We start from the raw sequence: 57,021 nt of genomic DNA, 5'->3' as shown, positions 1-57,021 counted from the left end.
TCGCGGGAGGGGCTTCTCGGACCCTCGAAGGCCGGCGGGACCCGGCAGGAGTTCACGGGACGGGACCCGGCAGGGAGTCCACGGGACCGGCCAGAGACTTCGGAGGACTGGGCAGGGAGTGTGGAGGACCGGGCAGGAATTTCAGAGGACTCAGGGGGTGAGGACGAACCGAATCGGATCGCCGATCTTCTTCTCCAGCCGATGGACGGCGTCCGCGGCATCGGCCAGCGGGATGTGAGCGGTGATGGAAGGGGCCAGATCGATCCGCCCGGCGGAGGTCAGGCCGATGAGCTGCTCCACATGCTCGAAGCCGGAGCCGTAGTGACCGCGGATCTGGCTGCCCCGGAAGCAGAACCCGGTGCTGTCGCCGACGACGATCGGCTCAGGCGTGAGCCCCGCGAGCACCAGGACGCCGCCGGCCCCGAGCACGGCGACCGCCTGAGCGCGAGCGGCGGGAACGCCGGCGAAGTCGAACGCCACGTCGATCCCCCGGCCCGCCGTGGCCTCCGCCACCGCTTCGGCGAAGCCGTCCGCCATCGGGTCGAGAGCGAAGTCGGCACCGAAGGCGAGGGCCCGCTCCCGGGCGGTGGACAGGGGATCCACGGCGATGATCGGCGCCGCGCCGACCATGCGGGCAAGCCGGATGCCATGCGCGCCGAGACCGCCCGCACCCCAGATCCCGACCGCCTGCGCGGGACGCACCGCACCTGTCTCGACGATCGCGGCGTACGGGGTGGAGACGGCGTCGGGAATGATGGCGGCCTGGTCGAAGGGAAGGTCGTCCGGGATGGCGAGCAGGGTGTCCTCGCGCGCCACGGCGTACTGGGCCCAGCCGCCGTCGTAGTCCACACCACGGGTGAGGGGCTGCCGACACGAGGTGCGGCGCAGACAGCCACCGCACCCGCCGCACGCCTGCCCGGCCTGCAGCACGACCCGGGTGCCGGGCCCCCACTCACCAGCCACCCCCGGTCCCACGGCATGGATGACACCGGCGACCTCATGCCCGAGCGTGACGGCACGGGCGGCGGCGACGGAGTCGACGGGGAACGCCGGGCTGATACTGCCGTCGATCAGATGAACGTCGGACAGACACACCCCGGCGGCCCGCACCTCGACCAGCACCTCGCCCGGCCCCGGCGTGGGCACGGGAACCTCTTCGACGGCGAACGTGCGGGTGTCCAGGCGGAGCCGCCCGGCAAGCATGGTCTTCATGGCGGACCACAATCCTTCCAACACCTCAAGCTAATGACCTTGTCGAGCGACAATGTCAGTCAAACGAGTTGTTTGACAAGGTCGAGTGACTCACATCTCAGAAGGCAGAGGGGGAGGACGAAAGACGTCGGCTGCTGCTGCGCGCACAACCGCCCGGCGTGAGCGGCACGACAAGGACACCGGACATCGGCGGCAACCGCCGACGCGATCACCAGGCGGCAGGCAGTGAGGTGCCGGCCGCCCCGGGGGCACGGGCGCCCTCAGCTCACAGAGACTGAGTCATCGCACAGCCCGATCGACGCCGAACCCCGAGGGAATACCAGCGGTAGGATGGGTGGCATGAGTGAAGCTACCGGCAAGTACTCCATCACCATGCCGCGGGACATCGCCGAGGCTGCCCGCGACCGCAGCGGCCCCTCCGGCCTCTCCGCCTACGTCGCCGCTGCGGTCGCCCGCCAGATCGAGCGCGACAATCTCAACGAGCTCATCGCCACCGCGGAAGCAGAACACGGCCCCATCACCGACGAGGAGATCCAGGCCCTGCGCGAAGAACTCCACCAGGCCCGGCGGCAGCAGGGCTCGGGCCGGGCGGACGCCGCGTGACTCGCACCTCCCCCGCGGTCCCGGGCGGCACCCTCGTCCTGGACAGCGAAGGACTGGCGAAGGCCGTCCTGCGCGACCGCACGGTCACCACCTGGCTCGCCCTCGCCCGCGCCGACGATCTCCGGGTCATCACCTCCGCGGCCACCCTGGTCGAGGTCATCCACCCCCGGATCAACCGCCCCGCCCTCGAGTGGACCCTCTCCCGGCTGGTCGTGGAACCGGTCACCGAGCCGCTCGCCCGGCACGCCGCCACACTCCTCGCCGACGCCGGAGTCCACGGCCACACATACGCCATCGACGCCATACTCGCCGCGACCGCGCTCTCCGCCCCAGGCCCCACCACCGTGCTCACCTCCGACCCGGAGGACCTCACCACCCTCTGCGGGACACGGGTCACCGTGATCAAGATCTGACGGGAATCGCCCGGCTTTCCGTCAGGGCAGAAGTCCGATCGCAACCAAACCGCTGAGGCAGACGACGACCATCAGCAGAGCCGAGGGTTCCTTGAATCACTGCGCCCGGCTCCGTCCTGACCCATCTTCTTGTACTGGACAAGGATGAAGCTGTCCTGGCTCACGTGGTGATGGATCAAGTCGACCCCCAACGTGTCCTCAGCCGACAGGCGGTTCACGTTGGCGATGAACAGTTACTGGTCGCCCTTGTGGAATACACGCTTCGCGAGATGCTCCGCGTCACCTCCGATCCAGTCGGAGAAGCGCTGCGCACGTGAGCGACGAGGTGGTCCTCGTGCGCCGGATGTCCCGGCAGAGTGGCGAGGACGGGGATCTGTCCCCGCCCTCTTCCGGGAACTTCGCCTCTTCAATCTTCCGGGAACTTCGCCTCTTCAATGATGCTCCGGTCGGATCCGCCCAGTTGAAATGCCAGTCCTGTGGCGTCTCTCTGCTCCAGGAACAGTTCCCGCACTCTGCCGAGGATCCGGACACCGCCCACCCTTTCCTTCAACTGGGCCATGACCGGGGCCAGATCAGCACGGGGCGTGGTAAGGCCGTTCAACACTTCGCCGGACCGCTTCGTCAACACGCCGGACCGGTCAACTGCGTTCCCGTGTCGGAGCGGAAGCTGGTCGGACAGTTCTTCCATCCGGACCGGAGGCGCGACTCGATGGGGTTGAGTCACCTCGACCACACGCTGGAAGATCCCGGCGGGGCGACCGCTCCGGGCCTGCCCCACGTATTCGAGACGCGGTCGACCTCTCTCCTGCTTCCAGGACGCCCCGTCCTCAGAGCAGGCAACAATCAGCCACAGCATCGGGAAAGCCCAGGCCAGAGGCCTTAGGGCCAAGCCGTCACGCCTCGATCTGTTTCCACTGGCAGGGACGTCGAAATCATCCCCAGCTTCCACAAACCCGCAGGTCAGGCACGCTTCCCCGCAGGCTCCAGAATCGCCACGCACTCCAAGTGATGCGTCATCGGAAACAGATCGAACGCCCTCAGCATCCGCACCCGATAACCCCCCTCGCGGAAGTACCCGAGGTCGCGTGCCAGGGCGGCCGGGTCGCAGGCGACGTAGGCGATGCGGCGGGCGCCCAGCGTGGAGAGGTGCTCCACCGTCTTGCGGCCCGCGCCCGCGCGGGGCGGGTCCAGGACGACGAGGTCGACCTCGGTGATCCCGGTGCGCGGCAGCACCGCCTCGACCTTGCCCAGCTCGATCCGTACGCGGTCGAACTCCGCGAGGTTGTGCCGCGCGTCCTCGACCGCCCGTTTGCCGGACTCGATGCCGAGGACGGCCCCCTTCTCGCCGACCCGGTCGGCGAGGGCGCCCGCGAACAGCCCGACCCCGCAGTACAGGTCGAGCGCGGTGTCGCCCTTGCGGGGCAGCAGGCCCTGCATGACGGCCTTGACGAGGGTGTCCGCGGCCTTGGGGTGGACCTGCCAGAAACCACCGCTCCCGACCCGGTACGTGCGGTCGTCGGCGCGCTCACGGACGAAGGGGCGCCCGTGGACGCGGTGCACACCCCGGTCCTTCTCCCCGACCCGCATCACCGACACCGGCTTGTCCAGCTCCACGATCGGCAGCCGCGCCCCCGGCTTCGGCGTGAGGATCACCTGGCGGTCCTGCGAACCCGTCGCCGCGATCGCGTCGACCGACTCCATGCCGGACCAGTCCCGCTTCTCGATACCCAGCTCGCTCACGCCCGGCGCCGCGATCATGCAGTGGTCGATCGGCTCGACCTCGTGTGAGCGGTGACGGCGCAGACCCGCGCGCCCCGAGGCGTCCACCGCGTACTGCACGCGCGTGCGCCACGCCGGGACCTCGCCCGCCGGGACCTTGTCGCCCTCGGCCGGCATCACCGTGCCGTCCCACCCCGCTTCCTCGGGCGTGAGGCCCGCGAGCCGCCGCAGCTGCTCGGCGAGGACCTCGCCCTTGAAGCGGCGCTGCGCGCCCGGCTTCACGTGCTGCCAGTCGCAGCCACCGCACCGGCCGGGGCCGGCGTAGGGGCAGGGCGCCTCGATGCGGTCCTTGGCCGCGTCGAGCACCTCGACGGCGTCGGCCCGCAGGAAGCGCGCACCCTCCTCGCCCTCGGTCACCCGGGCCACGACGCGCTCACCGGGCAGCGTGTGCCGGACGAAGAGGACCTGGCCCTCCGCCGTACGGGCGATGCAGTGGCCACCATGGGCGACGAGGCCGACCTCGACCTCGTACTCCTCCCCCACCAGCGATTTCTTCGGTTCTGCCTGCATGGCGGGGTGACTCCAGGAGAGAGGGAAGCGACAACGGCCGGACAACAGCCCACCAGTCTACGTGGGTGCCGTCCGGCCGCCGACCACAGGAGCGGCGCCCCGCCCTCACGAGGCGCCGCTCCCGGTGACCGGTGACTCAGCTCTGGTTGGCCGAGGACTCCTTCGCCGGTGTCTTGGACTGCTCGTGCGCCGGACCACGCCGTACCGAACCCGGCGCGTTCCACTCCTGCCGCTTGCGCGCGCGCCGCTTGGCGACCTCGGAGGACTCCAGCTGGTACGGCACGGAGGTCACCATGACACCCGGCGTGAACAGCAGGCGTCCCTTGAGCCGGAGCGCGCTCTGGTTGTGCAGCAGATGCTCGTACCAGTGGCCGACCACGTACTCGGGGATGATGACCGACACCGCGTCGCGCGGGGACTCCTTGCGCAGCCCCTTGACGTACTCGATGACCGGCCGGGTGACCTCCCGGTACGGCGAGTCGAGGACCTTCAGCGGTACGTCGATGCCGCGCCGGTTCCACTCCTCCTGGAGCGCCTTGGTCTCGGCCGGGTCGACGTTGACGCTGAGCGCCTCCAGGGTGTGCGAGCGCATCAGCTTGGCGTAGGCGAGGGCCCGCAGGGTCGGGCGGTGGATCTTGGAGATCAGCACCACGGAGTGGACCCTGGACGGCCGTACGACGTCGTCGCTGGGGCCCTCGGGGGCGGCGATCTCCGCGGCGACCCGGTCGTAGTGCTTACGGATCGCGGTCATCGTCGCGTAGAAGATCACCATGCCGAGCAGGGCGACCCAGGCACCGTGAGTGAACTTGGTGACGAGGACGACGATCAGGACGAGCCCGGTGAAGAAGGCGCCGAAGGCGTTGATGGCCCGCGAGCGGACCATGTGGCGCCGCTTGGCCTGGTCCTTCTCGGTGCGCAGATGGCGGTTCCAGTGCCGGACCATGCCCGTCTGGCTCAGCGTGAAGGAGACGAACACGCCGACGATGTACAGCTGGATCAGACGGGTCGAGTCGGCGCCGTAGATCCACACCAGCAGTACGGCGGCGCCCGCGAGGAGCACGATGCCGTTGGAGAAGGCGAGGCGGTCGCCGCGGGTGTGCAGCTGTCGCGGCAGGTAGCGGTCCTGGGCGAGGATCGAGCCGAGCAGCGGGAAGCCGTTGTACGCGGTGTTGGCGGCCAGGAAGAGGACCAGGGCGGTGGCGGCGGCCAGCACGATGAAGAAGAACGTTCCGTCGCCGAAGACGGCGGCCGCGACCTGCGAGATCACCGGGTTCTGGACGTAGGACTCGCCGACCGGGGTGCCGTCGCGCACGAGGTCGACCGCCGGGTTCTCGGCCATCCGCACGTTGGTGGCCATGGCGAGGCCGATGATGCCGCAGAACATGGTGACGGCGAGCAGGCCCATCGCGGCGAGCGTGCTGGCCGCGTTCTTCGACTTGGGCTTGCGGAAGGCGGGGACGCCGTTGGAGATGGCCTCGACGCCGGTCAGCGCGGCGCAGCCGGAGGAGAAGGCGCGCAGCAGCAGGAAGACCAGCGCGAAGCCGGCGAGTCCCTCGTGCTCGGCTTTGATCTCCAGGTCCGCGGTGGGTGCCCGCATCGTCTCGTCGAGGACCAGCCCGCGGTAGGCACCCCAGGCGATCATCGCGAAGACGCCGACGACGAAGACGTACGTCGGGATCGCGAAGAGCTTGCCGGACTCCTTCACCCCGCGCAGGTTCATCAGCGTGAGCAGCACGATGATGCCGACCGCGCACAGCACCTTGTGCTCGACGAAGAAGGGGATGGCCGAGCCGAGGTTCTCCACCCCGGAGGAGATCGACACGGCGACGGTGAGGACGTAGTCGACGAGGAGCGCGCTGGCGACGGTGAGACCGGCCTTGGGACCGAGGTTGGTGTTCGCCACCTCGTAGTCGCCGCCGCCGCTCGGATAGGCGTGCACGTTCTGCCGGTAGGACGCCACCACGGTGAACATCAGCACGACGACGGCGACGGCGATCCAGGGGCTGAAGTGGTAGGCCGACACGCCCGCGATGGAGAGGACCAGCAGAACCTCGCCGGGTGCGTACGCCACGGACGAGAGCGGGTCGGAGGCGAAGACGGGAAGTGCGATGCGCTTCGGCAGGAGCGTTTCGCCGAGCCGGTCGCTGCGCAGAGCGCGCCCGATCAGAATCCGTTTGGGCAGGTCGGTCAGTTTGGACACGCAGAGGATCGTAAGCGCCCCGACTGGTTCTGGGCACATCCGGGTGAAATCCCGGCGGGCCCCTGGGTGAAATCTCCCCGGGCGTCACTGCGAGGTGCGTCACGTGACGCATCCTCAGGCCTAATGGGGGCGTCCTGATGTCTATATGACGAATCCCGTCCCACCTCATCTCTGGAGGCCCCATGCAGGCGGCGACCGCGGAGCTGATCGGCGCACTCGTGTCCCTCGTCGGCCTCGGTGTCCTGACGATGATCAGCGTCCGCCGGATCAGCCGTCGGCGCTCGCCCACCTGACGGGTGCTGCACGGGGGTGCCCTTGGCGGACCGCGCGTGTGTAGCTTGGGCCACGGTCTGAGACCCTGTTTTTGCCGTTTCGGCTGAACACCAGCTATTGACACCGGAAGGACGGTCGTGCACATCGTCATCATGGGCTGCGGGCGAGTGGGGTCGACCCTCGCCCAGACCCTGGAGCAACAGGGGCACACGGTCGCCGTGATCGACCAGGACCCCACTGCCTTCCGTCGTCTGGGCTCGGGATTCGGTGGCCGCCGTGTCACCGGTGTCGGCTTCGATCGCGACACCCTGCGTGAGGCGGGCATCGAGGAGGCGGGCGCGTTCGCGGCCGTCTCCAGCGGCGACAACTCGAACATCATCGCCGCCCGCGTCGCCCGCGAGATGTTCGGCATCGAGAACGTGGCGGCGAGGATCTACGACCCCCGCCGCGCCGAGGTCTACCAGCGTCTGGGCATCCCCACGGTCGCCACGGTCCGCTGGACGGCCGACCAGATGCTCCGCCGGCTGCTGCCCGCCGGGTCCGAACCGCTGTGGCGCGACCCCACCGGGGGCGTCCAGCTCGCCGAGGTGCACGCCTCCTCGGCCTGGGTGGGCCACAAGATCAGCAAGATGCAGGAGGAGACGGGCGTCCGCGTCGCGTTCCTCACCCGCCTGGGTGAGGCCATCCTGCCCACCTCGCAGACGGTGCTGCAGGAGGGCGACCTGGTGCACGTGATGATGCGTACGGACGACGTCGAGAAGGTCGAGGCCTCCTTCGCCGAGGGTCCCGACGAGGAGGGCGGTCACTGATGAGGGTCGCCATTGCCGGAGCCGGTGCGGTGGGCCGCTCGATCGCGGGCGAACTGCTGGAGAACGGCCACGAGATCCTGCTCATCGACAAGGCGCCGACCGCGATCTCGGTCGAGCGCGTCCCCATGGCGGAGTGGCTGCTGGCCGACGCCTGCGAGATCACCTCGCTGGACGAGGCCGCGCTGCAGCGCTGCAACGTAGTGATCGCCGCGACGGGCGACGACAAGGTCAACCTGGTCGTCTCGCTGCTGGCGAAGACGGAGTACGGCGTCCCGCGTGTGGTCGCCCGCGTCAACAACCCGAAGAACGAATGGCTGTTCAACGAGTCGTGGGGCGTGGACGTCGCCGTGTCGACGCCCCGGCTGATGTCGGCCCTGGTCGAGGAGGCGGTGAGCGTCGGCGACCTGGTGCGTCTGCTCCGCTTCAGCCACGGTGACGCCAACCTGGTCGAGCTGACCCTCCCGCCGGAGTCGGCGCTGGCCGGCACGCAGGTGGGCGAGGTCGAGTGGCCGGAGGACACGTCCCTGGTGACGATCATCCGCGGCACCCGGGTCCTCACCCCGACCCAGGAGGACTCCCTAGAAGCCGGCGACGAGCTCCTCTTCGTCGCCGCCCAGGCCCGCGAGGAACAGCTGGAGGATCTGCTGTCGGTCCGCCGCGAGGACGCGACGAGCTGACCCACCGAACCACGCGCGAAGGGGCGCCCGGAGATCTCCGGGCGCCCCTTCGCGCGTGGTTCGGTCGGCAGTGCCTTCGACCGAGGAGCGGCCGCCGGCGCTTTCGTCTGAGAGCCGGCCGTCGGCGCTTCCTCCGTGGATCGGCCGCCGGTGCCTCGTCCGTGGTTCAGTCGCCCGTGTGGGCCGCCCGCTCGGCGGCCTTGCGCTCCTTCTCGGCCTGCTCGGCCGCCTCCATCTCCGCGAACACGTCGATCGGCGCCGGCGCCTTGGCCAGGAACACCCAGGTCAGCCAGACGGCCAGCAGGAACGGCGGGATCTTCAGCGCGACGAGCACCCAGCCGAGCTGCTCGGTGTCGGCCCACCAGTACAGCGGGAAGAGGATGGCGCACTTGCCGAGCAGGATCGCGCCCCAGGCGTAGCTCGCCTTCGCGTACGCCTTCTTGCGGCCGGGGTTGCGGGTCCGCCAGGAGAGGTTCTCCTTGAACACCGGCCCGAGCATCAGCCCCATCAGCGGCACGCCCGCGAGCGTGGTGATGATGTACGTGAGGCCCATGCCGAGCGTGTAGAGCATGCCCGGCAGGTAGAAGTCCTTCGCGTTGCCGGTCATCATCGCGAAGACCACGCCGAAGGCGACGCCGAAGACACCGCTGAAGGCGTGCTTCACGGTGTCCTTCCTGACCAGCCGCACCACGACCAGCAGCAGGGAGACACCGAGGGCCGCGAGGGCCGACGAGTGCAGGTCCTTGTTGATCGTGTAGATGGTGACGAAGAGGAGGCCGGGCAGCACGGTCTCGACCATGCCCCGCACCCCGCCGAAGGCCTCGAACAGCGCGGCCTCGGTCACCGCCCTGGAATCCTGGGGGTCGTCCTGGACACCGGTCGTGTCCTGGGCGCCGCGGGCGGCGTCCTCCGTCGGCTTGTCGAGCGACGTCACCGGCTACTCCCGTCCGAGCGGTCTGAGTTCGTACTTCGGGTTGAAGAGCACCCTACGGCCCCGGCTCATCGAGACCCGACCGGATGCGATCAGCTTGCGCCCCGGCTCTATCCCGACGATGGAGCGCCTGCCGAGCCACACCACGTCCAGGGCGGCCGAACCGTCGAACAGCTCGGCCTCCAGGGCCGGCACACCGGCCCGCGGGCGCAGCGTGACCGTGCGCAAGGTACCAGTAACCGTCACTATCTGTCGGTCGTGGCAGTCACAGATCCGCGTACAGCCCGCGGTGTCCGTGTCCTCCCGCAGCTCCTCGCTCTCCAGGTCCTCCTGGGACGAGGACAGCCGGTCGAGCATGCGCCGGAACCGGCCCGCCGGCTTCTCTGAACGAGGAACAGCACTCATGGCAAAAAGCCTACCGGGGAGCGCCGACAGACCCGCACCCCCGTACGAGCCACCTCTGATCGCCAGGGCCCGAGGACCCCGTTTCGCGTTCCCGGTACGACGAAGGGCCGCACCCCCAAAGGAGTACGGCCCGTGCGCCTGTGCGGTGGGTCAGCGGACCTCGGTGATCTCCGGGCCCCGCTGCAGCTGGCCCATGCCGCCGGAGAAGCGGGAGCCGCTCTGCTCCTCCTGCTGGACACCTTCCGGCACCATCTGCGCGTCGTTCGGGAGCTTCAGGACGATCGGGTCGCGCGGGGCCATGGGGCCCTCACCGCGGACGATGACGGTGTCCCGGAAGATCTGCTCCAGCAGCCCGGCGGTCTGCGGCTCGACCGCGCCCCGGCCGGAGATCACACCGCGCAGGAACCAGCGCGGCCCGTCCACGCCCACGAAGCGGACGACCTGGAAGCCGCCCGTGCCGTCCGGCAGCTGCACGGGCACCTGGGCCCGCAGCTCCCAGCCCAGCGGGCCCTCGACCTCGTCGATGACACCGCCCTGCTGGGTGATGCCGGTGGCGATCTCCTCGCGGACCTCGCCCCAGATGCCCTCGCGCTTGGGCGCGGCGAAGGCCTGCAGCTGGACCGCGCTGTCGCGCAGGACGACGGTGGCCGCGACGATCGCGTCGCCCGCGACCTCGACCCGCAGCTCCATGCCCTCGACCCCGGGCACGAAGAGACCGCCGAGGTCGACCCGGCCCTCGCCGGGGTTGGAGACCTCGGAGCTGTCCCAGGGTCCGTCGGGCCGCGGCTCCGGCTCCAGCCGCACCCGCTCCCGCTCGACCTCGTCCGTCTCAGTGCCGACTGCGTCGACGACCTGCTCGGCCTCGCTCGCCGCGTCCGCCGCGTCCTCAGCGGAGCCCTTCTTCTTGCGACGTCCGAACACGTCACTGTCCTTCCCGGTCGGATACGACCGAAGCGTATCGATTCCCACCCGTTGTGCCGCCCACGGCGGCATGACCGCCGGTGGACCCGAAGCCCCCCTCGGCCCGCGCCGAGTCGGGAAGCTCCGCCACCTCCTGGAAGCGCACCTTCTCGACCTGCTGGACGACCAGTTGGGCAATCCGGTCGAAGCGCTCGAACACCACGGCCTCCCGCGGGTCGAGGTTCACCACAATGACCTTGATCTCCCCACGGTACCCGGCATCAACCGTCCCTGGGGCATTCACCAGGGCGACACCGCAGCGGGCGGCGAGACCGGATCGAGGGTGCACGAAGGCCGCGTACCCCTCCGGGAGCGCGATGGACACTCCCGTGGGCAGGACGGCCCGTTCGCCCGGCTTCAGTTCACGGCTCTCCGTGGTGCGCAGATCGGCGCCCGCGTCTCCGGGGTGCGCGTACTCCGGCAGCGGAACGTCCGGGTCGACGCGCCGGATCAGCACGTCGACGGGGGTACGGCCGCCGCTCACGGGTTCACCTCGAAGGCGCGGGCCCGCCGGGCCTGGTCCGGGTCGTTCATGGCCGCCTGGATCTCCTCCTGACGACCGTTGTCGATGAAGTGGTCGACCTTCACCTCGACGAAGAGCGCGTCGGCGCGGACGGCGAGCGGGCCGTCGGGGCCGCCCACGCGCCCGGTGGCGCTCGCGTAGATCTTCCGCCCGGCCACGGCCGTCACCTCCGCCTGGAGGTGCAGTACGGCGCCGACGGGCACGGGCCGTACGAAGTCGGTCTCCAGCCGCCCGGTCACCGCGATGGTGCGCAGCAGCCAGGTGAGCGAGCCGAGCGTCTCGTCGAGGGCGGTGGCCAGGACCCCGCCGTGCGCCAGGCCGGGCGCGCCCTGGTGGGCGGCCTTGACCGTGAACTCGGCGGTGAGGGAGACCCCCTCGCCGGCCCGGGCCTGAAGGTGCAGCCCGTGGGGCTGCTCGTCGCCGCAGCCGAAACACTGCCCGTAGTGCGCGCCCAGCAGCTCGCCCGGGGCGGGTGCCTCGGGGTGCCGGACGGGCGCCGTGGCGTCCGCCGGGGGCTGCAGGGCCGCGGAAGTACCTCTCACAGCCGCAGACCTTACCCGTCCGTCAGGCTCCGGCCATCGTCCCGGCGGACAGGGTTTCCCCTCGGGTGCCCCCATTTCCGGGGGCCGACGCTCCCCGTGCCAAGCTTGACGCCATGCAGCTCTCCGCCTCGCCGTACGAAGAACGCCTCACCGCGCCCCGTTCGTGGTGGCTGGTCTGCCTCTTGGTCGGCGTCTCCATGGCCCTGATCCTGTTGCCCTTCGGCACCCTGCCGCTCCTCGGCGGTCTGGCGGGCGGCACCGCCGCAGCGGCGGTCGTGGCCAGCTCCTACGGCTCGGTCCGCATCCGCGTGGTCGGGGGCGCCCTGATCGCGGGCGAGGCGAAGATCCCGGTGAGCGCGCTCGGTGAGCCGGAGGTCCTCGACGCCGAGGAGGCGCGGGCCTGGCGCACGTACAAGGCCGACACCCGGGCGTTCATGCTGCTGCGCGCCTACATCCCGGGCGCCCTGCGCATCCCGGTCACGGACCCGGCCGACCCGACGCCGTACCTGTATCTGTCGACCCGGCAGCCGCAGCGGCTGATCGCCGCCCTGGAGGCGGCCAGGGCAGCGGCGTAGCCGCGGCGTCGGCTTCCCCGCCACCACCGATTTCTCGTCTGATTTCTCGCCTGATTCTTACGGTCGGCGACAGTCGCCGGGGGTGACGGGTTCGCGGACTTGTTCCGGGGGTCGGTGGGTTGCCACGTCTCGCAGGGCCGCGGTCAGTCCTCGTCGGGGTTCTGCGGCAGCTCGGCCACCGCCACGGGGTCCGTCGGCTTCTCCAGCGCCGGGAGGTCCGGCAGCGCCTCCCAGGGCACCTGGGTCCGCCGCAGGTCCTTGCGGACGCGCTGGGCGAGGTGCTTGGTGTCCCGGCGGTTCATGACGGCGCCGACGGCGGCCCCGACCAGGAACGGCATGAGGTTCGGCAGGTTGCGCACCATGCGCTTCATGATCTGCTGGCGCAGCTGCCGCTTCAGCTGTCCGCCGAGCGCCGCGTCGATCGTCGTGGGCCTGGTCACGTCGATCCCGCGCTCACCGGACCAGGAGTCGAGGTAGGCGGTGCTGCGCTGCCGGAGGTTGCCGGGCGGTCGTACCCCGTACACCTCGTGCAGCTCGGCGATGAGTTTCAGCTCGATCGCGGCGACGCCGGTGATCTCGGCGGCCAGCTCCGCGGGCATGGCCGGCGGTGTGGGCAGCATGGCGGCGGCCCCGACCCCGGCGCCCACGGTGGAGGACGCGTTCGCGGCGCCCGCCACGAGCTTGTCGGCGAGCTGCTCGGGCCCGAGGCCCGGGAACTGGGCGCGCAGGGTCGCGAGGTCCCGTAGGGGGATCCTCGGGGCCATGTCGATGATCCGGTCGGTGAGGTACGCGAGCCCTGCCCGCGCGCGGTCACCGCTCTTGCGGGCCCCGACGCTCAGGCCCTGTCTGACGCTCGCCCGGACGACCGCCGCGCGCCTTCTGGCGACCGGCGCCGGAGTGTCCACCGGTACGGGCAGGCGTCCCTGCTCATCCGTGGCGCCCCCCGACGCCGTGTCCGACGTACGTTCGAGCGAGGCCGCTCCAGGATCGGAGGAGCCCCGCTCGTCATCACGCACGCCGTCAGGGCCGCTGTACGGCCCATGGTCCGCCCCCTTGCGGAAGCGGCGCTTCCAAGGAGGGGTCGAGCCAGTCACGGCCGACCCTGCCTCAGTCGCAGTCGCGGCAGATCGGCTGACCGTTCTTCTCGCGGGCCAGCTGGCTGCGGTGATGCACCAGGAAGCAGCTCATGCAGGTGAACTCGTCCTGCTGCTTGGGCAGGACGCGGACGGCCAGTTCCTCGTTCGAGAGGTCGGCGCCCGGCAGTTCCAGGCCCTCGGCGGCCTCGAACTCGTCGACGTCCACCGAGGAGGTCGACTTGTCGTTCCGGCGCGCCTTGAGTTCTTCCAGGCTGTCCGAATCGACGTCGTCGTCGGTCTTGCGTGGGGTGTCGTAATCCGTTGCCATGTCGCTCTCCCCCTCTGGGTGTCTGCGGTGTCTCCAGCGCACTAACGCGTGAGAGGCCGGACTTGTGCCCGACCTGAGGCGGAGATTTTGCCTCACATCAAGGTCTGTTACTCAATCGACACCCAACCGGACCCCTCAAGAGTGATCGGCTTGGATGGCGAACCGGACCGTACACGGTCCTCAGGCTGCTTTCAAAGGCGCCTCAGCATGTACTTCCCGTGATCTCAACCCCCGAAAACCCGGATGTTCCCGGCGTTCCGACAGGCACATGATCACGCTTAGTAGATGGCTGAATATTCGCCCATGTGATCGATCACACATTGGTCGTGCGCGACTGTTCTGATCAGAACTCATGGGCCCTCCGGGAAATTCCGCGTGAAGCGAACATGTCCCGGAAGCCGGCACATTTTCTCAGACGGGCAGGGTCACGCGCATCACCAGCCCGCCCCCTTCACGTGGCTGGGCGGCGATGTGGCCGCCGTGCGCGCGGGCCACGGACCGGACGATCGACAGGCCGAGGCCCACGCCCTTGTCGCTTCCCGTGCGCTCCGTCCGCAGCCGCCGGAACGGTTCGAAGATGTTGTCGATCTCGTACGCCGGCACCACGGGGCCGGTGTTCGTGACCACGAGGACCGCCTGGCCCTGCTGGAGCTCCGTCGTCACCTCGACCCAGCCGCCCGGCCCCGGCACGTTGTACCGGACGGCGTTCTGGACGAGGTTCAGCGCGATCCGCTCCAGCAGGACGCCGTTGCCCTGGACGACCGCAGGAGCCCGCTCGCCGCGGATCTCCACCTTCTTGGCGTCCGCCTCGGCGTGCACCTGGTCGACGGCCTGGGAGGCGACCTCGGCGAGGTCCACGGGCTTGCGCTCGACGATCTGGTTGTCGCTGCGGGCGAGCAGCAGCAGCCCCTCGACGAGCTGCTCGCTGCGCTCGTTGGTGGCCAGCAGGGTCTTGCCCAGCTGTTGCAGCTCCGCGGGCGCGTTCGGATCGGAGAGGTGCACCTCCAGCAGCGTGCGGTTGATCGCCAGGGGGGTGCGCAGCTCGTGCGAGGCGTTGCCGACGAAGCGCTGCTGGGCCGTGAAGGCCCGTTGGAGCCGCTCCAGCATGTCGTCGAAGGTGTCCGCCAGCTCCTTCAGCTCGTCGTCCGGCCCGTCCAGCTCGATACGGCGGGAGAGGTCCGACCCGGCCACCGCGCGCGCGGTGCGCGTGATGCGGCCGAGCGGTGCGAGCACCCGGCCCGCCATCGCGTAGCCGAAGGCGAACGCGATCACGGCGAGCCCCAGCAGGGCCAGCAGCGAGCGGCTGAGCAGGGCGTCCAGGGCGGCCCGGCGCTGGTCGTCGATGCAGTTGGCGATCGCCGCGTTGAAGTCGGTGAGCGGGACGTTGACCGACGAGTCGGCGTCGACGGCGGGGCACTGCTCGCTGGAGACGCTGATGCGATCGCCGCCGACGATCTTGAACAGTGGCTGGTTGCCGGTGTTGATCGCCTGGGCGGCCAGCAGATAGATGATCGACAGCAGCAGGATGCCGGCGATCAGGAACATGCCGCCGTACAGCAGCGTGAGCCGTATGCGGATGGTCGGGCGCAGCCACGGGAACGGGACCTGCGGCCGCTGGGGGTCCCAGGTGGGCTTGGGCGGAGCTGCGGGGGGTGCCGGGGTCGTGGCCATGGCGATCAGATCCGGTAGCCGGAGCCGGGCACGGTGACGATCACCGGTGGCTCGCCGAGCTTGCGGCGCAGCGTCATGACGGTGACGCGGACGACGTTGGTGAACGGGTCGGTGTTCTCGTCCCAGGCCTTCTCCAGCAGCTGCTCCGCGGAGACGACGGCGCCCTCGCTGCGCATCAGCACCTCCAGGACCGCGAACTCCTTGGGCGCGAGCTGGACCTCCTTGCCGTCGCGGAAGACCTCGCGGCGGTTGGGGTCGAGCTTGATCCCGGCGCGCTCCAGGACCGGCGGCAGGGGCACGCTCGTCCGCCGGCCGAGGGCCCGCACGCGCGCGATCAGCTCACTGAAGGCGAACGGCTTGGGCAGATAGTCGTCGGCGCCGATCTCCAGGCCCTCGACGCGGTCGCTGACGTCGCCGGACGCGGTGAGCATCAGCACGCGCGTGGGCAGGCCCAGCTCGACGAGCTTGCGACAGACGTCGTCGCCGTGGACGAGGGGGAGGTCGCGGTCGAGGACGACCACGTCGTAGTCGTTGACGCCGATGCGCTCCAGGGCGGCCGCTCCGTCGTACACGACGTCGACGGCCATGGCCTCCCGGCGCAGTCCGGTGGCCACCGCATCGGCGAGCAGCTGCTCGTCCTCGACGACGAGTACGCGCACGTCGCTTGTCCTTCCTGTGTCCACCCGCGTAGCGCGCCGAAGGCGCACACAGGCAGGGTGTTCGTGGGTGTGTGACCTCCATCCTGCCTTTTTCGGCCGTAAGTCGGCGGTAAGGCGATCTCCTGCCCGGAGCCGACCGGGAATGCGGGATTTTTTCGTCCGGTTGAGGTTTCCGTCCGAGACGGCGAGGGGAGGACAGGCTTTACACCCCGCGATCACGCTCTGCTTGTGCCGCACCACCATGCGGTACACGGCGATCCGCTTTCCGCAGAGCGGGCGTGGGTGTCCGGCACCGACGCCGCCCGGCACGGGTGGCGCTGGGCATCCACAAGAAGCGTGATCGTCCCTTCCGAACCGGCACACCCCCGTGCCATCGACCCACGACCAGGACGAGGGGGCGCAGCATGGACGCATTCACCGCAGGACTTCTGCAGCGCATAAGGGCGACCGAGTCCGACCTGACCAGGGCTCGTGACGAGGGCGACGACTTCCTCGTCGAAGTGGAGCAGGCCGAGCTCGACGACCTGCACCGCCTCGCCGCCGACCACGGTGTGGAGGTCGGCGCGTTCAGCGTCTGATCCGGACCCACGCGAACGACAGCGGGACCCCAGGCAGCCGGCCTGGGGTCCCGCTCTTTTGTGTGCCGCTTACGCGTGCCGCCGCCGGCCCGCTCAGTCGTGCCAGGCGCCGAGCTCCTCCAGGCGGGTCTGGAGGGCCTCGAAGAGGCCGGGTGGGGCGGCGATGGTCAGGTCGGGTGAGAGGGGCTGTCCGGGGCGTCCACCGGTCAGGGCGCCCGCCTCCCGGGCGATGAGGTCGCCCGCCGCGTAGTCCCAGGCGTTCAGGCCGCGCTCGTAGTACGCGTCCAGGCGGCCCACGGCGACGTCGCACAGGTCGATCGCGGCCGAGCCGCCGCGGCGGATGTCGCGGACCTCGGGGATCAGCTCGCGCAGCACGTCGGCCTGCCTGGCCCGGCGCTCGGCGCGGTAGCCGAAGCCCGTGCCGACCAGGGCCAGCGCGGGGGCGGGGGCGGGCCGCACGCGCGCGGGGCGGTCGTTCACGTACGCGCCCTCGCCGAGGACCGCGCGGTAGGTCTCGCCGCGCACGGGGGCGTGGACCACGCCGACGACCGTCTCGCCGTCCACGCGGGCCGCTATGGACACGGCCCAGCTCGGCAGGCCGTACAGGTAGTTGACGGTGCCGTCGATCGGGTCGATCACCCACTGGACACCGCTGGTGCCCTCGACGCTGGCGCCCTCCTCGCCGAGCACGCCGTCGTGCGGCCTGCGCTCGGCCAGCAGGCCGGTGATCAGCTTCTCGGAGGCGATGTCCATCTCGGTGACGACGTCGACCGCGCTGGACTTGGTGGCGGCCACCCCGAGGTCCTCGGGTCGGCCGTCGTGGAGGAAGGCGCCCGCGCGGTGGGCCGCCTCCAGGGCGATCTCCAGCAGTTCGGCCTTGAGCCCGTCCGGGTGGTTCGGCTGGTCGTTCACGGTGCTCCTCACGCGTACGGGCTGTCGGCGCCCGCGGCGGCGGGCTTCGGGGCGCGGGCCGGGCAGCAGCCGACCGGGCAGAGTTGGTGGCTCGCGCCGAGGGCGCCGAGGGCGCAGGGCGTCACGTCCTGGCCCCGCTCGACGGCGGCGCGCTCCAGGACCAGGTCGCGGATCGCGGCGGCGAAGCGCGGGTCGGCGCCCACGGTGGCCGAGCGGCGCACCGGCAGTCCCAGCTCCTCGCCCTTGGCCATGGCCTCGGTGTCGAGGTCGTACAGGACCTCCATGTGGTCCGAGACGAACCCGATGGGCGCCATCACGACGGCCGGGGCGCCGGACCCGCTCAGCTCCTCCAGGTGGTCGCAGATGTCGGGCTCCAGCCACGGGATGTGCGGGGCCCCCGAACGGGACTGGTAGACGAGCTGCCAGGGGTGCTCCACGCCGGTCCGCTCGCGCACGGCCTCCACGATGAGCCGGGAGACGTCCAGGTGCTCCTCGACGTAGGCGCCGCCCCCGCCGTGCCCCTCGACCGGGCCGGAGGTGTCCGCCGACGCGTTCGGGATGGAGTGCGTGCAGAAGGCGATGTGCGCGCCGTCGCGGACGTCCTCGGGGAGGTCGGCGAGGGACTCGACCACCCCGTCGATCATGGGCTCCAGGAAGCCCGGGTGGTTGAAGTAGTGCCGGATCTTGTCGATCCTCGGCAGCTCCAGGCCCTCGGCCTCCAGGGCGGCGAGCGAGTCGGCGAGGTTCTCGCGGTACTGGCGGCAGCCCGAGTAGGAGGCGTAGGCGCTGGTGGCGAGGACCAGGATGCGACGGCGGCCGTCGGCGACCATCTCGCGCAGGGTGTCGGTGAGGTAGGGCGCCCAGTTGCGGTTGCCCCAGTAGATCGGCAGGTCCAGGCCGTGCTCGGCGAAGTCCTTGCGGAGGGCGTCGAGGAGGGCGCGGTTCTGGTCGTTGATGGGGCTGACCCCGCCGAACCGGAAGTAGTGCTCGCCGACTTCCTTGAGACGTTCCTTGGGGATACCGCGCCCCCGCGTCACGTTCTCCAGGAAGGGGATCACGTCGTCCGGGCCCTCCGGGCCGCCGAACGAGAGCAGGAGCAGGGCGTCGTAGGGGGTGGCGTCGTGCGCGTGTGGCATGGGTCGATCCTGCCACCCGGCACCGACGGGCGGGATTCCGGCCCGTTTTCGGAGATGACTTAGGTTTGCCTGACCCGTAAGCTGTATCGGCTGCCTTCACGCCTTACAGCACCGGCCAGGGACCGGTTCCCTCCGCTTCCCGCACCTTTCGGAGACCCGCCGTGCCCAGCCCGTACACCGCTCTGTTCGCCGCGCCCGGCACCAAGGGCTTCACCGCCGCGGGCTTCATCGGCCGTATGCCGCTGTCGATGATGGGCATCGGCGTGGTCACGATGATCTCGCAGCTCACGGGGCGGTACGGCCTCGCCGGCGCCCTGTCGGCGACCATCGCGCTGTCCGCCGCCGTGCTCGGCCCGCAGATCTCCCGCCTGGTGGACCAGTACGGGCAGCGGCGGGTGCTGCGCCCGGCGACGCTCGTCGCGCTGACCGCGGCCGCGGGGCTGCTGTGCGCCGCGCACTTCGGCTGGCCGGACTGGGTGCTGTACGTGTGCTCGGCCGGCATCGGCTGCGTGCCGAGCCTCGGCGCGATGACCCGGGCACGCTGGGCGGCCCTGTACCGGGGCACTCCGCGGCTGCACACCGCCTATTCGTTCGAGTCCGTGGTGGACGAGGTCTGCTTCATCTTCGGGCCGATCATCTCCATCGGCCTGTCGACGGCGTGGTTCCCGGAGGCCGGGCCGCTGCTCGCCGCCTGCTTCCTCGCGGTCGGCGTGTTCTGGCTGACCTCCCAGCGGGCCACCGAGCCCGCCCCGCACCCGCGCGGGCAGCAGGGACGCGGCCGTTCCGCGCTGCGCTCGCCCGGACTGCAGGTGCTGGTGGCCACGTTCGTGGCGACCGGGGCGATCTTCGGGGCCGTCGACGTGGTCACCGTGGCCTTCGCCGAGGAGCAGGGCCACAAGGCCGCCGCGAGCGTCGTCCTGGCCGTCTACGCGGCCGGGTCCTGCCTCGCCGGCGTCGTGTTCGGACTGATGCGGTTCTCCGGGGCGGCCGAGCTTCGCTGGCTGCTGGGCGTCTGCGGCATGGCCGTGAGTATGATCCCCCTCCTACTGGTCGGAAACTTGCCGTTTCTGGCCGTGGCGCTCTTCGTCGCGGGGCTGTCCATCGCACCCACGATGATCACGACGATGTCCCTGATCGAAGAGCACGTACCACGCGCGCAACTGACCGAGGGCATGACCTGGGTGAGCACCGGACTCGCGGTCGGCGTCGCGCTCGGCTCCTCCGTGTCCGGCTGGGTGATCGACGCAGCCGGGGCGGACGCCGGGTACGGGGTTCCGGCGGTGTCCGGTGCCGTCGCGGTCGCGGTCGGTTTTCTTGGGTACCGCCGGCTGCGCAGGCCGGCACCGGAGCGGGGAGGGCCCCATGAGCACCACAGTGATCGGCAAGAGCGGCACGTGGCGTAACTGGGCGGGGAACGTGACCGCCCGGCCCGTACGGGAGGTCACCCCTGCCACCGTCGAGGAACTCGCCGCGGCGGTGCGCCGGGCCGCCGAGGACGACCTCAGGGTGAAGGCCGTCGGCACGGGGCACTCCTTCACGGCCGCCGCCGCGACCGACGGCGTATTGATCCGCCCTCAACTGTTGACGGGCATACGCAACATCGATCGTGACGCCATGACCGTCACGGTGGGCGCGGGCACTCCGCTCAAGAGACTCAATGTGGCGCTCGCGCGCGAGGGCCTGTCGCTCACGAACATGGGCGACATCATGGAGCAGACGGTCTCCGGGGCCACCAGTACCGGCACCCACGGCACGGGCCGCGAGTCCGCCTCGATCGCCGCCCAGATCAAGGGACTTGAGCTGGTCACCGCGGACGGCTCGATCCTCACCTGTTCCGCCACGGAGAACGCGGACGTCTTCGCGGCCGCCCGCGTCGGCATCGGCGCGCTCGGCATCGTCACCGCGATCACCTTCGCCGTGGAGCCGATCTTCCTGCTCACGGCCCGCGAGGAGCCGATGCCGTTCGAGAAGGTGCTGGCCGAGTTCGACGAACTGCACGCCGAGAACGAGCACTTCGAGTTCTACTGGTTCCCGCACACCGGCAACACCAACACCAAGCGCAACAACCGCAGCGCCGGCCCGGAGAAGCCCGTCCCTCAGCTGAACAGCTGGTTCGAGGACGAGTTCCTCTCCAACGGCGTCTTCCAGGTGGCCAACCTGGTCGGCCAGGCCGTGCCCGCCACCATCCCGACGATCGCCCAGATCTCCAGCCGCGCCCTGTCCGCGCGCAGCTACACCGACATCCCCTACAAGGTCTTCACCTCTCCGCGCCGGGTGCGCTTCGTGGAGATGGAATACGCCGTTCCGCGTGAGGCCCTGGTGGACACACTGCGTGAACTCAAGGCGATGGTCGATCGCTCCAACCTCCGCGTCAGCTTCCCGGTGGAGGTCCGCACCGCGCCGGCCGACGACATCACCCTCTCCACCGCCTCCGGCCGGGACAGCGCCTACATCGCCGTCCACATGTTCAGGGGTACGCCCTATCAGGCGTACTTCACGGCCGCCGAGCGGATCTTCACGGCGCACGAGGGGCGCCCGCACTGGGGCAAGGTGCACACACGGGACACGGACTACTTCGCCAAGGTCTACCCCCGCTTCGGCGAGTTCACCGCCCTGCGCGACCGGCTCGACCCCGAACGGCGTTTCCAGAACGACTACTTGCGCCGCGTCCTCGGCGCGTAGCCGGGCGGCCGGTGCCGGTGATCGCGTGACGACCTCCCCCTACCCGGCGTGACGAAAGGGCCCTCCCCTGCGGCCGATTGCCGTCTCTCACCAGAAGTCGAGCGGCGTGCCGATCCACGCAAGTGGCCCGAATGGAGTACTGTTGCGAGCCCTGGGTCCGGACTCCCGCCAGGGTGTCCGGGGCCCACGAGGACCGCCGGGAGGGGGATCGTTGCACAGGGTGATGAGGTTCGTCACTTAGCGTTGCGAATAGGTAACCGTGCCATAACGGCGGCCTCGGGCCCACGCCCGACACGCCGGGCAACTCGGCAAGGTTGTGGCAGGCTGCACCCGGGCAGGCCACACTCGACTAGCGGAAGCAGCGACGCACGTGACGTCGGCAGGCACCACCCGGGAGGTCCCCATGCCCGAACTGCGTGTCGTGGCCGTCTCCAATGACGGCACACGGCTGGTGCTGAAGGCTGCCGATTCCACGGAGTACACGCTTCCGATCGACGAGCGCCTGCGTGCCGCCGTGCGCGGCGACCGTCCCCGTCTCGGCCAGATCGAGATCGAGGTCGAGAGCCATCTCCGTCCCCGTGACATCCAGGCGCGTATACGTGCGGGTGCCACGGCCGAGGAGGTCGCGCAGCTCGCCGGTATCCCCGTCGACCGGGTGCGCCGGTTCGAGGGGCCGGTACTGGCCGAGCGCGCCTTCATGGCCGAGCGGGCACGCAAGACCCCGGTCCGCCGCCCCGGCGAGAACGCCGCAGGCCCGCAGCTCGGCGAGGCCGTCCAGGAACGGCTGTTGATCCGCGGCGCCGAGAAGGACACCGTCCAGTGGGACTCGTGGCGCCGCGACGACGGCACCTGGGAGGTCCTGCTGGTGTACCGGGTCGCGGGCGAACCGCACTCGGCGAGCTGGACGTACGACCCGCCCCGGCGGCTGGTCCAGGCCGTCGACGACGAGGCGCGCTCCCTGATCGGCGAGTCCGACGATCTGGGCGCGCCCGAACCGAGCTTCCCGTTCGTGCCGCGGATCGCCCGGCTGCCCCGCGACCGCCAGGCGGAACGTCCCGTCCTGCCGGCCGTGACACCGGAGTCCGACGAGGAGAGCGTGAGCGAGCGCGACTCGCTCACGAGCATCCTGGAGGCCGTTCCCAGCTACCGGGGCGACCTGGTGGTGCCCGAACTGCCCGCCGCCGAACCGCAGGACGAGTCCGTCGAGGAGGTGGACGAGGAGTCCGCCGCCCCCGCGGCCTCGGCCGGTTCCGCCTACGCGGACGTCCTCATGCCGCCGCGGTCGGTCAACGGCCACCGCGACCGGCTCATCGGCTCCACGGACCGCCAGGCCGAGGCCGACGGCGTACGACCGGGTCGGCGCGCGGCGGTGCCCAGCTGGGACGAGATCGTGTTCGGCACGCGCCGCAAGAAACAGGAGTAGCGGGAAACAGCGGTAGGAGGTGGGGGTCGGCGGCTGCGAGCAGGAACGGTCGTGCATGCCGATCCGTTTCTGCTTTCTTCTGCTTCCGGTTCTTCTTCCATGGGTGGGGGTTCGGTCTCTCATACGTGTGTGGGGCCCGCGTCGTTCAGACGCGGGCCCCATGGCATGCCTGTCAGCGGTGGGTCACTGGGGGTCGGGTCCGGTGGCGACCGGGCGGCCGCCGTCGCGGGACCACTCCGACCAGGAGCCGACGTACAGGGCGGCCGGGATGCCCGCCACGGCCAGGGCGAGCACCTGGTGGGCGCCGGAGACGCCCGAGCCGCAGTACACGCCGACCTCCGTGTCCCCGGTCGCGCCGAGTGCCTTGAAACGGTCGGCGAGTTCGGCGGCGGAACGGAAGTGACCGGATGCGGTCACGTTCTCGGTGGTGGGTGCGGACACGGCGCCCGGGATGTGGCCGCCGACCGGGTCGATGGGCTCCACGTCGCCGCGGTAGCGCTCGGCGGCCCGCGCGTCGAGGAGCAGACCACCGCGGGCGAGCGCCGCGGCGCCGTCCGCGTCGAGCAACGGGAGGGCGCCCGGGGCGGGGGTGAAGGTTCCCGGCTCGGGGTCGGGGAGTTCGGCCGTCACCGGGCCGTCCCAGGCCGTGAGACCGCCGTCGAGGACACGCACCGAGGGGTGGCCCGACCAGCTCAGCAGCCACCAGGCGCGCGCGGCGGCCCAGTTGAGGCCGCCGTCGTAGACGACGACCGGGCGGTCGGCGGACACCCCGGCCGCCCGCATCGCCGCGCCGAAGGTCTCGGGGTCCGGCAGCGGGTGGCGGCCGGCCGCGCCCGCCGGGCCGGCGAGTTCGGCGTCCAGGTCGACGAAGACGGCCCCCGGGAGGTGCGCCTTGTCGTACTCGGGCCGCAGGTTCGGGCCGCCCAACTGCCAGCGCACGTCCAGCAGGACCGGCGGGCGGGGGCCGGCCAGCTCCTCGGCGAGCTCGGATGCGGTGATGATGGCGTTCATGGCCCCATCCTCGCGCACGGGGTGGCCCCTTCGCCCGGGTCCGGCTACTCTGCCCGCCGGACGGTTCCGATCACCGCGCGTACGGGGTCGGACACATGCCGTACAGTCGACGGCCACCACACGTCCTGCCCCGCGGAAAGCGGCGCGTCACGGTCGACCGCGTCCCGTCGCGTACGTACGTGCGCCAGGGCGCGGCGGTGCGGCGCAAACGCCGGGCACCACGGGTGGTGCGAGCATCGGCACGGGGCGTGATCGCGGGTGGACGCGGTACACGTGTACGGCGGGGCGGACGGACGCGGCCGCGAGGGGCCGAGGAGAGAGTGACGATGACCGACGCACGGGGGTCGATCGGCCCGAACGGTGGGGCGTACCCACCGGGCACGCCCTGCTGGGTGAGCCTGATGGTGCACGGGATGGCCGCGACCCAGGAGTTCTACGGAGCGCTGTTCGGTTGGGAGTTCCAGCCCGGTCCGCAGCAGCTCGGCCTGTATGTGCGGGCGCTGCTCGACGGGCGTGAGGTGGCGGGGATCGGGCAGCTGCCGCCGGACCGGCACCTTCCGATCGCATGGACGCCGTACTTCGCCTCCGACGACGTGGATCTGACGGCGGCGACCGTGCGGCACTGCGGTGGGACCGTCGGGGTCGGGCCGCTGGACGCCGGGGAGGCGGGGCGCCTCGCGATCGGCTCGGATCCCACGGGTGCCGTCTTCGGCATCTGGCAGGCGGCGGCGCACCTCGGCAGGGACATCACCGGTGTGCCGGGCACCCCCGCGTGGGACGAGCTGCTCACCTATGACACGGAGGGCGTCGCCAAGTTCTACGAGGTGGCCTTCGGCTACGAGGAGAGACCGGTGGCGTCCCCCGACCCCGACACCGACCATGTCACCCTCCACATCAAGGGCCGCCCCGTCGCCGGCATCCATGGCGTGGGCGCCGCGCTCCCCCGTGACCGCGGCCCGCACTGGCTGACGTACTTCGAGGCCACCGACACCGACGAGGCGGCCCAGCGGGTCCTCGCCCTCGGCGGCCATGTCCTCACCCCGCCCGATGACACCCCGCAGGGCCGTGTGGCCACCGTGGCGGATCCGGAGGGGGCAGTCTTCGCGCTGGTGCACATGGAGCGCTGAGGTTCGGAGCGCGGGGGTGCCGGGACGGGCGTGCGCGGGTGGTGAGGCGCGGGCCCGAGGGTGACCTTCGCGCGGAAGCGGCCGCGGGGGGCGGCTCAGGCCGTCTCGACCGGGAGGACGTCCGGGGAGAGGGCTCCCGCGTGGGCCGTCGCGGCGGTCATGCGCCGGCGGTGGTGGCGACGGCAGAGCACCTCGTAGCCGATGTCGTCGGGCTGGTTGACGTCGCCCACGACGACCTGGGCGCCCTCGACGACCATGTGGCCGCCTATGGTGCGGGCGTTGTGGGTGGCGCGGGCGCCGCACCAGCAGAGGGCCTCGACCTGGAGGACCTCCACACGGTCGGCGAGCTCGACCAGCCGCTGGGAGCCGGGGAAGAGCTTGGAGCGGAAGTCGGTGGTGATGCCGAAGGCGTACACGTCGAGGCCCAGGTCGTCCACGACGCGGGCGAGTTGGTCGATCTGCTCGGGCGCGAGGAACTGGGCCTCGTCGGCGATGACGTAGTCCGCGCGGCGTCCCTGGGAGAGGTGGTCGACGAGGTACGCGTAGAGGTCCTGGCCGTCCTCGACCTCGACCGCGTCGGTGACCAGGCCGAGGCGGGAGGAGAGCTTGCCCTGGCCCGCGCGGTCGTCGCGCGTGAAGATCATGCCCTGGAGGCCCCGCGCCGAGCGGTTGTGCTCTATCTGGAGGGCCAGCGTCGACTTCCCGCAGTCCATGGTTCCGGAGAAGAACACCAGCTCGGACATGGTGAGGTGAGCACCTTTCGGCAAAGGAGGGCAGCGGAACGGTCGGGGTGTGCGGCGGGACGTCAGGAGCGTACTTCGAGGAGCGGGACCAGTTGTTCCGCCGGGGTCATCGAGCCGTGGTTGCCGACCATCGCCGACTCCTTGGGCTCCCGCTCGGAGGCGATGATCAGGACGTCGTCGCGGGCGGCCGCGACCACGTCACCGATGCGGCCGTACACCCGTTCGTCCACCGTCGGCCCGAACCAGCCCGCGGCGATGGCCTCGTCCCGCGAGGCGACCCAGAACTGTTCGCCGAGAACCTCGCGCCAGCAGGTCAGGACGTCCGACTCTGCGCCCGGCACGGCGTACACATGGCGGGCGCGGCCCTCGCCGCCCAGCAGGGCGACCCCGGCGCGCAGTTCCCAGTCCTCGTCGAAGTCGATGCGGTGCTGCTCGTCGAAAGGGACGTCGATCATGCCGTGGTCGGCGGTGACGTAGAGGGCGCTGCGCGGCGGGAGTTGCTCCGCGAGCCGCTGGACGAGGCGGTCGACGCGCATGAGCTGGCCGCGCCAGGTGTCCGAGTCGAGGCCGTAGCGGTGTCCGGCGCCGTCGACCTCGGAGTAGTACGTGTAGACCAGGGCCCGGTCACCGGCGCCCAGTTGCGCGGCGGCCAGGTCCATGCGGTCCTCGGCGGAGAGGCGGCCGTGGAAGGTGCCGCCGCTCAGCGCGACCTTGGTCAGGGGGGTGTGTTCGAAGGTGGGGGACGAGACCTGCGCGGTGTGCACACCGGCCTCGTGGGCGAGCTGGAAGACCGTCGGGTACGGCTGCCACACGTGCGGTGCGGTCCAGGGCTGCCAGCGGAGCTGGTTCATCAGCTCCCGGGTCTCGGGGTCGCGGACCGTGTAGCCGGGGAGCCCGTGCGCGCCCGGTGGCAGTCCGGTGCCCACGGAGGCCAGGGAGGTCGCCGTGGTGGCGGGGTAGCCGGCGGTGATGGGGCGGCCGGTGCCGCCGCGCGAGGACGCCAGCAGGGACGTCATGAAGGGCGCCTCGTCGGGGTGCGTCCGCAGCTGCTCCCAGCCGAGCCCGTCGATCAGGAAGACGCAGGCACGGTCGGCCGGCGCCAGTTCCTGTATCGCGGCGGTCGTACCGGGGACCTCCATGCCCGCCGCGAGGGTGGGCAGGAGGTCGGCGAGCGAGCCGGCGCCGTACTCGGGGACGGGCGCGGAGCCGACGGCGAGGGGTTCCGGGTGGTCCCAGGTGGGCAGTGCCATCAGCGGGCGAGGTCCGCGGTCGCCTCGGAGAGGGACTGCGCGAAGGCGAGGGCCTGGCGAACGGTCTCCGGGCCGTCCCCGGCCTCGCTGACGCGCAGGCTGAGGTCGTCCGCCGTGGAGCTGCCCGTGTAGCCGTGGTCGGCCTCGCAGTTGGGGTCCCCGCAGGCGGCGGGCTCCAGGTCGATACGGGAGACGGCGCCCCAGCCGATGGTCAGGACGACCTCGCGCGGCAGGGTGCCGGGCGTGTACGACTCGGGGTTGGCGACGACCCGGCTGACCACGACCGAGGAGATCCGGCCGAGCTTCACCGACTCGGTGGACGTGGTGGCGTAGGGCGTCGGCGACGTGCTGTCCGCGGCCTGCTCGTCGGTGTGGCTGACGATGAACCGGTTGGCCGTGAGGACGAGCACGGTCACATGGCGCCGCACCTCGTTCGCGTCGAACGTCGTCTCCTGGTGGACCAGGTACGACTTGATGGCATCGCCGCCGACAGCGGCCTCCACCGCCTCGGCCACGAGAGCCGGGTAGTAGCCGCTGCGCTCGATCGCCGCACGCAGCCCCTGGGTCGTCGTACTGGTCTTGGCCATGACGTCCATCCTAGTCCGTGGGCAAGGGCGGTCCGGCTCAGTCAAGGGCATCCCGGGGGCATTCGAACAGCGGGCCGACGTGCCTTCTCGCATCCGGCGCCCGGAGCCTGCCCACGGAAGGGCGTGCGGTCACGGCACCGCGGTGGCCCTGACGGCGGGCCGCCCCCTCTGCGAGAGCGGCCCTCCTGGACCTCGGGAAAAGGTGCGCCCGCATTTCCCGAGACACCGGAAGAAAGCGAATTCCGTCACCGGCAGAGCCATGGATTCTCTCCGCCGGATCCGGTCCGGGAATTCCCGGAACAGGGCTGCGGTCCCGTATATCGGGCGGGACCGCGGCCGTATTTCACCAAAACTGCCGGATGTCCGCGCCGAGCGACCAGCCGATGCCCTTGCCGTCGTCGTACACGCGGGCCTCGAAGACCGCGTCCGCGGGCAGGTGGGTACACACGTCGCTGCCCGGCCACGGGTTGGCGCGGGCCGGCCAGTCCTCGCAGCGGATCTTCTTCACCGGCTGGGCGCCGACCTTCCACCGGAACTTCTGCGGATCGACCACCGGGCAGGCGCCGTCCTTCTTGTAGTCGACCGCGACGTACGCGTTGAAGGCGCGGTTGCTCCGGAGCTCGGTCCAGCCGTCCTCGTTCTCGGTGTAGACGCACAGCCGGCGGCCGGACTCGGCGTACGCCGTGCCGGTGACGGGGCCCGAGGTGACCATGAGCGCCGCGACGGCGACGGCGAGGAGTCCCGCCTGCCGAAGGCCACGACGCATGCGTGATGTCCGCATGACTCTCCTTCGAGTCCGTGGGGGTGGATGCGCGTCGACCGTAATTACGCGGACATTGCAAGGACAATGTATTTGAGCTTCGACTGAGGAAAAGGGGGCCTTTATGAAGGGATGATGATTGCCGCCCCGGAAAGGCGTCCGGATTACCTCCGGGTAAAGTCAGAATCGCGTTCAGTAGACCGGAAGGGTCCTCGGGCCGAGGTCGTCCCGAGCGGGCGGGCGGGCGAGCCGTACGGTGGCGCCGAGCACGCTGAGCCCGTGCGGGGCGACGACGACCGGCTCCAGGGAGACGGCCACGACCTCGGGGTGGTCGTCCACCAGCCGGGAGACCCGCAGCAGCAGTTCCTCGAGGGCACCGGTGTCGACCGGCGCCGAACCTCTCCAGCCGAAGAGGAGGGGGGCGGTCCTGATCGACCGGACCAGGGAGGCGGCGTCCCGTTCGGTTGCCGGAATGAGCCGGTGCGCCATGTCCCCGAGCAACTGCGACGCCGGTCCGGCCAGCCCGAAGGAGAGCACCGCTCCGGCCGCCGGGTCGACCACCGTCCGTACGATCGTGTCGACACCGCGCGGGGCCATGGCCTGGACGACCGGACGCAGCTCCTCCGGCCCGCCGAACAGCTCCGTCAACTCCGTGTACGCCCGCCGCAGTTGCTCCTCGTCCGCCAGGTCGAGCCGTACGCCGCCCAGGTCCGCCCGGTGCCTCAGGTGCGGGGCGGTCGTCTTCAACGCGACGGGATAGCCGAGCGCCTCGGCCGCCGCCACCGCCTCGTCGGGCGTGGGCGCGGGCCGCGCCTCCCGGACCTGGATGCCGTACCGCCCGAGCAGGGCGCAGGTGTCCTCCGCGCCGAGGGCGAGCCCCTCGTCCCGCGCGAGCAGCTCGTCGATCTGCCGCGCGGCGCCCTTCTCGTCGATGTCCTCGTACTCGGGCACCTTGCCCGGCTCCGCCGCCTCGCGCCGCCACTGCGCGTACTTCACGGCTTCGGCGAGGGCGCGGACGGCCCGCTCGGCGGCGGGATAGGCGGGGATGAGCCGGGAGTCGGCGGGCTGGACAGGGGTGAGCCGGGAGTCGGCGGACCGGGCAGTCGCGGCGGCTTCCGCCGCGAGGGGACGGGTGAAGGCGGAGGGGGATGCCGCCGGAGTGGCCGTCGCCTCGGTGGGCGGTCGTTCCACGGGGTGCCGTGTCTCCCCCTGGGCCGGGGCGGCCGGGGGCTGTGGGGCACCGTTCGTGGCGGCAGGGGTCCGGTCGCCGGCCTGGGGTGCGGTGCTCGCCGCGGCCGACAGTGCCTCGGCGAGGCCGCCCAGCTCGACATGCACGACGAGCACCGGCTTCGAGGGGGTCGCCGCCGCCGCGGAGCGCAACGCCTCGGCGAGGGCCGCGTCGTCGGGGGACGTCTCCCCCAGTGCCGGTATGGCCGTCACGACGACCGCGTCGCACGCGTCGTCGGCCAGGGCGTCCGACAGCACCCGGTGGAAGTCGTCCGCCGAGGCGGCCGTCGTCAGATCGACCGGCGGCAGCGGACGGAGCCCCTCCGCGAGGCACGCGTCATAGGTGAGCAGCCCTAGCGACTCGGAGTTGCCGAGGATCGCCACCCGCGGGCCCGCCGGGAGCGGCTGCCGGGCCAGCAGCAGCCCCGCGTCCACCAGCTCCGTGATCGTGTCGACCCGGATCACCCCCGCCTGCCGCAGCACCGCGGACACCGTGGCGTGCGGCAGCCGCGTGGCGCGCACCGCGTGGCCCTGCGGGGCCGCCCCGTGGCGTGCTCCCTGGACGACGACGAGCGGTTTGACCGCGGCGGTCCGCCGGGCGAGGCGGGTGAACTTGCGCGGGTTGCCGATGGACTCCAGGTACATCAGCACGACATCGGTGTCGGGGTCGTCGTACCAGTACTGGATGACGTCGTTGCCGGAGACGTCCGCCCGGTTGCCGGACGACACGAACGTGGACACGCCCGTCACGCCGGTCACCCCGCCCCCGCGCCGGTGCAGCCGGGACAGCAGGGCGATACCGATGGCGCCGGACTGGGCGAAGAGGCCGATGCGCCCGGAGCGCGGCATCTCCGGGGCGAGCGAGGCGTTGAGTCGTACGTCGGGGGCGGTGTTGATGATGCCGAACGCGTTCGGCCCGATGATGCGCATGCCGTACGCGCGTGCCATGCGGACGAGTTCACGCTGGCGGTCGTGCCCTTCCGGGCCGCTCTCGGCGTACCCGGCGGAGACCACCACGAGGCCCTGCACACCGTGTTCACCGCACTCGGCGACGACCTCGGGGACCTGCGCGGCGGGGACGGCCACGACGGCGAGGTCGACGGGGCCCTCGATGTCACGGACGGAGGGGTACGCCGGGACCCCGTCCAGCTCCTTCTCCCGCACGGCCTTGTTCACCGCGTAGAGCCGGCCCGCGAAGCCCGCGTCCCGGAGGTTGGCGAGCACACTGCGGCCCACGCCGCCCGGTGTGCGCCCGGCGCCGATGACGGCCACCGAGCCGGGGGCGAGGAGCCGCTGCACCGACCTGGCCTCGGCGCGCTGCTCCCGCGCGCGCTGCACGGCGAGGGATCGGTCGGTCGGCTCCAGGCCGAACTCCAGGCGTACGACGCCGTCCTCGAAGCTGCGCTTCTGCTGGTACCCGGCGTCGGTGAACACCTTGATCATCTTGCTGTTGGCGGGCAGCACCTCGGCGGCGAAGCGCCGGATGCCGCGCTCGCGGGCGACGGCGGCGATGTGTTCGAGGAGGGCGGAGGCGACGCCGCGGCCCTGGTGGGCGTCCTGGACGAGGAAGGCGACCTCCGCCTCGTCGGCGGGGGCCGAGGCGGGCATTCCGTCGGCGCCGATGCGGTCATAGCGTACGGTGGCGATGAACTCGCCGCCGACGGTGGCGGCGAGACCCACCCGATCCACGAAGTCGTGGTGCGTGAAGCGGTGGACGTCCTTGGCGGACAGGCGAGGGTACGGCGCGAAGAAGCGGTAGTACTTCGACTCGTCGGAGACCTGCTCGTAGAAGCTGACCAGACGCTCGGCGTCATCAACGGTGATGGGCCGGATGCGTGCGGTGCCGCCGTCGCGCAGCACCACGTCGGCCTCCCAGTGGGCGGGGTACTCATGCCGGTCCGACGAGGTCTGCATGGGCCCCAGAGTACGGCTCGCGTCCGACAACGGCGCGGGGCAGTCTGGGGAAACACAACAGCCGGTGCGCGGTCAGGCCGTGGGCCCGTTCCGGTGACGCTTCACGATATGGGAAACTGGTCTAGACAACCCGGTCTAGACCTCTTCGAGGTACCCGAGACACACCTGAAGGGCAGCATCACATGGCTGAGCGCCGCGTCAACGTCGGCTGGGCCGAGGGCCTCCACGCCCGCCCCGCTTCCATCTTCGTCCGGGCCGCCACGGCCTCCGGTATCCCCGTGACGATCGCCAAGGCCGACGGCAACCCCGTCAACGCCGGTTCCATGCTGGCGGTCCTGGGTCTGGGCGCCCAGGGCGGCGAGGAGATCGTCCTCGCCTCCGACGCCGAGGGCGCGGACGCCGCGCTCGACCGTCTGGCGAAGCTCGTCGCCGAGGGCCTCGAGGAGCTCCCCGAGACGGTCTGACCCACGCGACACCGGCCGGAAGGCCACTCGCGGCAGCACTGAAGGGCTCGTCCGATTTATCGGGCGAGCCCTTCGCATTTCGCTGGGCAGAGGGTGCGGTTAAATTGTCTGCGACGTCGGGAAATCCGTCCGCGGGCAGCAGAAATGACGCCCCTCGAATTCATGCCTTCTTTGTATACGGCCCTCGTGTTAATGCCGCAGACTCGGCATGTTTACGGGGTGTTGCGAAGTCCTCACACGATCCGTTCGCTCCGCCGCCGCGGGCCGGCCCGGAAAGCGCAGCCGGTGCGCCGAGGTCGCCCGCTCGGTGTGCAGAGCGGTGATCGCCCGCGCGCGCTCGCTGTCACCGCGGGCCACGGCGTCCACGATGCCGCCGTGCTCGGCCCAGGACTCCACAGGGTTGGCAGGCGCCTCGACCGCGTACATCCAGGCGATCTTGTGCCGCAGCTGGGCGAGCGTCGAGGTCAGGGCGGGGCTCCCCGAGGCCTGGGCGAGCGTCTCGTGGAACCAGCCGCCCAGCGAGCGCAGATCCTCGCTGTTGCCCCGCCTGGCCCGCTCCTGGCCCAGCCTGACCAGGCCGCGCAGGACCTTGAGGTGCGCCTCCGTGCGGCGCTGGGCGGCGCGGGCGGCGCCGAGCGGCTCCAGCAGCATGCGCATCTCCAGCAGGTCGGAGGCCTCCTGCTCGGTCGGCTCGGCGACGCACGCGCCCGCGTGCCGACGCGTCACCACGAAGCCCTCGGCCTCCAGCGTGCGCAGCGCCTCGCGCACAGGGACGCGGCTCACGCCGTACCGGCGGGCGAGCAGTTCCTCGGTGAGCCGGCTGCCGCGCTCGTAGACACCCGCGACGATGTCATCACGGATCGCCGTGCATACCGAGTGCGCCGGAATACGCATGACCGACCTCCGTCTTAATCCCCGTGAAACGTCATTGATTGACGTGTGTTCAGGTGACTCTATTGCAGTGGGCCGGAATTTCCGATGGCGGGCCGGAATCCATGGATATTTTTTGGACAGCGGGTACACCGCAACAAGGAAAGCCCCGGCTCGGTGAGCCGGGGCCTCCTGAAGCGGTGAAGCTTTCGTCAGACGTTCACGCCGTGCGAGCGCAGGTACGCGACGGGGTCGATGTCCGAGCCGTACTCGGCCGTCGTGCGGGCCTCGAAGTGCAGGTGCGGGCCGGTGACGTTGCCGGTCGCCCCGGAGAGGCCGATCTGCTGGCCGGGGGTGACCGTCTGGCCGACGGAGACGCCGATGGACGACAGGTGGCCGTACTGGGTGAACGTGCCGTCGTTCATCTTGATCACGACGTTGTTGCCGTACGCGCCGCCCCAGCCGGCCTCGACGACGGTGCCGGCGCCCACGGCGTGGACGGGCGTGCCGGAGGCGGCGTGGAAGTCGACACCGGTGTGGCTGCCGGAGGACCAGACTGCGCCGCCGGCCTTGTAGCCGGTGGAGATGTAGGAGCCGGTGATGGGAGAGACATACGCGTTGAGGCGCTCGCGCTCGGCGGCGCGGGCGGCACGTGCCTTGATCTCCTCGCGCTCCTTGGCGGCGGCGCGCTCCTGCTTCGCCTTCTCGGCGGCGGCCTTGCGGGCCTCCTCCTGCGCCTTCTGCTTGACGGCGGCCAGCTCGGCGGCCTGCTGCTGCGCGGCGGCCTGGGCGTCGACCTGCTCGGCGACCGTGTCACCGAGGACGATGATCTGGTTCAGCCCCGTCTGCTCGGGGGCGGGCTCCGCGGCGAGCGCCGGGACGGCGACGGTGCCGACGACACCGGTGGTGGTGAGAGCGGCGACGCCCACGGTCCTCGTGGTCGTGCGCTTCACGCGGCCGGGACGGCGGTGCTTCCCGGGAGCGCGGGTGAACGCCATGGAGTGGCTGATCCTTTCCTTCCCTCTCGCCTACCGGGTTAGCTGACGGGTTCGGAGCAGGAAGGTCTCCTACGGACACCCCTCGTTTCGCGAAGCTCGCGAAGGGCACCCGATTCACCCCAGGGACTGCGGTTGGGTCCCCGGCTCCCCTGGCTCGCGCCGTGGGGGGACTCGGCGATGACTGTCCGGTGCCGCGGGTGCGGCGAACTGCTGGCGAACAGCCGGACCGACGCTAAGCGGGTCGCCTCCGAAATAACAAACGCATCACGGGTTTTGAGGCGTACGCCACAGGCCAGACAGGCAACCTCCGCCATCAATCGGACAAACAGGGGCCCCGGTGACTCTTCCGTCACCGGGGCCCCTCGTTCCGCTCGTCCGCGGGCCTTCTCTACTCGGCCGGTACGACGGTGACTTCGCCGATCCCGAGAGCCCTGACCGGCTCCTCGATCTGCGCGGCGTCACCGACGAGGACGGTCACCAGACGGTCCACCGGGAAGGCGCTCACGACGGCCGCGGTGGCCTCCACGGTGCCGGTGGCGGCGAGCTGTCGGTACAGCGTCGACTGGTAGTCGTCCGGCAGGTGCTGCTCGACCTGGTCGGCCAGGGTGCTCGCCACGGCCGCCGCCGTCTCGAACTTGAGGGGGGCGACCCCGACGAGGTTCTGCACGGCGACGTCCCGCTCGGTGTCGGTCAGGCCCTCGGCGGCGAGGGTGCGCAGCACCGTCCACAGGTCGTCGAGCGCCGGACCGGTGTTCGGTGTGTCCACGGAACCGCTGATGGCGAGCATCGAGACACCGGAGCCGTCGGGCGCGGAGCGCAGCACCTGGCCGAACGCGCGCACGCCGTAGGTGTAGCCCTTCTCCTCGCGCAGGACACGGTCCAGACGGGAGGTGAGGGTGCCTCCGAGGCAGTAGGTGCCGAGCACCTGGGCCGGCCACACCCGGTCGTGCCGGTCGACGCCCACGCGGCCGATGAGCAGCTGCGTCTGGACGGCGCCGGGCCGGTCGACGATGACGACGCGCCCGGTGTCGTCGGCGCTCACCGCCGGCATGGTGCGGGGCTTGGCCGGGGAGCCCGTCCAGGCGCCCAGGGTGTCGCCGAGCAGCGTGTCGAGGTCGACGCCGGTGAGGTCGCCGACGATCACGGCGGTGGCCGTCGCCGGCCGGATGTGCCGCTCGTAGAAGGCGCGTACGGCCGCGGAGTCGATGCTCGCCACCGTCTCCTCGGTGCCCTGGCGGGGCCGGGACATACGGGAGTCCGCCGGGAACAACTGCTTGGAGAGCTCCTTCGCGGCCCGGCGGCCCGGGTTCGCGGTCTCGTGCGGGATCTCGTCGAGCCGGTTGGCCACGAGCCGCTCGATCTCGCTGTCCGCGAACGCGGGGGCACGCAGGGCGTCGGCGAGGAGGCCGAGCGCCTTGCCGAGCCGCGACACGGGTACTTCGAGGGAGAGGCGGACGCCGGGGTGGTCGGCGTGCGAGTCGAGGGTGGCGCCGCAGCGCTCCAGCTCGGCGGCGAACTCCTCGGCGGAGTGCTTGTCGGTGCCCTCGGAGAAGGCCCTCGTCATGATCGTGGCGACGCCGTCGAGTCCGGCGGGCTCGGCGTCCAGGGGGGCGTCGAGGAGGACCTCGACGGCGACGACCTGCTGGCCGGGGCGGTGGCAGCGGAGCACCGTCAGACCGTTGTCCAGGGTGCCGCGCTCGGGCGCCGGGAACGCCCAGGGCCTGGCCTCGCCGGCCTGGGGCTGCGGGTGGAAGTCCATGGTCGCGAGCTCGGTCACTTCGCCGACTCCTCGTTCTCGTCGGTGGTCGCGTCGGCGTCCGTCGCCGCGCTCTCGGCCTCGTCGTCGGTGTCGTCGTCGACGGGCTCGTAGACGAGCACCGCGCGGTTGTCGGGCCGCAGGCGCGCCTTGGCGACCTCCTGGACCTCCTCGGCGGTCACGTCGAGCACCCGGTCGACGGCGGTCAGGGCGAGCTTGGGGTCGCCGAACAGGACCGCGAAGCGGCACAGTTCGTCGGCGCGGCCCGCGACCGTGCCGAGCCGGTCCAGCCACTCGCGCTCCAACTGGGCGTGGGCGCGCTCCATCTCCTCGGCCGTGGGGCCCTCCGCGGCGAACCGGGCGAGTTCCTCGTCGACGGCGGCCTCGATGACGGGCACCTCGACGTCGCCGGAGGTCTTGACGTCCATCCAGGCCAGGGAGGGCGCGCCGGCCAGACGCAGCAGACCGAACCCGGCCGTCACCGCCGTACGGTCGCGGCGGACGAGCCGGTTGTAGAGGCGGGAGGACTCGCCGCCGCCGAGGATGGCGAGGGCCAGGTCGGCCGCGTCGCACGCGCGTGTGCCGTCCTCCGGGAGGCGGTAGGCGGCCATCAGCGCCCGCGCGGGCACCTTCTCCTCGATGACCTCGCGGTGCTGCTCGCCGATGACGTCGGGCAGCCCGCCGTCACGCGGCTGCGGCTTGCCGTCGTAGGACGGGATGGAGCCGAAGTACTTCTCGATCCAGGCGAGGGTCTGCTCCGGGTCGATGTCGCCGACGACCGAGAGGACGGCGTTGTTGGGGGCGTAGTAGGTCCGGAAGAACTGACGGGCGTCCTCCAGGCTGGCCGCCTCCAGGTCCTCCATGGAACCGATCGGGGTGTGCCGGTAGGGGTGGCCCTCCGGGTAGGCGAGCCGGAAGATCCGCTCGAACGCGGTGCCGTACGGCACGTTGTCGTAGCGCTGCCGGCGCTCGTTCTTGACGACGTCCCGCTGGTTGTCCAGGTTCTTCTGGTCGAGCGCGAACAGCAGGCTGCCCATGCGGTCGGCCTCCAGCCACAGCGCGAGCTCCAGCTGGTGGGCGGGCATCGTCTCGAAGTAGTTGGTTCGCTCCCAGCTGGTGGTGCCGTTGAGCGAGCCGCCGGCGCCCTGGACCAGCTCGAAGTGGCCGTTGCCCGAGACCTGCTTGGAGCCCTGGAACATCAGGTGCTCGAAGAGGTGGGCGAGGCCGGTGCGGCCCTCGACCTCGTGGCGGGAGCCGACGTCGTACCAGAGGCACACCGCGGCGACCGGGGTCAGGTGGTCCTCGGAGAGCACCACGCGCAGGCCGTTGTCCAGGCGGTGCTCCTTCACTGTCAGGCCTTCGGAGCCTGCCTCGGCTGTGGCCGTGTGACCCATGGGCATGTACGTCCCTTCGATGGCGAGCGCGGTCGCTGGAACCGCGGTTGTCCTGCCGGTCCTGCCACTGTATGCAAGCGTGCGGACGCTCGGCGAAGTTCCCGGAGCCCGTACGCGACGGCGAGAACGCCTTACGCCGAGAGCGAGAACCCCGGATGCCGGGAGCGGGACCGCCGGTGGTCACCGACGGGCAGTGGTTAAGGTCGGCGCACGCGGTTGACGCGGCGGCGCCGGGCACCCGCCCCGGCGGGGAATGCCGGGTCGTGTCCGGGTTGTCAGTGCGGCAGTCCACAATGGTCCGCGTCAGAGTCCGTTCACTTGCAGCAAGGAGCCGGCAGCGATGGCCCGCCGCAGCACGAAGACCCCGCCGCCCGACGACGCGTTCGAGGAGCGGATCCTCGACATCGACGTCGTCGACGAGATGCAGGGCTCCTTCCTGGAGTACGCGTACTCGGTCATCTACTCCCGAGCCCTGCCCGACGCCCGTGACGGTCTGAAGCCGGTGCACCGCCGCATCGTCTACCAGATGAACGAGATGGGTCTGCGCCCCGACCGCGGCTATGTGAAGTGCGCCCGCGTCGTCGGCGAGGTCATGGGCAAGCTGCACCCGCACGGCGACTCGTCGATCTACGACGCCCTGGTGCGCATGGCCCAGCCCTTCTCGATGCGGGTCCCCCTGGTCGACGGCCACGGCAACTTCGGCTCCCTCGGCAACGACGACCCGCCCGCGGCCATGCGGTACACGGAGTGCCGTCAGGCCGCCGCGACGAGCCTGATGACGGAGTCGATCGAGGAGAACACGGTCGACTTCGCCCCGAACTACGACGGCCAGGAACAGGAGCCGGTCGCGCTGCCCGCCGCCTTCCCGAACCTGCTGGTCAACGGCGCCTCGGGCATCGCCGTCGGTATGGCCACCAACATGCCGCCGCACAACCTGGGCGAGGTCATCGCGGCCGCCCGCCACCTGATCAGATACCCGAACGCGGACCTGGACGCCCTGATGAAGCACGTCCCGGGCCCCGACCTGCCCACGGGCGGGCGGATCGTCGGACTCACCGGCGTCAGGGACGCGTACGAGACGGGCCGCGGCACCTTCAAGATCCGCGCCACCGTGGCCGTGGACAACGTGACGGCGCGCCGCAAGGGCCTCATCGTCACGGAGCTGCCGTTCACCGTCGGCCCCGAGAAGGTGATCGCCAAGATCAAGGACCTGGTCGGCTCGAAGAAGCTCCAGGGCATCGCCGACGTCAAGGACCTCACCGACCGCCAGCACGGCCTGCGGCTCGTCATCGAGATCAAGAACGGCTTCGTGCCGGAGGCGGTCCTGGAGCAGCTCTACAAGCTGACGCCGATGGAGGAGTCCTTCGGCATCAACAACGTGGCGCTGGTCGACGGCCAGCCCCTCACCCTGGGCCTCAAGGAGCTCCTGGAGGTCTACCTCGACCACCGCTTCGAGGTCGTGCGCCGCCGCTCGGAGTTCCGCCGCGGCAAGAAGCGCGACCGGCTGCACCTGGTCGAGGGACTGCTCACGGCGCTGCTGGACATCGACGAGGTCATCCGCCTGATCCGCTCCAGCGAGAACTCCGCGCAGGCCAAGGAGCGCCTGATGGAGCACTTCTCCCTGTCGGACGTCCAGACGCAGTACATCCTCGACACCCCGCTGCGCCGTCTCACCAAGTACGACCGCATCGAGCTTGAGGCGGAGAAGGACCGGCTCAACGCGGAGATCGCGGAGCTGACGCGCATCCTGGAGTCGGACGCCGAGCTGCGCAAGCTGGTCTCCGGGGAACTGGCCGCGGTGGCGAAGAAGTTCGGCACCGAGCGCCGTACGGTGCTGCTGGAGTCCTCGGGCGCCCCGGTGGCCGCGGTTCCGCTCCAGGTCGCGGACGACCCGTGCCGGGTGCTGCTGTCCTCGACGGGGTTGCTCGCCCGTACGGCCGACGCCGAGCCCTTCGCTGCGGACGCGGAAGCCAAGCGCACCAAGCACGATGTGATCGTGTCGGCGGTCCCGGCGACGGCCCGCGGCGAGATCGGCGCGGTGACGTCCACGGGCCGTCTGCTGCGGCTGAACGTGATCGACCTGCCCCAGCTGCCCGACACGGCGGCGGCCCCGAATCTCGCGGGCGGCGCCCCGCTCGCGGAGTTCGTCTCCCTCCACGACGGCGAGACGGTGGTCTGTCTGACGACGCTCGACGAGTCGTCGCCGGGCCTCGCCATCGGCACCGAACAGGGTGTGGTCAAGCGGGTGGTGCCCGACTACCCGACCAACAAGGGGGAGTTGGAGGTCATCACCCTCAAGGAGGGCGACCGGATCGTGGGCGCGATCGAGCTGCGCACGGGCGAGGAGGACCTGGTCTTCATCACGGACGACGCCCAGCTGCTGCGTTACCAGGCCTCGCAGGTCCGCCCGCAGGGCCGCCCGGCCGGCGGTATGGCGGGCATCAAGCTCACCGAGGGCGCGAAGGTCATCTCGTTCACGGCGGTCGACCCGGCTGTGGACGCGGTGGTCTTCACGGTGGCGGGCTCGCGCGGCACGCTGGACGACTCCGTCCAGACCACGGCCAAGCTCACCCCGTTCGACCAGTACCCGCGCAAGGGCCGCGCCACGGGCGGTGTCCGCTGCCAGCGGTATCTGAAGGGCGAGGACTGCCTGTCCTTCGCCTGGGCGGGCCCGACTCCGGCCCGCGCCGCCCAGAAGAACGGCACTCCGGCCGACCTCCCCGAGATGGACCCGCGCCGCGACGGCTCGGGCGTCTCCCTGGGCAAGCCGGTGACCTCGGTGGCGGGCCCCGTCTGATCGAGGCGGACGGCGGGCCGCGGCACCCTCGGGCGAAAGACGTCAGAGGGTGCCGCGGCCCGAAGGTCGCTTCAGGGGGTGTCGTAGGAGGGGTCCGGTTCGCCGGCCTCCTGCTCCTTGTCCGGTACGTAGCGCAGGACGCCCCACATGCTGTGCTCGTCGGCCCGGGGGGCGTCGTCCTTGCACGCCTCCAGCTCCTTGGTGAGGGCGGCGGCGTCGATACCGGTGCCGATGAGGACGAGCTGGGTGAGCCTCGGCTCGTCGCCCGGCGCCCACGGCTCGGGGTAGAACCGCAGGAACCGCCCGACCGCGTGCACGGAGTACCGGTTGCGGGTGTCGTGGGGCCCGAAGTCGACGTACCCCTTGATGCGGTACAGCCCGTCCGACCTGCCGTCGAGGAAGTCCAGCAGCCGCCGGGGGTTCATCGGCAGGTCGGAGACGAAGGCGACGCTGTCGTACGCGGTGTGCAGATGCCCGAGGTGATCCTCGTGGGCGTCGCCGCCGAGGCCTCCGGTGGCGTCGTCCCCGCCATGCGGTTCGGCGCCGTCGTTCCCGTGGAGGTCGTCGTGCAGGTGGAGGTCGTCGAAGGAGAGCTGCCCGATGCGTTCCTCACTGGGACGGCAGTCGAAGAGGAACGCGGGGTCGATACGCCCGTACGTCGCGGCCACGACGGCGGCGCCCTCACTGAGCGACCGGACGAGTCCGAGGACGCGCTCACCGTCCTCGGCCCGGTCGACCTTGTTGACGACGACGAGGTCGGCGATGGCGAGGTGCCGGTCGATCTCGGGGTGCCGCTGCCTGGTGTCGAGGAACTCGGCCGCGTCGACGACCGCGACCAGCCCGCCGTACACGACCCGGGGGTTCTCGCTGGCGAGCACCATCCGCACGAGTTCCTGAGGCTCGGCGAGCCCACTGGCCTCGATGACGATGACGTCGATGCCGGTGGCGGGGTCGGCGAGCCGCTCCAGGTACACGTCCAGCTCGCTGGCGTCGACGGCACAGCACAGACACCCGTTGCCCAGCGACACCGTGGAGTCGCCGAGCGCGCCGGCCACCGCCATCGCGTCGATCTCGATGGCCCCGAAGTCGTTGACGACGGCACCGATGCGGGTGCCGCCGCTGCGGTGCAGGAGATGGTTGAGGAGGGTGGTCTTGCCGGAGCCCAGGAATCCGGCGAGGACCACGACCGGGATCTGCTGCGGCCCCCGGGGGCCGGGACTCGACGACTGGCTCAACGCGCGCCCTCTCTCACACCGTTGCGTGCGCCGGCTCGCAGCCGGCCGCCGTAGCGGGACGGCTCACGGACCGGCGTTCGCCGGAACACCGCAGCTCCCGTACGGCCTTGTACTGCTGCCCCAGGATACGAGTGGGCACACAGCCCACACGAAGGGAACGATTGTCAGCGGCGCCCGCAGGGCACACGATGTGCATGGCGCCGGTTTCTGACACCCGCACATCCTTCCGTGCGCCTCCTCTCCGCCTCCCAGCCGACCAGGGCCGCTCGGCGACACTGGGAGACGGCAAGCGCGCCGCCCACCGCTCGCCGGTCCCCATCCTGTCGACCCATGTCCGACGACCGGCGGATGGACGCCTGAACCGGGGGTTGACATGGCCACACAGAACTTTGGGATACGGAGGCTGGGCTCCGCCGCCCGGGACCGGCTCGCCTCGGCCGCGCAGGCCCTGACGGAGAGAGGCTCCCGACAGCGCAGGCACGCCGCGCTCGCCGAACAGCACCGGCTCCACTTCGACCTGCTGTGCAAGGCCATGGAGGACCCGGCCCTGGCGGCCGTGCTCGACACCTACGAGACCGAGGTCCCGCCGGAGCGGCAGCGCCAGTACCTCTTCGCGAACGCCCTGTACGTCAACGCGCTCTACTACCACCGCATCGGTGCGCTCAGCCTGGGCGAGCTGTACGGGCACCTGCGGGTGATGGCGCGCAACACGATCTTCCGGGAGTACTGGGCGGCCACGCGTCACCACCGGGACAGCCTGCCCGACGCCTCGGAGGAGGCGGCGCTGGGCGACATGATGAACGGTCTCGTCGAGGAGATGAACCATCTGGTCGAGGACCGGGACGACGGAGACGAGTGGTGGGTCATAGGGCAACCGCCGGACGAGTGATTCACTCTCAAGTCCCGTGAGGCGGCGAGACGTTGGGACACCCGGACCGGTAATCTCTCCGCATCCTGCTCGGGAAGAACCTCCTGCTCAGGTCCTTGCATGTGCGGCGTAGGGCTGCAGATCCCCACCCGAGGCAGCAGCCCGTTCATGAGCATCCGTGGGCCCGCTCATGAACCGACCGGACGCACCATGGGTCATCAACTCGCGCAGCGCCCCGGCTGAGGCCCTTCTCGCTCAATGCCTCTAGGACCGGACTTGAAGATCGTGCGTCGAGTTGGCGCCTCGCCCAGGGAGCGCGGCAGCTCCACGGGCCAGACCTGCCCCGACATCTTCGAACTCAGCGACGGCAGCTTCGCTGTCATCGGCACCGAAGCCACCGCCGCCCTCGACGGTGAGCTGCCGCCCGACGCGGCGCGCGCTCCCTACGAACGCATCGTGATCATCTCGCGCGAGACCCTGGTCCGCGCCAAAGCCGACATCCCCGATGCGTGAGACGGTCGCGCTCATGTGACGGAGCGCGTCGCACGAGCCCGGCACCTCCCCCGTGGTGCCGGGCTCCGTCCATGAGGTGGTACCGGTGAACGTCAGATCAGCAGCGGTACGACGCCCGGAGACGTCAGACCACCAGGGACGTCAGACCACCAGGGACGTCAGGCGACCAGGGGTGTCAGGCCACCAGCGGTACGGCTGCCGGGGGCACCGGTCCCACATAGCGTGCCGCCGGGCGGATGATCTTCGAGTCCCGGGCCTGTTCGAGGATGTTGGCGCTCCAGCCGACGACGCGGGCGGCGGCGAAGGTCGGCGTGAACATCTCGCGGGGCAATCCGCACAGCTCCATGACGACGCCCGCGTAGAACTCGACATTGGTGTGCAGCTCACGGCCCGGCTTCAACTCAGCGAGGATGGCCTCCACCTGCCGCTCGACCTCCACCGCGAAGGCGACGCGCGGTCCGCCGAACTGTTCCGCGATGCCGCGCAGCATGCGGGAGCGGGGGTCCTCGGTACGGTACACGGGGTGGCCGAAGCCCATTATGCGGTCCCCGGCGAGGACACGTTCCCGGATCCACGCGTCGATGCGGTCCGGGGTACCGATCGCGTCGAGCGTGTCCAGCGCGCGGCTGGGGGCGCCCCCGTGGAGGGGCCCCGAGAGCGCGCCCACCGCGCCCACCAGACAGGCGGCGACGTCGGCACCCGTCGAGGTGATCACGCGGGCGGTGAATGTTGATGCATTGAATCCATGATCAATGGTTGAGATCAAGTATTGCTCGATCGCCCGTGCAGCCCAGGGATCGGGTTCCGTGCCCGTCAACATGTACAAGTAGTTCGCGGCGTACGGCAGATCGTCGCGGGGCTCGACCGGGTCGAGCCCCTGCCCGAGCCGGTACAGCGCGGTGAGCAGCGTCGGTACGGCCGCCGAGGCGGCGAGGGCGTCCGCACGGCGCCGACCCTCGTCGAGGTCGTACACCGGGCGGAAGCCCTTGGAGGCGCCGAGCAGCGACAGCGCGGTGCGCAGGCCGGAGAGCGGCCCCGAGTGCGCGCTCGCCGCCGCGATCGCGGGCAGGGCGCCCCGCACGTCGGCGGGCAGCCGGCGCAGGGGGCCGACCTCCGCGGCGAACGCGGCCCGTCGCGCGGCGTCCGGCAGCTCGCCGTGGATCATCAGGTGCCAGACGTCCTCGAAGCCGCGGGTCTGCGCGAGCTCGACGGCGGAGTACTGGCGGTAGTGGTAAAAGCCCTCCTGCCCTCTGACGTCACCCAATTCGGTGTCGGTGACGACGACGCCCGCGAGTCCTCGCGGCACGTCGACGGAGGCGGTCGCGGCCCTGTTGATCTGCATGTCTCCTCCTTGAACTTGATTCGACTGTCCATGCTTGACTCGATCCCTGTCAATATTGATTAAATCAATGTCATGCTCAACGGATACGGTGACACTCATGACGGAGCAAGGCGCGCGCGCATCGACGAACCCGGCGAACACCTCCGCCCGCCCGGGGCGGCGGCTCACCACGAGGGAGACCGCCGAACTGCTCGGCGTGAAGCCGGAGACCGTGTACGCCTATGTGAGCCGCGGCCAGCTCAGCAGCCGCCGGGACGCGGCGGGCCGGGGCAGCACCTTCGACGCCGAGGAGGTCGCGGCACTCGCGCGCCGCAACCGGCGGGAGAGCGGCACGACCTCGTCCGGCGGGGGCGAGCTGTCCGTCCGCACCCGGCTGACCCTCATCGAGCACGACCACTACTACTTCCGCGGCGTCGACGCGGCGGAACTGGCCGCGCACCGTTCCTACGAAGAGGTCGCCGAGTGGCTGTGGACCGGCGAGCCGCACCCCGGCGCGACCTTCACCGCCCCGAGGACGTCCGTGACCGCCGCCCGCCGCGCGGTCGACGCGCTGCCGGAGCACAGCGGCCCCGTCGACCGGCTGCGGGTCGCGGCGGTCGCGGCGGCGGCCGCCGACCCCCTGCGCTTCGACCTCTCCGAGGAGGCGGTGCTCGGCACCGCGCGCACCCTCATCCCCACGCTCGTCGCCGCCCTCCCCCTCTCCTCGCGCGGCCATCGCGACACCGGTCCGCTCGCCCACCGCCTCTGGCCGCGGCTCAGCGGACGCGCGCCCGACGAAGCCGCCCTGCGGGCGCTGGACACCGCGCTCGGGCTGCTCGCCGACCACGACCTCGCCGCCTCCACCCTGGCGGTCCGCGTCGCCGCCTCGGCCCGCGCGCACACGTACGCGGCCGTCTCCGCGGGGCTGGGCGCCCTGGAGGGCCCGCTGCACGGTTCGGCCAGCGCCCTCGCCCACCGGCTGCTCACCGATGTGCTGGACCACGGCAGCGCCGTCCCGGTGATCGCGGAGGAACTGCGCGCCGGTCGGGGCATCCCCGGCCTCGGCCACCGTCTCTACACGGGCGAGGACCCACGCGCGCGTGCCCTGTTCGCGCTCCTGGCCGACATGCCCCGCGCGGCCCCCGCCCTCGCGGCCGCCCGCGACATCGTGTCGACCGCCGCCCGGCACACCCCCCTGCACGCCAACGTCGACCTGGCCCTGGCGGTCCTCACCGCCTCCTGCGGCATGCCCCCGACGGCCGGCGAGACGATCTTCGCCGTCGCCCGCACGGCGGGCTGGATCGCCCACGCGCTGGAGGAGTACGGCGAGCGCCCCCTGCGGATGCGCCCGAGCGGCCAGTACGTGGGGGTGCGACCGCCGCAACCACTGCCGGAGTGACCTGTCGGAGTGACCGGCCGGAACGGCCACCGCCGAGGCGCGCCGAACGCACCGCTCGCCGCGCCGTTTCCACCCCTTCGGCCCGCCCGGAGGTCGCGCGGGCCGAAGTCAGGTTAGGCTCACCTCTGTGAGTACGTGCACATCCGCGTCCCGACACCTCGCCGAGCCTCTCGCGGGGACCGCCGCCACGGCGAGGACATGGCTGCTGCTGGAACAGCCGGGCCCCTGGGGCGCCCAGGCGCTCACATCGAGCCACCTGGACCCCGCGCTCGGCCGGGCCCTCGAAGCCGCCACCGAGGGCACCGGCGTCCGCGTCGCGCTCATCCGGCGGCCGGGCCGCCACGCCGACTGCCGCGAGGTCCATGAGCGCCAGGTGTACGTGGCGCACACGGTCCCCGGGAACGTCTGGCTGCACCGCGCCACCACGACCGCCCCGGAGCGCCTGCTCGACCTCGACTTCGCCGCACTCGGCGACGGCGACCCCCGCTCCTTCGAGGCGGTCCTTCAGGGCCGGCCCCACACCGGCCGGCCCCTCGCGCTCGTGTGCACCAACGGCAAACGCGACCGCTGCTGTGCCCTCCTAGGCCGACCGCTCGCCGCCGAGCTGGCCGCCTCCGGCGTCGAGGGCACCTGGGAGGTCACCCATCTCGGTGGGCACCGCTTCTCGCCCACGCTCCTCGTCCTCCCCTCCGGCTACGTGTACGGCCGCGCCGAGGCCCACCACGTCAAGGAGGTCCTCCAGGCCGTACGGGAGGGGCGGGTCGTCACCGAGGGCTGCCGCGGCAACTCCGCCTGGGAGCGCCCCGGGCAGGCGGCGGAGCTGGCGGTGCGCGCGGCGACGGGCGAGGACGCGGCCGACGCCTTCACCGTCCTGCGCACGGACGGCGCCGCCCCGCGCTGGGAGGTCACCGTCGCCCACGTCGACGGCCGGCGCTGGAACGTCACCGTCTCCCGGGGCGCGGCCCAGCCGCCCCGCCCCGAGAGCTGCGGCTCTCCCCTGGGCTCGCCGGCCCGGATGGACGTGACGGCCGTACGCGAACTGGTACCGACGGCGCTCGCCGGTTAGGGCCCGGCCCGCGGGCGCGGATCGCGGCGCTGGCCGGGGTTTCTAGCGGTCGGCCCTTCGCGCCCCTCCACGCCCCCGCGCCTCCTTGAGATACCCGCCACACCCCTCTACGTCCGACGCACGCCGTCCACGTACCGTCAGGGGTATGAGCCCCACTCCCCCCGCACGCCGCCTGCGTCTCGGGATGCCGCGGCGGGTGTTCTCGCAGGTCCTGCTGATGCAGGTGGCGATCGCCGCCGGTGTCGCCGTCCTCGCGACCGGGCTGTTCCTCGCACCGCTCAGCGACCAGCTGGACGACCAGGCGATGCGCCGCGCCCTCGCGATCGCCCAGACCACGGCGGCCCAGCCGCAGATCGCCGAGGACCTGGTCACGACCGAGCCGTCCGTGAAGGGGCCGGTGCAGGTCGAGGCCGAGCGGATCCGCAGGGCCAGCGGCGCCGAGTACGTCGTGGTGATGGACGGCCGCGGGGTGCGCTGGTCCCACCCGGACCCCACCGAGATCGGCGGCCTCGTCTCGACCGACCCGCGCCGCGCCCTCGCGGGGAACGAGGTCATGGAGATCGACTCGGGCACCCTGGGGCGGTCCGCCCGGGGCAAGGTGCCGCTGCGCGACGCCGACGGGAGGATCGTCGGGGCCGTCTCGGTCGGTATCGAGTACGACAATGTGCGCGCCCGGTTGATCCACGCGATTCCCGGGCTCCTCGCGTACGCGGGCGGGGCGATGGCGGTCGGCGCGCTGGCGGCGTATCTGATCTCCCGGCGGGTCCACCGCCAGACCCGTGACCTGGCCTTCTCCGACATCGCTGGGCTCCTCGCGGAGCGCGAGGCGATGCTGCACGGCATCCGGGAGGGTGTGGTCGCCCTGGACCGCGCGGGCCGCGTGCGCCTCCTCAACGACGAGGCGCAGCGCCTCCTGGGGCTCGGCGACGAGGTGGTCGGCCGGTCGCTCGACGAGGCGCTCGGCGCGGGCCGTACGACCGATGTGCTGGCCGGCCGGGTCACCGGCACCGATCTGCTCACCGTCCGCGGCCGCCGCGTCCTGGTCGCCAACCGCATGCCCACCGACGACGGCGGTGCCGTGGCCACCCTCCGCGACCGTACCGAGCTGGAGCAGTTGGGCCGCGAACTCGATTCCACGCGCGGCCTGATCGACGCCCTGCGCGCCCAGGACCACGAGCACGCCAACCGGATGCACACCCTCCTCGGCCTGCTCGAACTGGAGATGTACGACGAGGCCGTGGACTTCGTCGGTGAGGTGGTCGGCGACCATCGCGCGACCGCCGAGCAGGTCACCGAGAAGATCCACGATCCGCTGCTCGCCGCGGTACTGGTCGGCAAGGCGACCGTCGCGGCCGAGCGCGGCGTGGCCCTGACGGTCACCGGCGGGACTCCACTGCCGGACAGGTTGATCGATCCACGTGGACTGGTCACCATCGTCGGCAACCTCGTCGACAACGCCCTCGACGCCGTCGCGGGCACCCCGCACGCGCGCGTGGAGGTCGAGTTGCGGGCCGAGGGACGTACGGCGATCCTCCGGGTCCGCGACACCGGGCCCGGAGTCCCGCCCGAACAACGTGAGTTGATCTTCACGGAGGGCTGGTCAACCAAGACGCCCCCGGCCCACCGCGAGCGCGGTATCGGGCTCTCCCTGGTGCGCCGGCTCGCCGAACGGCAGGGAGGCAGCGCCCGGGTCACCGAGGCGGACGGCGGCGGCGCGGAGTTCACGGTCGTCCTGCCGGAGGCGCTGGCGGAGCCGGGACTGGTGACGCAATCGTCCGCGTCGGCGCTTACGTCTACGGCACCCGACGAGGGAGCCGGCCCGCACGACCAGCCGGCGGCGGGCCGTGACGCGCGACCGGGCACGGCGCACGAGCCGGAGGCCGCCGTCCCAGCCGCCGAGAAGGAGTCGCGATGATCGAGGTCCTGGTCGTGGACGACGACCTGCGGGTCGCCCGGGTGAACGCCGCCTACGTCGAGAAGGTCGCCGGCTTCAGGGTGGCGGGCGTGGCGCACAACGCGGCCGACGCGCTGGAGCAGTTGGAGAAGCTGCCCCGGGTGGACCTCGTCCTGCTGGACCACTACCTCCCGGACGACACGGGCCTCATGGTCGTCCAGGAGATGCGCCGACGTGGCCACCAGACCGATGTGATCATGGTGACGGCGGCGCGTGACGTCTCGACGGTCCAGGCGGCGATGCGGCAGGGCGCCCTGCAGTACCTGGTGAAGCCGTTCGCGTTCGCGGGGCTGCGGGCCAAGCTGGAGGCGTACGCGGAGCTGCGGCGCACCCTGGACGGCGGGGGCGAGGCCGAGCAGGCGGAGGTGGACCGGATCTTCGGCGCGCTCTCGGCGGGCGGCGAGCCGGACCTGCCCAAGGGGCACTCGGCCACCACCACCGAGGTCGTGCGCCGGGCCCTGATGACCGCCGAGGGCCCGCTGTCCGCCCAGGAGATCGCCGATCGGACCGGCCTGAGCCGCCAGACCGCCCAGCGCTATCTGAAGCTCCTGGAGCGCACCGGACGCGCCCGCCTGACCCTCAAGTACGGCGACGCGGGCCGCCCGGAGCACCGCTACGAGTGGGCGACCCGCCCCTGACGTCACCCGCCCCTGGCCTCACCCGGGGACGCGCGCGGTGAGCACCGCCGACGGGCGCCCCGGAAGGCCGTCAGACCGCCCCGGCGCCCGTCAGCGACCGCACCTCGGTCTCCGCGTGCTTCGCCTCATCGGCCGGTTCGACGGAGGTGACCGTGCCCAGCCAGCCGGCGAGGAAGCCCAGGGGCACCGAGACGAGGCCCGGGTTCTGCAGCGGGAAGTACTGGAAGTCGACGCCGGGGAACAGGGATTCGGGGCTGCCGGACACCACCGGCGACAGCAGCACCAGCACCACCGCCGGGACGAGTCCGCCGTACACGGACCACACGGCGCCGCGGGTGGTGAAGCCGCGCCAGAACAGGGAGTACAGCAGCACGGGCAGATTGGCCGAGGCGGCGACGGCGAAGGCCAGCCCGACGAGGAAGGCCACATTGAGATCGCGGGCGAGCAGCCCGAGCGCGATGGCGACGGCCCCGATACCGACGGCGGCGGTACGCGCCACGGCCACCTCGCTGTACGGCTTCGAGCGTCGGCGCCGCAGTGACGCGTACAGGTCGTGGGCGACCGAGGCGGACGAGGCGAGGGTGATGCCGGCGACGACCGCGAGGATCGTCGCGAAGGCGATGGCTGCGACGATCGCGAACAGAACCGCTCCACCCGTGGAGCCCGCTCCGCCGCCCAGATCGAGCGCGAGAAGCGGAACGGCCGTGTTGCCGGCCGCGTTCGAGGCTCGAACGGCCGCCGGGCCGACGATCGCGGCCGCGCCGAAGCCCAGCACGATCGTCATCAGGTAGAAGCCGCCGATGAGGCCGATCGACCATACGACCGAGCGGCGCGCGGCGCGCGCGGTCGGCACCGTGTAGAAGCGGGACAGGATGTGCGGCAGCCCGGCCGTGCCCAGGACCAGGGCGAGCCCGAGACTGATGAAGTCGAGGCGGGCGGTCCAGTCGCCGCCGTACTTCAACCCCGGCGCGAGGAAGGCCGCCCCGTGCCCGCTGCGCTCCGCGGCCGTCCTCAGCAGGTCGTCGAAGTCTCCGTGGAACCGCATCAGGACGAGCACGGTCAGCGCGATCGCCCCGCCCATCAGCAGGACCGCCTTCACGATCTGAATCCAGGTGGTGGCCCGCATCCCTCCCAGCGACACATAGACGACCATGAGCGCGCCGACGCCGATGACCGTCCAGGCCCGCGCCGCCTCGCCCTCGCCGCCCAGCAGCAGCGCGACGAGGGTGCCCGCGCCCACCATCTGCGCCACCAGGTACAGAACGGACACGGTGACCGAGGAGGTTCCCGCCGCGATCCTGACCGGGCGCTCGCTCATCCGTGCCGCGACCACGTCGGCGAGCGTGAACCGCCCGCAGTTGCGCACCAGTTCGGCCACCAGGAACAGCACCACGAGCCAGGCCACCAGGAAGCCCACCGAGTACAGCAGTCCGTCGTACCCGAAGAGCGCGATCAGGCCGGAGATACCGAGGAAGGACGCGGCGGACATGTAGTCGCCCGCGATGGCAAAACCATTCTCCATCGGCGAGAACAACCGGCCGCCGGCGTAGAACTCCTCCGCCGAACCATGGCGGTTGCGGCTGACCCAGGTCGTGATGCCCAGGGTGATCGCGATGAACACGCTGAACAGCAGCAGGGCCAGTGTCTGATGGTTCCCGGTCACCGCTCGCCCCCCGCGATGCCGCGCGTCAACTCCTGTGTGTCCCACCGCAGATCGAGGGCCGCCCGGTCCCGCCGCAGCCGTGCGTGGCGCGCGTAGGCCCAGGTGAACAGGAACGTCGTGAGGAACTGTCCGAGCCCCGCCAGCATCGCCACGTTGACCGCGCCCGCCACGGGTCGCGCCATCAGCCCCGGCGCGGTGGTGGCCGTGACCACGTATCCGACGTACCAGCTGAAGAAGATCGCGACTCCCGGGATCACGAATCTCCGGTACCGGCGACGGACCTCCTGGAAGGCGGCGCTGCGCTGCACCTCCACATACACGTCGCCCGCGGCCCGCCCCTCCTCCCGAGCGGCCGGCACGACGGGCGGCGCCCCTCCCGTGCCGTCCACCTCTCCCCAGCCCGAGGCCAGTGCGTCATACCAGGGATCATCGAACCGCACGTCCGCCGGGGCTGCCCCTCGCCCCTCGACCGCGCTCTCGGAACCACCCGCGCGACGGCGGGACCGGCCGGTGCTTGACTGCATGCCCAAGCATGGACAGACCGCACGGATCCCCGCCGATCCCCTTCGCCATTGTTCACCCCATCAGGTGAAGCGCGGGCCGACTTCGCGCCTGAGACGGTGCGCCCGACCGACCGACCGGCGGCCGGGCGCGGCGCTCACGCGTCGATACGGGACCGATCCAACGTGGCCGCGGAGCTGGAGATGAACTCCTTGCGCGGCGCGACGTCGTTCCCCATCAGCAGGTCGAAGACCTGTTCCGCCGCCTCCAGGTCCGACAGGTTGATCCGGCGCAGCGTCCGGTGCCGCGGGTCCATCGTCGTCTCCGCCAGCTGGTCCGCGTCCATCTCACCCAGGCCCTTGTACCGCTGGATGGAGTCCTTGTAGCGGACGCCCTTGCTCTGGAACTCCAGCAGCTTGTCCCGCAGCTCCCGGTCGGAGTACGTGTAGACGTACTTGTCCTGGCCCTTCTTCGGCTGGACCAGCTCGATCCGGTGCAGCGGCGGCACCGCGGCGAAGACGCGGCCCGCCTCGACCATCGGCCGCATGTACCGCTGGAACAGCGTCAGCAGCAGGCACCGGATGTGGGACCCGTCCACGTCGGCGTCGGTCATCATGATGATCTTGCCGTACCGAGCCGCGTCGATATCGAACGTGCGTCCGGACCCGGCCCCTATGACCTGGATGATCGCACCGCACTCGGCGTTCTTGAGCATGTCCGTCACGGACGACTTCTGGACGTTGAGGATCTTGCCGCGGATCGGCAGCAGCGCCTGGAACTCGGAGTTCCGGGCGAGCTTCGCGGTACCGAGCGCCGAGTCGCCCTCGACGATGAACAGCTCGCTGCGGTCGACGTCGTCGCTGCGGCAGTCGGCGAGCTTGGCGGGCAGCGACGACGACTCCAGGGCGGTCTTCCGCCGCTGCGCGTCCTTGTGCTGACGTGCGGCGATACGCGTACGCGCCGCCGCGACGACCTTCTCCAGGACGACCCGCGCCTGCGCGGCGGCGTCCCGCTTGGTGGAGGTCAGGAACGCCTTGAGCTCCTTGGAGATCACCTGCGCGACGATCCGGCGGGCCGCGGACGTACCGAGGACCTCCTTGGTCTGGCCCTCGAACTGCGGCTCGGCCAGACGCACGGTGACGACGGCGGTCAGACCCTCCAGGGCGTCGTCCTTGGCGACGTCGTCCTCGGCGACCCGGAGCATCTTCTTGGCGCGCAGCACCTCGTTCATCGTGCTCGCCACGGCCTGCTCGAAGCCGGCGACATGGGTGCCGCCCTTGGGCGTGGCGATGATGTTCACGAACGACTTGAGGGTCGAGTCGTAGCCGGTGCCCCAGCGCAGCGCGACGTCGACGCCGAGTTCCCGGGTGACCTGGGTGGGGGTCATCTGGCCGTGCTCGTCCAGCACGGGGACCGTCTCCCTGAAGGTGCCCTCACCGGTGAAGCGGAGGATGTCGCAGACGGCCTTGTCGGTGGCCAGGTACTCGCAGAACTCGCTGATGCCGCCGTCGAAGCGGAAGGACTCCTCCCCCTTGCTCCCGCCCTCGCCGAGCCCGTACTCGTCACGGACGACGATGGTCAGGCCGGGCACCAGGAACGCGGTCTGGCGGGCGCGCTGGTGGAGGTTCTCCAGCGAGAGCTTGGCGTCCTTGAGGAAGATCTGGCGGTCGGCCCAGTAGCGCACGCGCGTGCCGGTGCGCGTCTTGGGGATCCGCTTGGCCTTGCGCAGCCCGCTCGTGGCCTCGAACTTCGCGTCCGGGCCGTTGCCCGCGAAGGCGCCGGGCACACCGCGCCGGAAGCTGATGGCGTGGGTCCCGCCGCTGCGGTCCACCTCGACGTCCAGACGGGCGGAGAGCGCGTTCACCACGGAGGCGCCCACGCCGTGCAGACCGCCGGAGGCCGCGTAGGAGCCGCCGCCGAACTTGCCGCCGGCGTGCAGCTTGGTCATGACGACCTCGACGCCGGACAGGCCGGTCTTGGGCTCGACGTCCACGGGGATGCCGCGGCCGTTGTCCCGGACCTCCACGGAGGCGTCGTCGTGGAGGATCACCTCGATGTGGTCGCAGTAGCCTCCGAGGGCCTCGTCCACGGAGTTGTCGATGATCTCCCAGAGGCAGTGCATCAGACCTCGACTGTCGGTCGAGCCGATGTACATTCCGGGGCGCTTCCGCACGGCCTCGAGCCCCTCGAGGACGAGCAGGTGCCGCGCGGTGTAGTTGGAACCGTCCCGGTCTGCTCCGGTCAGCAGCGCTGTGGACGGCACGGACGTCTCGGCGGTCACGCGGTTCGCTCCTCGCTGAATTTCAGGTGAGGCCCTTTTGGGTAAGGGGCCCGGCTCGGTTGCCGGTCCGAGGGTACCGAGCCCTGGTAGAGCCGTTGTAACGCCACCCTCGCTGGAAACTCAGGGTAGTCCAGGCTCGCATGCGTGTTCGATCCCTCGATGGGGTGAAGTACATATCACGTTCCCTTCGAGGCATGAACCATTTAGGCTCCGGGCACGTCCTCATGAACAACCGGCAACCCAGCCGGGAGGACCGTACAACCAAGAGAGCAACCGCCAGAACCACCGACAGACAGCGCGAACCCGTACGACACGAAGACACGCACTACGGCTCATTCGCCGCCAACCGGCAACAGACAGCCGGCCTGGAAAGATTTTTTCGAGGAAAAGCCGCGAGCGGGAACGTTTTCGGCCTGGTTGGATGTTGACCCTGGTACGACAGCTCGTCGAGCTAGAGAAGAGGCGACGTGACTACTGTTCTGACCCCCGCGACCCCGCTGACGGCCGCTGACCGATGCGACCGCTGCGGCGCCCAGGCCTATCTGCGCGTCGTCCTGCTGAGCGGTGGAGAGCTGCTGTTCTGCGCCCACCACGGGCGTAAGTTCGAGCCTGAGCTCAAGAAGATCGCTGCGGAGATACAGGACGAGACGGAGCGGCTGACGTCCGTTCCCGCCACCGCGGAAACCGACGAACGCTGACGCTTCGCACCAACGACGAGCCGACGCCGGCTCGAGGCCGGTGACCGGGCGGCCACTCCCGCACACACGGGGTGGCCGCCCGCTCTCGTTCCGCGGCCGCACTCGTTCCGCGCCCGCTGTCGCTCCGCGGCCCTGTACGGCACCGTGGCGGTGCCGCGTCGGGTACGTACGGCGGTGTCGAGCGGCGGTACGGCGTTCAACGACCTCTCAGCGGCTCTCCGCCAGCACCTGGGCCGCGTAGGAGCCCCTGGTGTACACCCCCGGGCTCCCGGCCAGTCCGCAGCCGCTGCCCCACGACACGAGTCCGATCAGCTTCCCCTGGGCGACGAGCGGTCCTCCGCTGTCCCCCTGGCAGGCGTCCCGGCCGCCGTTCAGCTCTCCCGCGCACACCATGGAGTCGGCCCGGTACCGGCCCTCCGCGCCGCCCGGGTAGGCCCTCTCGCACACGGAGTCGGCCAGCACCCGCACCGACGCGGCCCGCAGGCTCAGCGCGTAGTCCCCGGCGCCCGTGGTGTCGCCCCAGCCGTAGACGGCCGCGGCCGTGTCCGCCTCGTACGCCGGATCGCCGGCTTCCGCCAACGGGAGTACGGAACTCTCGGGGAGCGGCGTCGCCAGCGTGACCACGGCGAAGTCCCCCGCGTTCGTATAGGCGTCGTACCGCGGATTGACCCAGGTGTCGCTCACCGGGATCTCCCGGCCCTCGTTCGACCGCAGATCGGCGCGGCCCGCGATGACCTTCAGGTCGGGGAGCCGTGCCGGGGGCCCTCCCAGCACCTCCTCGCTGAGGCAGTGGGCGGCCGTCATGACCGTGGAGCGGGCCACCACGACGCCGCCGCAGAACTGCCCGGCTCTCGTACCCCCGAACCGGTCACGACTGGACAGTGCCACCGTCCAGGGCGCCTGGGAGATCTCGACGGGATGACCGCCGATGACGACATCGGCGGTCGCGGTCGGACGGGCGGCCAGCGATATGACGGCCGTGGCGGCCGCGAGGGCCAGCAGTCGGGCGATGGTGGGACGCATGCGCGCTCCTGACTCTGGGAGATGGATGGCACACCCAGAGTTATCCACGTGGCGGGCGCCCGCATGCCGCGCACACGCCGAAGACCCGGCTCCTTCGAGGGAACCGGGCCTTCGATGCCTGTCTCGGCCTGTCGCGCGGACGGGTCCGCGGTGGGGTCAGTCGAGGTAGTCGCGCAGGACCTGCGAGCGGGACGGGTGGCGCAGCTTCGACATCGTCTTCGACTCGATCTGGCGAATGCGCTCACGCGTGACGCCGTACACCTTGCCGATCTCGTCGAGGGTCTTCGGCTGACCGTCGGTGAGGCCGAAGCGCATGGAGACGACGCCCGCCTCACGCTCGGAGAGCGTGTCGAGGACGGAGTGCAGCTGCTCCTGGAGGAGCGTGAAGCTGACCGCGTCGGCCGGGACGACGGCCTCGGAGTCCTCGATGAGGTCACCGAACTCGCTGTCGCCGTCCTCGCCCAGCGGAGTGTGCAGGGAGATCGGCTCGCGGCCGTACTTCTGGACCTCGATGACCTTCTCCGGGGTCATGTCGAGTTCCTTGGCCAGCTCCTCCGGGGTGGGCTCGCGGCCCAGGTCCTGGAGCATCTGGCGCTGCACGCGCGCGAGCTTGTTGATGACCTCGACCATGTGCACCGGGATACGGATGGTGCGGGCCTGGTCGGCCATGGCTCGGGTGATCGCCTGACGGATCCACCAGGTGGCGTACGTGGAGAACTTGTAGCCCTTGGTGTAGTCGAACTTCTCGACGGCGCGGATCAGACCGAGGTTGCCCTCCTGGATGAGGTCCAGGAAGAGCATGCCGCGGCCGGTGTAGCGCTTGGCCAGGGAGACCACCAGACGGAGGTTGGCCTCCAGGAGGTGGTTCTTGGCGCGGCGGCCGTCCTCGGCGATGATCTCCAGCTCGCGCTTGAGCTTGGGGGCGAGCTTGTCGGCGTTGGACAGCTTGTCCTCGGCGAACAGACCGGCCTCGATGCGCTTGGCGAGCTCGACCTCCTGCTCGGCGTTGAGCAGGGGGACCTTGCCGATCTGCTTGAGGTAGTCCTTGACGGGGTCGGCGGTGGCGCCGGCGGCGGCGACCTGCTGGGCCGGCGCGTCGTCCTCGTCCTCGTCGGAGAGCACGAAACCGGCGCTCTCGGCGCCCTCGGGCTCGTCACCGGGCTTGCCGCCGGGGGTCTCCTCGAGGACTTCTTCCTCGATGAGCTCGACGTCGTCCTTCTTTCCGGTGGTCTTCTTCGCCGCCGTCTTCTTGGCGGCGACGGTCTTCTTGGCGGGGGCCGCCTTCTTGGCAGTCGCCTTCTTGGCGACGGCCTTCTTGGCGGGGGCGTCCTCGGCGGAGGCTTCGGCCGCGGGTGCCGTCGGCGCGGCGGCGGTGGCCTTCTTGGTGGTCACCGTCTTCGCCGCGACCGTCTTGGTGGCGGTGCGCTTGGCCGGACTCTTCGCTGCGACGCTCTTTCGGGTGCGCTTGGGCTCCGCGGCACTGACCATCAGCGTCACACCCTCTTCCTCGAGGATCTGGTTGAGGCTGCGCAGTACGTTTTTCCACTGAGTGGCCGGGATCTGGTCAGCTTCGAAGGCCCGACGCACATCGTCGCCGGCGATCTGCCCCTCAGCCTTTCCCCGCTCAATGAGCGCCATGACAGAGACGGACTCGGCGATCTCCGGCGGGAGCGTACGGGATGTGCTGGCCGACACGAACAACCTCTCGGAACGTTGGAAAACGGCTTCCGGCCCCGTCCACTGTGGACAGGAGCCGACCACCGGCTTGGGGATGGGCCGACGGTGCGGGCGGGGGCCGGGAAGATGCACAGCGCCGTGAACGGCGTCCGTATTCCCTCCGCGGCTGTCACCTCTTAGGTCATCGCGTGGTTCCCGCGAGCGTTACGCCCAATCTGCGTGGCCCGAGTCACACCCCGTAAGCGCTCAAAAGCGGTCAGACATGGCCAGAGGTAGTCGAGCAGGGCCACGACCGGTGCTCCTACCTCGTGTACCCACACGATTCCCGAACGAACTCCCCAGGAGAGGTCCGCCGCATTTGCGGAGGGTTACGGTCCTGTTCTGGGGGCCAGGCCGACGGGGGCGGGGG

At 71.0% G+C, this 57,021-nt stretch carries 51 protein-coding genes and 1 riboswitch; of the genes, 19 read left to right on the top strand and 32 right to left on the bottom strand.

What is annotated here, in order from left to right; genetic code table 11:
- Positions 1-150: 150 nt before the first annotated feature.
- Positions 151-1,212, bottom strand: coding sequence for a zinc-binding dehydrogenase (locus AOK23_RS09875; RefSeq protein WP_055712364.1), 1,062 nt, complete (start codon positions 1,210-1,212; stop codon positions 151-153).
- Positions 1,213-1,551: 339 nt separating this feature from the next.
- Between AOK23_RS09875 and AOK23_RS09870 the strand changes: the two genes are divergently transcribed.
- Together AOK23_RS09870 and AOK23_RS09865 are read left to right on the top strand one after the other, a co-directional pair.
- Entirely contained in the window at positions 1,552-1,815 is a 264-nt protein-coding gene (locus tag AOK23_RS09870; RefSeq protein ID WP_055712375.1) for a hypothetical protein, read from the top strand.
- Positions 1,812-2,228, top strand: coding sequence for a PIN domain-containing protein (locus AOK23_RS09865; protein WP_055712363.1), 417 nt, complete (start codon positions 1,812-1,814; stop codon positions 2,226-2,228). The genes AOK23_RS09870 and AOK23_RS09865 overlap by 4 nt, the downstream gene beginning before the upstream one ends.
- Before the next feature lie 406 nt (positions 2,229-2,634).
- On the opposite strand, the gene AOK23_RS49590 is transcribed toward AOK23_RS09865, so the two are convergent.
- From AOK23_RS49590 to AOK23_RS09850, 3 genes are all read right to left on the bottom strand, one after another.
- Positions 2,635-2,961 carry a hypothetical protein gene (locus AOK23_RS49590; protein ID WP_240496338.1) on the bottom strand — a complete coding sequence of 109 codons (327 nt, stop codon included), beginning with the start codon at positions 2,959-2,961 and terminating at the stop codon, positions 2,635-2,637.
- Positions 2,962-3,188: 227 nt separating this feature from the next.
- On the bottom strand, positions 3,189-4,517 hold the full coding sequence (locus AOK23_RS09855) for a class I SAM-dependent RNA methyltransferase (RefSeq protein ID WP_055712362.1): 1,329 nt from the start codon (positions 4,515-4,517) through the stop codon (positions 3,189-3,191).
- 136 nt (positions 4,518-4,653) lie between these two features.
- Positions 4,654-6,717 carry an APC family permease gene (locus AOK23_RS09850; protein ID WP_055712361.1) on the bottom strand — a complete coding sequence of 688 codons (2,064 nt, stop codon included), beginning with the start codon at positions 6,715-6,717 and terminating at the stop codon, positions 4,654-4,656.
- A gap of 410 nt (positions 6,718-7,127) precedes the next feature.
- Between AOK23_RS09850 and AOK23_RS09845 the strand changes: the two genes are divergently transcribed.
- Positions 7,128-7,799, top strand: a complete 672-nt coding sequence (locus AOK23_RS09845; protein ID WP_055520747.1) for a potassium channel family protein — start codon at positions 7,128-7,130, stop codon at positions 7,797-7,799.
- Entirely contained in the window at positions 7,799-8,476 is a 678-nt protein-coding gene (locus AOK23_RS09840; protein ID WP_055538640.1) for a potassium channel family protein, read from the top strand. Before AOK23_RS09845 ends, AOK23_RS09840 begins: the two co-directional genes overlap by 1 nt.
- 166 nt (positions 8,477-8,642) lie before the next feature.
- Here AOK23_RS09840 and AOK23_RS09835 read toward each other — a convergent pair whose 3' ends face one another.
- From AOK23_RS09835 to AOK23_RS09815, 5 genes are all read right to left on the bottom strand, one after another.
- Positions 8,643-9,410: a DUF3159 domain-containing protein gene (locus AOK23_RS09835; protein WP_055712360.1), complete on the bottom strand. Its 768-nt coding sequence runs from the start codon at positions 9,408-9,410 to the stop codon at positions 8,643-8,645.
- A 3-nt stretch (positions 9,411-9,413) separates the two neighbouring features.
- Positions 9,414-9,812, bottom strand: a complete 399-nt coding sequence (locus AOK23_RS09830) for an OB-fold nucleic acid binding domain-containing protein (protein ID WP_079049391.1) — start codon at positions 9,810-9,812, stop codon at positions 9,414-9,416.
- Positions 9,813-9,962: 150 nt separating this feature from the next.
- Positions 9,963-10,733 (bottom strand): DUF3710 domain-containing protein, encoded by a 771-nt coding sequence (locus AOK23_RS09825; RefSeq protein WP_055520743.1) that lies wholly within the window; start codon positions 10,731-10,733, stop codon positions 9,963-9,965.
- A gap of 1 nt (position 10,734) precedes the next feature.
- Positions 10,735-11,256 carry a dUTP diphosphatase gene (gene dut, locus AOK23_RS09820; protein ID WP_055712359.1) on the bottom strand — a complete coding sequence of 174 codons (522 nt, stop codon included), beginning with the start codon at positions 11,254-11,256 and terminating at the stop codon, positions 10,735-10,737.
- Positions 11,253-11,837: a PaaI family thioesterase gene (locus tag AOK23_RS09815; RefSeq protein ID WP_055712358.1), complete on the bottom strand. Its 585-nt coding sequence runs from the start codon at positions 11,835-11,837 to the stop codon at positions 11,253-11,255. The genes dut and AOK23_RS09815 overlap by 4 nt, the downstream gene beginning before the upstream one ends.
- Positions 11,838-11,950: 113 nt before the next feature.
- Between AOK23_RS09815 and AOK23_RS09810 the strand changes: the two genes are divergently transcribed.
- The gene (locus AOK23_RS09810) at positions 11,951-12,412 is read left to right on the top strand and encodes a DUF3093 domain-containing protein (protein ID WP_055712357.1); all 462 of its coding nucleotides are present in this window, start codon (positions 11,951-11,953) and stop codon (positions 12,410-12,412) included.
- A gap of 143 nt (positions 12,413-12,555) precedes the next feature.
- Here the strand turns inward: AOK23_RS09810 and AOK23_RS09805 are convergent, their stop codons facing one another.
- The 4 genes from AOK23_RS09805 to AOK23_RS09790 form a co-directional block, all read right to left on the bottom strand.
- Positions 12,556-13,506 (bottom strand): hypothetical protein, encoded by a 951-nt coding sequence (locus AOK23_RS09805; protein ID WP_206336166.1) that lies wholly within the window; start codon positions 13,504-13,506, stop codon positions 12,556-12,558.
- 13 nt (positions 13,507-13,519) lie between these two features.
- The gene (locus AOK23_RS09800; protein ID WP_003997302.1) at positions 13,520-13,816 is read right to left on the bottom strand and encodes a DUF4193 domain-containing protein; all 297 of its coding nucleotides are present in this window, start codon (positions 13,814-13,816) and stop codon (positions 13,520-13,522) included.
- 411 nt (positions 13,817-14,227) lie between these two features.
- Positions 14,228-15,487: a sensor histidine kinase gene (locus tag AOK23_RS09795; protein ID WP_055520739.1), complete on the bottom strand. Its 1,260-nt coding sequence runs from the start codon at positions 15,485-15,487 to the stop codon at positions 14,228-14,230.
- Positions 15,488-15,492: 5 nt separating this feature from the next.
- Positions 15,493-16,146, bottom strand: coding sequence for a response regulator transcription factor (locus AOK23_RS09790; protein WP_009340866.1), 654 nt, complete (start codon positions 16,144-16,146; stop codon positions 15,493-15,495).
- Between the two features lie 404 nt (positions 16,147-16,550).
- Here AOK23_RS09790 and AOK23_RS48400 point away from each other — a divergent pair, with 404 nt between their 5' ends.
- A complete protein-coding gene (locus AOK23_RS48400) occupies positions 16,551-16,724 on the top strand; it encodes a hypothetical protein (RefSeq protein ID WP_167738856.1) in 174 nt (57 codons plus the stop codon).
- Positions 16,725-16,817: 93 nt separating this feature from the next.
- Here the strand turns inward: AOK23_RS48400 and AOK23_RS09785 are convergent, their stop codons facing one another.
- Positions 16,818-17,636: an inositol monophosphatase family protein gene (locus AOK23_RS09785; protein WP_055712355.1), complete on the bottom strand. Its 819-nt coding sequence runs from the start codon at positions 17,634-17,636 to the stop codon at positions 16,818-16,820.
- A gap of 8 nt (positions 17,637-17,644) precedes the next feature.
- On the bottom strand, positions 17,645-18,772 hold the full coding sequence (locus AOK23_RS09780) for a ferrochelatase (RefSeq protein ID WP_055712354.1): 1,128 nt from the start codon (positions 18,770-18,772) through the stop codon (positions 17,645-17,647).
- Between the two features lie 161 nt (positions 18,773-18,933).
- Between AOK23_RS09780 and AOK23_RS09775 the strand changes: the two genes are divergently transcribed.
- From AOK23_RS09775 to sepH, 3 genes are all read left to right on the top strand, one after another.
- Positions 18,934-20,175: an MFS transporter gene (locus AOK23_RS09775; RefSeq protein WP_055712353.1), complete on the top strand. Its 1,242-nt coding sequence runs from the start codon at positions 18,934-18,936 to the stop codon at positions 20,173-20,175.
- Positions 20,135-21,454 (top strand): D-arabinono-1,4-lactone oxidase, encoded by a 1,320-nt coding sequence (locus AOK23_RS09770; RefSeq protein ID WP_055712352.1) that lies wholly within the window; start codon positions 20,135-20,137, stop codon positions 21,452-21,454. Before AOK23_RS09775 ends, AOK23_RS09770 begins: the two co-directional genes overlap by 41 nt.
- Before the next feature lie 403 nt (positions 21,455-21,857).
- The gene (gene sepH / locus AOK23_RS09765) at positions 21,858-22,877 is read left to right on the top strand and encodes a septation protein SepH (protein WP_055712351.1); all 1,020 of its coding nucleotides are present in this window, start codon (positions 21,858-21,860) and stop codon (positions 22,875-22,877) included.
- Positions 22,878-23,060: 183 nt separating this feature from the next.
- Here sepH and AOK23_RS09760 read toward each other — a convergent pair whose 3' ends face one another.
- The gene (locus AOK23_RS09760) at positions 23,061-23,888 is read right to left on the bottom strand and encodes a sulfurtransferase (RefSeq protein WP_055712350.1); all 828 of its coding nucleotides are present in this window, start codon (positions 23,886-23,888) and stop codon (positions 23,061-23,063) included.
- A gap of 326 nt (positions 23,889-24,214) precedes the next feature.
- Here AOK23_RS09760 and AOK23_RS09755 point away from each other — a divergent pair, with 326 nt between their 5' ends.
- The gene (locus AOK23_RS09755) at positions 24,215-25,015 is read left to right on the top strand and encodes a VOC family protein (protein WP_055712349.1); all 801 of its coding nucleotides are present in this window, start codon (positions 24,215-24,217) and stop codon (positions 25,013-25,015) included.
- Positions 25,016-25,110: 95 nt separating this feature from the next.
- On the opposite strand, the gene AOK23_RS09750 is transcribed toward AOK23_RS09755, so the two are convergent.
- From AOK23_RS09750 to AOK23_RS09730, 5 genes are all read right to left on the bottom strand, one after another.
- The gene (locus AOK23_RS09750) at positions 25,111-25,758 is read right to left on the bottom strand and encodes a thymidine kinase (RefSeq protein ID WP_055520731.1); all 648 of its coding nucleotides are present in this window, start codon (positions 25,756-25,758) and stop codon (positions 25,111-25,113) included.
- Positions 25,759-25,820: 62 nt separating this feature from the next.
- Positions 25,821-27,008 (bottom strand): alkaline phosphatase family protein, encoded by a 1,188-nt coding sequence (locus AOK23_RS09745; RefSeq protein ID WP_055712348.1) that lies wholly within the window; start codon positions 27,006-27,008, stop codon positions 25,821-25,823.
- Positions 27,008-27,595, bottom strand: coding sequence for a DUF5998 family protein (locus tag AOK23_RS09740; RefSeq protein WP_055712374.1), 588 nt, complete (start codon positions 27,593-27,595; stop codon positions 27,008-27,010). The genes AOK23_RS09745 and AOK23_RS09740 overlap by 1 nt, the downstream gene beginning before the upstream one ends.
- Positions 27,596-27,938: 343 nt before the next feature.
- Positions 27,939-28,376: a hypothetical protein gene (locus tag AOK23_RS09735; RefSeq protein ID WP_157877985.1), complete on the bottom strand. Its 438-nt coding sequence runs from the start codon at positions 28,374-28,376 to the stop codon at positions 27,939-27,941.
- A gap of 171 nt (positions 28,377-28,547) precedes the next feature.
- Positions 28,548-31,496 (bottom strand): bifunctional acetate--CoA ligase family protein/GNAT family N-acetyltransferase, encoded by a 2,949-nt coding sequence (locus tag AOK23_RS09730; RefSeq protein ID WP_055712346.1) that lies wholly within the window; start codon positions 31,494-31,496, stop codon positions 28,548-28,550.
- A 182-nt stretch (positions 31,497-31,678) separates the two neighbouring features.
- On the opposite strand from AOK23_RS09730, the gene AOK23_RS09725 reads away from it, so the two are divergent.
- Positions 31,679-31,960, top strand: a complete 282-nt coding sequence (locus tag AOK23_RS09725) for an HPr family phosphocarrier protein (protein WP_055541657.1) — start codon at positions 31,679-31,681, stop codon at positions 31,958-31,960.
- A gap of 189 nt (positions 31,961-32,149) precedes the next feature.
- Here AOK23_RS09725 and AOK23_RS09720 read toward each other — a convergent pair whose 3' ends face one another.
- The 4 genes from AOK23_RS09720 to AOK23_RS09705 form a co-directional block, all read right to left on the bottom strand.
- Positions 32,150-32,854 carry a GntR family transcriptional regulator gene (locus AOK23_RS09720; protein ID WP_055712345.1) on the bottom strand — a complete coding sequence of 235 codons (705 nt, stop codon included), beginning with the start codon at positions 32,852-32,854 and terminating at the stop codon, positions 32,150-32,152.
- Positions 32,855-33,042: 188 nt separating this feature from the next.
- Entirely contained in the window at positions 33,043-33,828 is a 786-nt protein-coding gene (locus AOK23_RS09715; protein WP_055712344.1) for a M23 family metallopeptidase, read from the bottom strand.
- 12 nt (positions 33,829-33,840) lie between these two features.
- Positions 33,841-34,015, bottom strand: a riboswitch (cyclic di-AMP (ydaO/yuaA leader).
- A gap of 201 nt (positions 34,016-34,216) precedes the next feature.
- Positions 34,217-35,605, bottom strand: coding sequence for a M16 family metallopeptidase (locus tag AOK23_RS09710; RefSeq protein WP_055712343.1), 1,389 nt, complete (start codon positions 35,603-35,605; stop codon positions 34,217-34,219).
- Positions 35,602-36,978, bottom strand: coding sequence for a M16 family metallopeptidase (locus AOK23_RS09705; RefSeq protein ID WP_206336167.1), 1,377 nt, complete (start codon positions 36,976-36,978; stop codon positions 35,602-35,604). Before AOK23_RS09705 ends, AOK23_RS09710 begins: the two co-directional genes overlap by 4 nt.
- A gap of 340 nt (positions 36,979-37,318) precedes the next feature.
- On the opposite strand from AOK23_RS09705, the gene AOK23_RS09700 reads away from it, so the two are divergent.
- Positions 37,319-39,775 carry a DNA gyrase/topoisomerase IV subunit A gene (locus tag AOK23_RS09700; RefSeq protein ID WP_055712342.1) on the top strand — a complete coding sequence of 819 codons (2,457 nt, stop codon included), beginning with the start codon at positions 37,319-37,321 and terminating at the stop codon, positions 39,773-39,775.
- A 71-nt stretch (positions 39,776-39,846) separates the two neighbouring features.
- On the opposite strand, the gene AOK23_RS09695 is transcribed toward AOK23_RS09700, so the two are convergent.
- Complete coding sequence (locus tag AOK23_RS09695; protein ID WP_055712341.1) at positions 39,847-41,010, bottom strand: CobW family GTP-binding protein; 1,164 nt, start codon at positions 41,008-41,010, stop codon at positions 39,847-39,849.
- Positions 41,011-41,383: 373 nt separating this feature from the next.
- Here AOK23_RS09695 and AOK23_RS09690 point away from each other — a divergent pair, with 373 nt between their 5' ends.
- Together AOK23_RS09690 and AOK23_RS09685 are read left to right on the top strand one after the other, a co-directional pair.
- Positions 41,384-41,899 carry a DUF6082 family protein gene (locus AOK23_RS09690; RefSeq protein WP_055712340.1) on the top strand — a complete coding sequence of 172 codons (516 nt, stop codon included), beginning with the start codon at positions 41,384-41,386 and terminating at the stop codon, positions 41,897-41,899.
- Positions 41,900-42,154: 255 nt separating this feature from the next.
- A complete protein-coding gene (locus tag AOK23_RS09685; RefSeq protein ID WP_055712339.1) occupies positions 42,155-42,391 on the top strand; it encodes a hypothetical protein in 237 nt (78 codons plus the stop codon).
- A gap of 175 nt (positions 42,392-42,566) precedes the next feature.
- Here AOK23_RS09685 and AOK23_RS09680 read toward each other — a convergent pair whose 3' ends face one another.
- Positions 42,567-43,733, bottom strand: coding sequence for a citrate synthase/methylcitrate synthase (locus AOK23_RS09680; protein ID WP_055712338.1), 1,167 nt, complete (start codon positions 43,731-43,733; stop codon positions 42,567-42,569).
- Positions 43,734-43,830: 97 nt separating this feature from the next.
- On the opposite strand from AOK23_RS09680, the gene AOK23_RS09675 reads away from it, so the two are divergent.
- The 4 genes from AOK23_RS09675 (at position 43,831) to AOK23_RS09660 (ending at position 48,769) form a co-directional block, all read left to right on the top strand.
- The gene (locus tag AOK23_RS09675; protein ID WP_055712337.1) at positions 43,831-45,111 is read left to right on the top strand and encodes a citrate synthase; all 1,281 of its coding nucleotides are present in this window, start codon (positions 43,831-43,833) and stop codon (positions 45,109-45,111) included.
- A gap of 127 nt (positions 45,112-45,238) precedes the next feature.
- A complete protein-coding gene (locus AOK23_RS09670) occupies positions 45,239-46,177 on the top strand; it encodes a sucrase ferredoxin (protein WP_055712336.1) in 939 nt (312 codons plus the stop codon).
- A gap of 145 nt (positions 46,178-46,322) precedes the next feature.
- Positions 46,323-48,092, top strand: a complete 1,770-nt coding sequence (locus AOK23_RS09665) for an ATP-binding protein (protein WP_079049389.1) — start codon at positions 46,323-46,325, stop codon at positions 48,090-48,092.
- Positions 48,089-48,769, top strand: a complete 681-nt coding sequence (locus AOK23_RS09660) for a response regulator (protein WP_055512766.1) — start codon at positions 48,089-48,091, stop codon at positions 48,767-48,769. The genes AOK23_RS09665 and AOK23_RS09660 overlap by 4 nt, the downstream gene beginning before the upstream one ends.
- A gap of 70 nt (positions 48,770-48,839) precedes the next feature.
- Here AOK23_RS09660 and AOK23_RS09655 read toward each other — a convergent pair whose 3' ends face one another.
- From AOK23_RS09655 to AOK23_RS09645, 3 genes are all read right to left on the bottom strand, one after another.
- Positions 48,840-50,432 (bottom strand): solute symporter family protein, encoded by a 1,593-nt coding sequence (locus AOK23_RS09655; protein WP_055712334.1) that lies wholly within the window; start codon positions 50,430-50,432, stop codon positions 48,840-48,842.
- Positions 50,429-50,956: a DUF485 domain-containing protein gene (locus tag AOK23_RS09650; RefSeq protein ID WP_240496337.1), complete on the bottom strand. Its 528-nt coding sequence runs from the start codon at positions 50,954-50,956 to the stop codon at positions 50,429-50,431. The genes AOK23_RS09655 and AOK23_RS09650 overlap by 4 nt, the downstream gene beginning before the upstream one ends.
- Before the next feature lie 134 nt (positions 50,957-51,090).
- Positions 51,091-53,214, bottom strand: coding sequence for a DNA gyrase/topoisomerase IV subunit B (locus tag AOK23_RS09645; RefSeq protein ID WP_055712332.1), 2,124 nt, complete (start codon positions 53,212-53,214; stop codon positions 51,091-51,093).
- A 467-nt stretch (positions 53,215-53,681) separates the two neighbouring features.
- Here AOK23_RS09645 and AOK23_RS09640 point away from each other — a divergent pair, with 467 nt between their 5' ends.
- Positions 53,682-53,912 (top strand): DUF7455 domain-containing protein, encoded by a 231-nt coding sequence (locus tag AOK23_RS09640; RefSeq protein ID WP_055512778.1) that lies wholly within the window; start codon positions 53,682-53,684, stop codon positions 53,910-53,912.
- A gap of 207 nt (positions 53,913-54,119) precedes the next feature.
- Here AOK23_RS09640 and AOK23_RS09635 read toward each other — a convergent pair whose 3' ends face one another.
- Together AOK23_RS09635 and AOK23_RS09630 are read right to left on the bottom strand one after the other, a co-directional pair.
- Positions 54,120-54,935 (bottom strand): serine protease, encoded by an 816-nt coding sequence (locus AOK23_RS09635; protein WP_055712331.1) that lies wholly within the window; start codon positions 54,933-54,935, stop codon positions 54,120-54,122.
- Between the two features lie 156 nt (positions 54,936-55,091).
- Positions 55,092-56,630, bottom strand: coding sequence for an RNA polymerase sigma factor (locus AOK23_RS09630; RefSeq protein ID WP_055712372.1), 1,539 nt, complete (start codon positions 56,628-56,630; stop codon positions 55,092-55,094).
- Positions 56,631-57,021: the final 391 nt, after the last annotated feature.

The organism is Streptomyces torulosus (assembly GCF_001419765.1).
Taxonomy (GTDB): Bacteria; Actinomycetota; Actinomycetes; order Streptomycetales; family Streptomycetaceae; genus Streptomyces; species Streptomyces torulosus.
The sequence above is the reverse complement of the archived record's forward strand: the minus strand, read 5'-3'. Positions and strand labels throughout refer to the sequence as shown.

Bases quoted from the DNA above. Each gene is read 5' to 3' on its own strand.
- AOK23_RS09875 (WP_055712364.1), bottom strand. From the start codon at position 1,212: ATGAAGACCATGCTTGCCGGGCGGCTCCGCCTGGACACCCGCACGTTC.
- AOK23_RS09870 (WP_055712375.1), top strand. From the start codon at position 1,552: ATGAGTGAAGCTACCGGCAAGTACTCCATCACCATGCCGCGGGACATC.
- AOK23_RS09855 (WP_055712362.1), bottom strand. From the start codon at position 4,517: ATGCAGGCAGAACCGAAGAAATCGCTGGTGGGGGAGGAGTACGAGGTC.
- AOK23_RS09840 (WP_055538640.1), top strand. From the start codon at position 7,799: ATGAGGGTCGCCATTGCCGGAGCCGGTGCGGTGGGCCGCTCGATCGCG.
- AOK23_RS09830 (WP_079049391.1), bottom strand. From the start codon at position 9,812: ATGAGTGCTGTTCCTCGTTCAGAGAAGCCGGCGGGCCGGTTCCGGCGC.
- AOK23_RS09810 (WP_055712357.1), top strand. From the start codon at position 11,951: ATGCAGCTCTCCGCCTCGCCGTACGAAGAACGCCTCACCGCGCCCCGT.
- AOK23_RS09800 (WP_003997302.1), bottom strand. From the start codon at position 13,816: ATGGCAACGGATTACGACACCCCACGCAAGACCGACGACGACGTCGAT.
- AOK23_RS09795 (WP_055520739.1), bottom strand. From the start codon at position 15,487: ATGGCCACGACCCCGGCACCCCCCGCAGCTCCGCCCAAGCCCACCTGG.
- AOK23_RS48400 (WP_167738856.1), top strand. From the start codon at position 16,551: ATGGACGCATTCACCGCAGGACTTCTGCAGCGCATAAGGGCGACCGAG.
- AOK23_RS09780 (WP_055712354.1), bottom strand. From the start codon at position 18,772: ATGCCACACGCGCACGACGCCACCCCCTACGACGCCCTGCTCCTGCTC.
- AOK23_RS09770 (WP_055712352.1), top strand. From the start codon at position 20,135: ATGAGCACCACAGTGATCGGCAAGAGCGGCACGTGGCGTAACTGGGCG.
- sepH (WP_055712351.1), top strand. From the start codon at position 21,858: ATGCCCGAACTGCGTGTCGTGGCCGTCTCCAATGACGGCACACGGCTG.
- AOK23_RS09760 (WP_055712350.1), bottom strand. From the start codon at position 23,888: ATGAACGCCATCATCACCGCATCCGAGCTCGCCGAGGAGCTGGCCGGC.
- AOK23_RS09755 (WP_055712349.1), top strand. From the start codon at position 24,215: ATGACCGACGCACGGGGGTCGATCGGCCCGAACGGTGGGGCGTACCCA.
- AOK23_RS09750 (WP_055520731.1), bottom strand. From the start codon at position 25,758: ATGTCCGAGCTGGTGTTCTTCTCCGGAACCATGGACTGCGGGAAGTCG.
- AOK23_RS09745 (WP_055712348.1), bottom strand. From the start codon at position 27,008: ATGGCACTGCCCACCTGGGACCACCCGGAACCCCTCGCCGTCGGCTCC.
- AOK23_RS09740 (WP_055712374.1), bottom strand. From the start codon at position 27,595: ATGGCCAAGACCAGTACGACGACCCAGGGGCTGCGTGCGGCGATCGAG.
- AOK23_RS09735 (WP_157877985.1), bottom strand. From the start codon at position 28,376: ATGCGGACATCACGCATGCGTCGTGGCCTTCGGCAGGCGGGACTCCTC.
- AOK23_RS09730 (WP_055712346.1), bottom strand. From the start codon at position 31,496: ATGCAGACCTCGTCGGACCGGCATGAGTACCCCGCCCACTGGGAGGCC.
- AOK23_RS09725 (WP_055541657.1), top strand. From the start codon at position 31,679: ATGGCTGAGCGCCGCGTCAACGTCGGCTGGGCCGAGGGCCTCCACGCC.
- AOK23_RS09720 (WP_055712345.1), bottom strand. From the start codon at position 32,854: ATGCGTATTCCGGCGCACTCGGTATGCACGGCGATCCGTGATGACATC.
- AOK23_RS09715 (WP_055712344.1), bottom strand. From the start codon at position 33,828: ATGGCGTTCACCCGCGCTCCCGGGAAGCACCGCCGTCCCGGCCGCGTG.
- AOK23_RS09705 (WP_206336167.1), bottom strand. From the start codon at position 36,978: ATGGGTCACACGGCCACAGCCGAGGCAGGCTCCGAAGGCCTGACAGTG.
- AOK23_RS09700 (WP_055712342.1), top strand. From the start codon at position 37,319: ATGGCCCGCCGCAGCACGAAGACCCCGCCGCCCGACGACGCGTTCGAG.
- AOK23_RS09690 (WP_055712340.1), top strand. From the start codon at position 41,384: ATGGCCACACAGAACTTTGGGATACGGAGGCTGGGCTCCGCCGCCCGG.
- AOK23_RS09680 (WP_055712338.1), bottom strand. From the start codon at position 43,733: ATGCAGATCAACAGGGCCGCGACCGCCTCCGTCGACGTGCCGCGAGGA.
- AOK23_RS09675 (WP_055712337.1), top strand. From the start codon at position 43,831: ATGACGGAGCAAGGCGCGCGCGCATCGACGAACCCGGCGAACACCTCC.
- AOK23_RS09665 (WP_079049389.1), top strand. From the start codon at position 46,323: ATGAGCCCCACTCCCCCCGCACGCCGCCTGCGTCTCGGGATGCCGCGG.
- AOK23_RS09660 (WP_055512766.1), top strand. From the start codon at position 48,089: ATGATCGAGGTCCTGGTCGTGGACGACGACCTGCGGGTCGCCCGGGTG.
- AOK23_RS09650 (WP_240496337.1), bottom strand. From the start codon at position 50,956: ATGCAGTCAAGCACCGGCCGGTCCCGCCGTCGCGCGGGTGGTTCCGAG.
- AOK23_RS09635 (WP_055712331.1), bottom strand. From the start codon at position 54,935: ATGCGTCCCACCATCGCCCGACTGCTGGCCCTCGCGGCCGCCACGGCC.